Below are 57,016 nucleotides of genomic sequence, written 5' to 3'. Positions count from 1 at the left end.
GCAAGCGGTTGAAGTGGTTCAGCGATTGCGGCGACACGCCTTCGTGCACGCCCAGCAAATTGTCCAGCTGCACCATGCTGCCATCGCGGGCACGCACATAGATGCCGGAAATATCCGTGGGCGTGGCGCGGTCGCGCGGGGTGACCTGCACAATCACGTCGTACTGCTCGCCCTCATCCTTGTAACGCGTGACCTGACGCCCGCCCAGCATCGTTTCCAGCGTGCGCCCCACGGTGTCCACATTGGCGCCCACGTCCGCCATCTTGTCGCGGTCAACGCGCACACGCAGTTCGGGCGTGTTCAGGCGCAGGTCCGTGTCCAGGTTCAACAGGCCCGGATACTTGCGCAGTTCCGTCAGGAAAACATCGGTCAGGCGGGCCAGCTCGGCGTACGACGCCTGGCTCATGATGATGAATTCCACCGGCTTCGAGCGCGCGGACTGCCCCAGCGATGGGGGGTTCGTCGGAAACGCCCGCACGCCGGGCAGCGAGGCGAATTGCGGCTGTAACTGCTGCGTGATGGCCTGCTGCTTGCGGTCGCGTTCTTCCCAAGGTTTCAGGCGCAGGATTGCCGTGCCGTCCGTCACGGTTGGAAAGCCCACCGTGACCTGGCTGCCGCTGGCTTCCGAAATTTCTGAATAGAATTTTTCGATGCCCAGCATGCTGTCCAGCGTGTAGTTCAACGTGGCGCCTTCCGGCGAGCTTACGATGCCGAACACCACGCCGCGATCCTCGATGGGCGCCAATTCGCTTTTGACCACCTTGAACAACACGCCGCTGCCCAACGCCACCGCCACGCCGATCATCACCACCAGCCAGCGGTGACGCAACGACGCCCCCAACAGGCGGCGGTAGCCGTTGCTCATGCCGTTGAGCCAGCCTTCGATCAAGTTGTACCAGCGGCTGTGGCTGCTTTGATGGCGCAGCAGCACCGAGCACATCATCGGCGTCAGCGTCAGCGCCACGAAGCCCGACACCAGCACCGCACCGGCCAGGGCCAGCGCGAACTCAATGAACAGACGCCCCGTGCGGCCCGTGGCAAAGGCCAGCGGCGCGTACACGGTGACCAGCGTCATCGTCATGGCCACCACCGCGAAGCCGATTTCCTTGGAGCCCCGCAACGCCGCTTCCTTGCGCGGCATGCCTTCTTCGATGTGCCGATAAATGTTCTCCAGCACCACGATGGCGTCGTCCACCACCAGGCCGATGGCCAGCACCATGGCCAGCAAGGTCAGCGTGTTGATCGAAAACCCGAAGAAATACATCAGGGCGCAGGCGCCCACCAGCGACACTGGGATGGTGACGATGGGAATGATGCTGGCGCGCAGATTGCGCAGGAAAAAGAAGATCACCAGCACCACCAGGATGATGGCTTCGCCGATGGTGTGGAAAACCGAATCGATGGACCGTTCGATGAACACCGACGAGTCGTACGCGATGGTCAGCTTCATGCCCGCCGGCAAGGTTTCGTTCAGGCGTTCGACCTCGTGGCGCGCCGCCTTGGACAGTTCCAGCGGGTTGGCCGTGGATTGCCGCGTCACGCCGATGTTGATGGCCGGCTTGCCGTTAAAGCGCGACAGCACCCGGTCACTGGCCGCGCCGATCTCGACCTTGGAGACGTCGCGCAACCGGACCGGATAGCCTTTCACGTTGGCCACGATCACGTCTTCGAACTGCGCGGGCGTTTGCAGGTCGGTGGACGACACCACCGAGAATTCACGCGCGCGCGACTCGATGCGGCCGGCCGGGATCTCGACGTTCTGGCTGCGCAGCGCGGCCTCCACCTCTTGCACGGTCAGGCCGTAGGCGGCGAGCTTGTCACGGTCCACATAGATGCGCATGGACGGCAGGCGTTCGCCAAACACACGCACCTCGGCCGCGCCGGGCAGCACGGACAGGCGCGTCTTGATGTAGCGGTTGATGTAGTCGGACGTCTGGATCGCCGAGTACGAACCCGATTCCACCGCGATATAGATGATGGGCTGCGAATCGGCCTCGACCTTGCCGATGATGGGCTCGTCGATTTCATCCGGCAGGAAGCGGCGCGCGCGCGATACCTTGTCGCGCACTTCGGCCGCCGCCGCATCCGGGTTGCGCGACAGGTTGAACTTGATGTTGATCAGGCTGCGCTCGGACCGGCTGCGCGAAGTCATCACGTCCACCCCTTCGATGCCCGCCAGCTGGTCCTCCAGCGGCTTGGTCACCTGCGATTCGATCACCTCGGGCGAGGCGCCCTTGTAGGTGGTGTCCACCGACACGATCGGCTCGTCGATCTTGGGATATTCGCGCACCGTCAGCCGCGAATAAGAGATCAGGCCGATCAGGACGATGATCAGCGACAGAACCGACGCAAACACCGGCCGCTTGATGCAGGTTTCCGAAATACGCATTGCGTCACCGCTAAAAAGAGTAGGTGGCCGGGCTCACGAGCCGCTGCCCACGACGTTCACCGCGCCGCCGTCCGTGACGCGCTGTATGCCCGCCACCACGAGTTGATCGCCCAACGCAACGCCGGTCAGGATTTCGACCCGGCCTTCGCGGCGCTCGCCGATGGTCACTTCGCGCTTCTCGGCGCGGCCATCCTTGACCCGGTAAACGTACTGTGTTTCGCCCGATGGCGACAACGCCGCTTCCGGTGCGACCAGCGCCTTGTCCTGGTTGAACAGCAGCTGCACGCGGGCGAACATGCCCGGCCGCAGCAAGGCGTCTTTGTTGGCGACGGTGGCGCGCAGCAGGATGGACCGGCCGCCCGCGTCGACCAGCGGGCTGACGGCATACACCTGCCCTTGCCGTTCCTGGCCCGGCAGCGCGTCCAGGCGCAGCGTCAGTTGCTGGCCCACGCCCACTTTGCTCAGGTACATTTCGGGCACGCGAAAGTCCACCTTCAAGGGGTCGATGGCTTCCAGCGGCGCCAGGTCCTGCCCCTGGTTGACGTAGTCGCCCACGGACACGCTGCGCAGCCCGACGATGCCGGCGAACGGCGCCGATATCGTCATCTTGTCCAGCCTTGCCTGCGCCAGCGCCACGGCGGCTTCCTGCACCTTCAGCGTGCTGGCGGACTCGTCGCGCGCCTGCTGGCTGACGAAGCCCTTGCCCTGCAATTCCACGGCGCGCCGGTAATGGCTTTGCGCCAGCGTCAAATTGGCTCGGGCCTGCGCCAGCTCGGCGCGCGGCACGGAATCATCCAGCCGGATCAGCACCTGGCCCCGGGCCACCGGCTGGCCTTCCTTGAATTCAATCGCCTGGATCCGGCCCACCACCTCGGGCCGCAGCACGACGGACTCGTCCGAACGCAGGCTGCCCACGGCGGACAGGCCCCGGGCAAACGGAATTTCTTTAACGGAAGCGACCTCGACCCGAACGGGCGTGGCCGGCGCAGCGGCCGGCTTGGCGGTCGCCTGGACGGTGGGCGAGGCGCCGGGCGGGAGCCAGCGCGGCACGAACACGCCCAATGCGGCCCCCGCGGCCAACCCGGCCGCGACGGCGGCCAGCAGTACAGCTTTTTTCATGCGCGTATGTGGCGGTGGTGCGGCGCGCACCGTATTCCCCACCTGGACGGCGCCGCGGGAACTGGAATGGGGGAAGGCACTGTAGCACCCGAATTTACATACTGGAACAATCCAGACGTCGGATGAAACGACTAAATCCGCCTCACAAGGCGGATTTCAGGGTATATCCCGATGCCGACAGCGGACGCGGTCAGGCCCGGCGGGCCAGATCCACGCCCAGATTGGCCAACTGGTCGGCGCGTTCGTTGCCTTCGTCGCCGTTGTGGCCACGCACCCAGCGCCACGACACCTGATGCCGCTGCACCTGCTCATCCAGCGCCTGCCAGAGCTCGGCGTTCTTGACCGGCTTTTTCTCGGCCGTCATCCAGCCGCGCCGCTTCCAGTTCACCAGCCATTCCGTCATGCCCTTCATCACGTACTGCGAGTCCGTGTGGATGGTGACGACGCAGGTGCGCTTGAGCGCCCGCAGGCCCTCGATGACCGCCATCAGCTCCATGCGGTTATTGGTGGTTTGCAGCTCGCCGCCATGCAGGGTTTTTTCGTGGCCGCCGGCGCGCAGCAATACGCCCCAACCGCCCGGGCCGGGGTTGCCCTTGCAGGCCCCGTCCGTCCACATGTCCACTTTCTGATCGATCGCTTTGTTGTCCTGCATGGTGCTGCTTTGAAATCCTTGTTCGTGCAATGTGAAACGGACGCCGCCCGCTCTCAGGAAGGGTCGAAGCCGTCGTCCGCCTGGCGATTGACCACCACCGAGGCGGCGCGCGCCCGCTTGGGCTTGGTTTTCCAGGCCGGGCCGATGATACGCATGCCGGCCACGCGTTTCACGGCCGATACCATATACACCGCGCCGCCCAGGCTCCACCAGCGTGCGCCCGCGGATTCCAGAAAGCCCCAGCGTTGCAGCCACTTTTCGCTGCGGCAAGCCGGTGCATAGCAGCCGAAATGGCTGTCGTCGACTTCCAGGGACAACAGCTTGAACCAGTCTTTCAAGCGCGCCAGCGACACCTGGGCCGACGGCGGCTGCGGCAGCCAGGGCTCCATGCCGGGCATGCGCGTGCGCGCGCCCCACATGCTCCAGGGGTTAAAGCCCGAAATGACGACCCGGCCTTCCGGCACCAGCACGCGTTCCACTTCGCGCAGCACGTTGTGCGGGTCCTGTGTACATTCAAACGCATGCGGCAGGATCAGCAGATCGACGCTTTGCGATTCGAACGGCAAGGCCTCGGGTTCGGCCAGCACCACGCGCGACTGCCAGGCGGCGGTACTTTCGGGCGACGGGGTCTCGGTGCCCACATAGCCCTTGAAGGGCATGCGGTTGGCGCGCAGCAGGTTCATGTCGGCCAGGCCGACCTGCCAGGCATAATAGCCAAACACATCCGCGACAGCCGCGTCGAACTGGGCCCGTTCCCAGGCCAGGGCGTACTGCCCCGGTGGCGTCTGGAACCATTCGGCCAGTTCTACAATCGGCGGTGTTTCTTCTGCCACGTTCTATTCCTTCGAATCTCATGCAAGCCTTGACCGCCCCCGCAGGCGGCCGCGAGCAACATGCCGCGGTCTTGCCTCTACCCGCCTTCACCGACAACTACATCTGGGCCATCGTCCATGGCGAAAATGCCGCCGTGGTGGACCCGGGCGAAGCGGGTCCGGTGCTGCGATGGCTTGAGCAGGAAGGCTTGAGGCTGCGCGCCATTCTACTCACGCACCATCATGGCGACCATGTGGGCGGTGTACTTGAATTGTCACGCATGGCGGACCTTACCGTATACGGTCCGGCCCGCGAAACATTGCCGCGCTGCGATGTTCCCCTGGCCGAGGGCGACCGGGTGACGCTGCCCGAACTGGACCTGGATCTGAGGGTGCTGGATGTGCCGGGACACACCGCCGGGCACATCGCGTACACGGGCCGGGCAGCCGGGATAGAACCGGTCCTGTTCTGTGGCGACACCCTGTTTGCGGGCGGCTGCGGCCGGCTTTTCGAGGGAACTCCCGCTCAAATGCATGATTCCTTGGAAAAATTTTCCGTTTTACCGCCAGATACACAGGTTTTTTGCGCGCACGAGTACACTCTAGCCAACTTGCGCTGGGCATTGGCTGTGGATCCCGCCAATCGCACCCTGCATCAGTGGTATCAGCGAGCCCAGCAATTACGAGCAGAAGGTCTTCCCACGCTTCCGTCGACAATCGGTCAGGAACGCGCGACGAACCCGTTTTTGCGTACGCAGCAAGTGGACGTGATCCGTGCCGCATCCAACTGGGCCGGAAACAATCAACCTACGCCGGTAGAGGTGTTTGCCTCCCTGCGTGAATGGAAGAACGATTTCAAGTGACCGCCTGATGAATCTATCCCGACTCCTTCTGCCGCTCATGTTGGCAGTCCTCGCCGGTTGCGCAGGAACGAAAGCCCCCGATAGCAAGAACCTCACCACCAATTCCCAAGGGCGTTACATCGCCCGGGATACGTCCAGAACGGTCGACCTGACCAACCCGCCCAGCGACGCCTGGGACCGCATCCGCCGCGGTTTCGCCATCCCCAACCTGAATACCGACCTCTCGCAGCAGTGGACCGACTATTACGCGTCCCACCCCGAGGCGGTTCAGCGCATGGCCGAGCGCGCGGGCAAGTACCTGTACTTCATCGTCGACGAAATCAACCGCCGCGGCCTGCCCACCGAACTGGCGTTGCTGCCCTTCGTGGAAAGCGCCTACAACCCCACTGCCCTGTCGCGCGCCCAGGCTTCCGGCCTGTGGCAGTTCGTGCCGGCCACCGGCACGCACTTCAACTTGAAGCAGGATTGGTGGCGCGACGAACGCCGCGACCCCATCGCGTCGACCAACGCCGCGCTGGACTATCTTGAAAAGCTGTTCGAGATGCAGGGCGACTGGTATCTGGCCCTGGCGTCCTACAACTGGGGCGAAGGCTCGGTGCAACGCGCCATGGCCAAGAACGAAGCGGCCGGCCTGAACACGGACTACCTGTCCCTGAACATGCCCGACGAAACCCGCAACTACGTGCCCAAGTTGCAGGCCATCAAGAACATCATTGCCGACCCGCAACGCTACGCGGTGGCGCTGCCCCCGGTGGGCAACACGCCCTACTTCGTGACGGTGCAAAAGAACAGCGACATCGATCTTGAAATCGCCGCCAAGCTGGCCGAAATGCCGCTGGACGAATTCAAGGCATTGAATCCGTCGTTCAACCGCCCGGTCATCCGTGGCGACCACGGCCCCACGCTGTTGCTGCCGGCCGACCGCGTCGAAATCTTCAACGCGAACCTGACGAACTACAAGGGCGACCTGTCCGCCTGGAAGATCTACCATTCGCGCCGTGGTGAGTCGTACGCGTCCATCGCCAAGCGTTTCGGCGTGACCGAGGCCAAGCTGCGCGAAACCAACGACATCGGCTCGCGCCAGAAGTCCGCCTCGGGCCAGGCGCTGCTGGTGCCCGGCGAGCCCGGCACCGGTGGCGTGCAGCTGGCATCCCTGGCCGCCCCCGTGGGCGCGCTGGAACAGGCCCCCACCGACACCAAGGCCGCCGCGCCGCGTGGCCGTGCCGCCCCGGCACCCGCCGCCCGCGTAGCCAGCGCCCGGCCCAATGTGCGCACGCACAAGGTCCGCCCGGGCGACACGCTGTTCTCGCTGGCCAAGCAGTACGGCACATCGGTGGACGCCCTGCGTGCGCTGAACAACCTGAAGGGCAGCGCGCTCAAGGTCGGTACCGCCTTGCGCGTTCCGGGCACGAACGCCCGCGGCTGATCCCAGCTTGCAGCCCCCAAAAACGGCGCCCGGTAACGGCGCCGTTTTTACAAGTACGCGACGCCGCCAAACTCCTTAAAATGGGCGGTCTTTCAGCAGGAAAAAATCAAAGGAACCATCATGGGCTTTCTCGCCGGCAAGCGCATTCTCGTCACCGGGGTGCTATCAAACCGATCCATCGCCTACGGCATTGCGCGCGCCTGTCACCAGCAAGGCGCCGAGCTGGCGTTCACCTATGTGGGCGACCGCTTCAAGGAACGCGTCGTTGAATTTGCCGCCGAATTCGGCAGCAAGATCGTGCTGCCTTGCGACGTGGCCGAAGACAGCCAGATCGAAGGCGCCTTCGCCGAACTGGGCAAGCACTGGGATGGGCTGGACGGCTTGGTGCACTCGATCGGCTTTGCCCCGCGCGAAGCCATCGCCGGCAACTTCCTGGACGGCCTGTCGCGCGAGGGCTTTCGCATCGCCCATGACATTTCGGCCTACAGCTTCGCCGCCATGGCCAAGGCCGCCCTGCCCCTGATGGAAGGCCGCAACGGTTCGGTGCTGACCCTGACTTACCTGGGCGCCGAACGCGTGGTCCCCAACTACAACACCATGGGCCTGGCCAAGGCGTCGCTGGAAGCCAGCGTGCGCTACCTGGCCACGGCGCTGGGCCCGCGCGGCATCCGCGCCAACGGCATTTCGGCCGGCCCCATCAAGACGCTGGCCGCCAGTGGCATCAAGGACTTCTCGGCCATCCTCAAGTTCGTGGAAGCGCAAGCGCCGCTGCGCCGCAACGTCACCATCGACGACGTGGGCAACGTGGCGGCATTCATGCTGTCGGATCTGGCGGCGGGCGTCACGGGCGAGATCACCCACGTGGACGCCGGCTTCTCGACCGTCGTTCCGGGCATGGAAGACTGATCTTGCGGCGGTCGGGCGGGCGGCAAGATGGCCGCCCGGCCGCCGGTATCGGCCCGCAGTATCAGGACGCCGTATCAACCCGCCGTATCAGGCCGCGCGCACCACCAGCGTGGACACCTGCACGTCCACCGCTGTCATCAGCTTGTGAATCGGGCACTTTTCGGCCACTGCCAGCAATTCATCGATGTGGGCGTCCGATAGCTCGCCATTGAGCGTCAGCTTTGCCGTCAAGCGATAGACGCCCTTGCGCTCTTCGCTGGCATCACGCACCACTTCCACATCCACCGACGTCAGCGGCAAGCCCTTGCGCTGCGCGTAGACCATCAGCGTCAACGCCTTGCAGCCGCCCAGCGCGGTGTCGAAATAATCATGCGGATCAGGTCCATCGCCCTGCGGCTTGGGCATCGCCACCGGCAGGGCGTGGCCTTCGGCCGTGGCGGTGAATTGCAGGATGTCGGGCGCATTCTGATGGACGCGGATGCTCATGGCTGGGGTCTCTTGTGATAGGCGCCCGTGGTGGTCGCCTGAAGCTGACGTTGTAGCATCCGACGACAGATTTTGACGGCTGACAACAAGCTGAACTTATCGCCCATGCGGCGGTCGGATATCCCTATCCGCGTTCACGAACTGAACGCACCGACTGTATCGACATAAAAGGGGGCCGCATGAGCGCCAGACAACTTCTTGATCAACTGCTGCAATCGGGCCAAGGCCTGCTGGCTGATGCCACCAATCGCGTGCAAGGCGCGACGGGCGGCGCCGCCGGCGGCAAGGGCTCGTTCCTGACCGGCCTGGGCGGCGGCGCGCTGGGCGCTGGCGCGTTGGGACTGTTGATGGGCAGCAAGAAGGCACGCAAGATCGGCGGCAAGGTCGCGATGTACGGCGGCATGGCGGCGCTGGGCGCGCTGGCCTACCGCGCTTATGGCGACTGGCAGCGTAACCAGGCCGGTGGCGCCCAGGCCGCGCCACCTCAAACCCTGGACCGTCTGCCCGCGCCCGAGGCCGAGCAGCACAGCAACGCTGTTTTGACCGCCATGATCGGCGCCGCCAAGGCCGACGGCCACATCGGGCCCGAAGAGCGCGGCCTGCTGGAAACGGAGCTGGCCAAGCTGTCATCCGACGCGCAAGACCGCCAATGGCTGGAAACGGAATTGTCGCGGCCGCTGGACCCCGCGGCTGTGGCCCAGTCAGCCAAAACACCCGAGATGGCCGCCGAAATGTATCTGGCCAGCCTGCTTGTCGTCGATGAAGAAAGCTATATGGAACGCGCCTATCTGGACGAGCTGGCGCGGCAGCTCAAGCTGGAACCCGGCTTGAAGGAAAAGCTGGAACAGCATGCCAAAAGCGCGGTGGCCTGAGCGCGCTTAATGCGCCGCTCAGTCCACCGTCAGTGCTCCCTCAGTCCGCCCGCAAGCCGATTGATGCCGTCAGCGCCGTGTACCGGTCGATATCCGCATGGATCATCGACTGGAATTCGCGCGGCGTGCTGCTGGCGGGCGTGAAGCCCTGTTCTCGCAGCGCAGCCTGGGTATCGGGCTGGCTGACGATTTTTGCCACCGCTGCGTTTAACTTCTCGATAACGGCACGCGGCGTGGCCGCCGGGGCCAACAGACCATGCCACTGATCCAGCGCGTAGCCCGCAACGCCCTGCTCGGCAACCGTCGGCACCGTCGGCATCAGCGGTGAACGCTTGGGAGAGGTCACCGCCAATGCGCGCAGCTTGCCAGCGGCAATCAAGGGCGCCGCGCTGGACGCTGTGACGACACCCATCGCCACCTGCCCCGCCGCCACGTCGGTCAACGCGGGGCCGCATCCCTTGTACGGTACCTGCTGCAACACAGCACCCGTGGCGCGCGCCAGCATTTCGCCCGCCAGGTGTTGCGGCGTGCCGTTGCCGCACGAGGCAAACGGTAGCGGCTTGCCCGGCAACGCCGCTGCCAGCGCATCATCCAGCGTGTGCAGCGGCGAGCCCGCTGGCGCCACAAACACCGATGGCACGAACGCCACATTGATCACGGCGGCGAAATCCTGCTTGGGCGAAAAGCCCAGATTGCGATACACGCCCGGGTTGATGGCGAATGAACTGTTCACCATCAGCAGCGTGTAGCCGTCGGGTGGTGCTTCCGCCACGAGGCGCGCGCCGATGTTGCCGCTGGCGCCTGGGCGGTTTTCAACCACCACGGCCTGGCCCAGCTGCGTTTGCAGGCTGGCGCCGATGCGGCGTGCCAGCAGGTCCGTGCCGCCGCCCGGCGGGAAGGTGACCACGATGGTGATCGGATGCGCGGGATACGCCGCGTCCATTGGCGCCTCGCCCGACGGCGAATTGCCGCATGACGCCAGCGGCAGGATCAACAACGCAAGGCTGGCTCGAAGCAGGCGTTTCATGACGGGCTCTCAGGCGTCCAGGCCAATGTCCAGCACCTTGGCGCTGTGGGTCAACCAACCAACGGCGATCTGGTCCACGCCCGTGGCGGCTACGGCAGCGGCGGTCTCGGGCGTGATGCGGCCCGAGGCTTCCGTGATCGCACGCCCACGCGCCATGGCGACGGCGCGCCGCAAATCATCCAGGCTCATGTTGTCCAGCAGCACCACGTCCACACCCAGCGACAACGCAACTTCCAACTGCGCCAGCGTGTCGACTTCAAGCTCGATCTTGACCATGTGTCCCACGCCCGCGCGCGCCCGCTGCACCGCCGTGGCCACGCCGCCTGCCAGGGCGATGTGGTTGTCCTTGATCAGCACCGCGTCGTCCAGCCCGAACCGGTGATTGCTGCCACCCCCCACGCGCACCGCGTACTTTTGCACCGCGCGCAGGCCGGGCATGGTCTTGCGGGTGCAGGTGACGCGTGCGCCGTAGCCCGAAATGGCACGCGCGATGGAGGCGGTGGCGCTGGCCACGCCGCTCAGGTGGCACAGGAAGTTCAGCGCCACGCGCTCGGCGGTCAGCATGGCGCGGGCGTTGCCGCGCAAGCGCGCAATTTCGGTACCTGGCGCCAGGTCGCTGCCGTCACGCTGAGAGACGTCGAATTCGATGGTCGGGTCCATGGCGCGAAACGCCAGACGCGCCAGATCCAGGCCGGCCAGCACGCCGGCTTGCCGCGATACCAGCCGCGTATCTGCCACGGCGTCGTGCGGCACGATGGCGTCGGTGGTCAGGTCGCCGGCACGGCCCAGGTCTTCCAGCAAGGCGGCGCGCACCAGGGGCTCAAGCATGACATCCGGCAGGGGAGGCACCGCCAGGCGAGAGGCGGTCAAGGGCGCTTCGGCTTTAATGCTCATTTTGAGTATTTGTGAGTTAAAAAAAGGCGCGCAGTGAATGCGCAGCACTTATGCTAGAGACGAGCATAACCCTTGTCAAGCGTCATAACGCGCGAGACAAAGGCAATTTGCTACCGGCGATGGCGCGTTCAAGCAGCACGTCGCGACGGAACCGAAACAGCTTGGCGGGACGGCCCGCCGTGCCGGTCGCCATGTCGCCGGTCTCTTCGACCAGCGCCTGTTGCTCGATCAGCCGACGGAAATTCTGTTTATGCAAGGCGCGCCCAGCCAGGGCCTCGACGGCCATTTGCAGCTGTAGCAGGGTGAACTCGGCCGGCATCAATTCAAACACCACGGGGCGGTATTTGATCTTGGCGCGCAAGCGGGCGATGCCCGTCGCCAGAATGCGGCGGTGATCGTGGCGCATCGATTGACCGGGTATGGCGGCTGCAAAGTCGCCGTCGGCGCGCCGCGCGGCCTCGGGCACCAAGCCGGCTTCGAACAGCAATTCGTAGCGCTGCAGCACCATGTCTTCGTTCCAGGCGGCCCCGTCCAGCCCGAAGGTGATGGCCACGCGCTGCTGGCGGCGTGTACGCACGGCGTCGTCGTCACTGGCGGCGCACCACTGCGCCAGGCGCGGCACGATCAGCTCGTCGACCAGGGCGGGCGTGCCGGTGCGCCGGTCTTCCCACGGAAAGTAGCGATACCAGTCTTGCCAGCCCACCTGCGCCACGCCGGTTTCGCCAGCTTCACGCGTCAGCCCCAGATAGCTGACCGACATGACGCGCGCGCCGGATTCGTCGGAGCGGTCGCCATCGGCAAAGGTGTAGAGCTGCTCGACGTAACCCAGGGGGTGGTGGGTCTGCGTTTCCACCCACGCGCGCAGCCCCGCCTGCAACGACCGATGCGACAGCTCGAAAGGGCCGGCCGGCAAGGCGCTGGCGTCATCCGTCGTCAACACACGCGGCTCGCCATGCGTCACGGCGACAAGCACGGCGACAAGTTCGGTATGGACGGAGCGTTCGATGGAGTCGGTCAAGGAGGGCGGCGGTGAAGGTTGTTAAGCGTGTAGGGCCGGGCCGGCAGGACTGCGATGAAATGCCGGCGCGGTGCAAAGGCGCGCAATGAAAAGGTGACGGTGAAGCAGCGGTACAAAGTGGCGGACTGCCCGATCGCCGGAAATTATAAGGTTCTGCTCCTGCAACAGCCCCTTGCAAACGTGACAGGCTCAACGGCCGCGTCGGGGCGCGCAGCGACTAAGATAAAACTCAGAAAACCAGGCGCGTCGCCATCCTGGGACGCCCGCAAGCGGAGCATGAGCCATGTTGAAAACTGCCCCTGACCCGAACGCCGCCACCAACACCAAAGACGTCGACCCGCGTCCGCCCACGGACCCGCGCAAAGGCACGGAGACGCTGCCGATGCCGGACCAGAGCAAGACCGTGGCGGGCATGCCGCGCGACGGACGCGCCGTCGCGCAACCGGGCGAACCCGGTGTCATCACGCCTGAGGACGACATCCTGGAAACGTCCTACGAGAACCGCAAAACGTGACGCCGAAAGGGTGACGCCAAAAAGGGTGACGCCGCAAAGCGGCCGATGATACGCCAGCCCGCATCACGCGGCGCGCAAGTGGGCCGGACCGGCAACGGTTCGGCCCACTGCACTTGAACATCCGGAAATAGGCGCTCGCCTATATCAAGCCAGGAAGCAGGTTCCTACACTGCAATGCTTCCCAGGCCCTTCCGGCCGATGCCTTAGCGATATCCCCATGTTCAAGAATTCCTTTCCGCGAATCGTCGCGGCAACCCTTTTTGCAGTCCTTTTTCCCGCCAGCCAAGCCCTTGCCATGGGCATCCAGCCTGAAACCTCGGTCGTGCTGGTGCACGAAGCAACCGGCGAAGGCACGATCGGCATCAAGAACACGGGCGACGAGCCCGTGCTGCTGATCTCCATGATCGAACACATTGCCGAAGACCAGGACAACTGGGTCATGGTCTCGCCGCCCGCTGCCGTGGTGGCTCCTGGCAAAACGCAGTTGGTTCGCTTTCTGCTTACCCACGACAAGCCGCTGGACGCGCAGCGCATGAAGCGCGCCATTTTCGAAGGCATTCCGCAAACCGGCGAACAGGGCAACAAGCTCCACCTGACCATCCGGCAGGATCTCCCGCTGATTGCGCTGCCCAAGAAAGTCCCCAACGACAACGCCCCGTGGCGCTCGCTGCTGTGGGCTGCTCACGACGGCAAGCTGACGGTGCACAACCCCAGCCCCTACATCGTGCGCATGGACCAACGCGTCAATGTGCAGCCGTCCGACCAGGCGCTGATTCTGCCCAAGACCTACATCTTGCCGGGTGAAACGCTACAACTGGTCGGCACGGACGCGCCCCTGCAAGCAGGGCAGTCAAGCGTTCGCCTGTACCCCGCCAGCGTCTACGGCTATCAAGTCTCGTCCTTCGACGCGCCTATCAAGAACTGACCGCATCGTGCCCCCACGGGGCATCAACCCGCTTGGCCTTGCTCGCCAGACTCCATGACCGGGGTCTGGCGGGCGTTGCGCGCCAGGCTCACTCATGGTTTTCATGTTCTGCAACCGCTTACGCAATGCTCGCGGTGGCGCCTTCGTCGCCGCAAGCCTCCTGCTGTGCCTGCACCGGGCTGCCATCGCGCAATCCGGCACGGGCGGGTTCGACCTTGAAACCCTGAAAACGCGCGGCTTGAATCCGGCCATCGCATCGCACTTCAAGAACGGACCGCAATTCCTGCCGGGGCAGCACACCGTGCACCTGAGCGTCAACGGGCGCGGCGTCGGGCGTGCCTTGGCCACATTCGATGCCGGCGGCAAGCTCTGCCTGACGCCGGAATTGCTGACCTTGGCCGAACTGAAGGTGCCCGAAGCGCAAGGCGGCGACTCTCACGCCTGTCCGGACTCATTTCTTCAAGCCTGGCCCACTACGACCATCGCGCTACAGCCCGAGCGCATGACCGTGGACATCGTCGCGCCCCCGGGCGCAATAAATCGATCACACACCGCCACGATCTATCAATCCGGCGGCCGCGCAGCCATCCTGAACTACGACGTGCTTTCCAGCCAGACACGCCATATCGGCGGAAGGTCGAACTACCTGCAGGCTTATACCGAACTGGGCCTGAACGTGAACGACTGGATCCTGCGCAGCAACAGCAGCTATTCCAATAGCGGCGGGAAGTCGACGTGGAACCACGTAGATGCTTACGCGCAACGCACGTTTTCCACGTGGCACACCACCTTTCAGGCGGGGCAAATCAATCTGCGCGGCTCGCTGTTTGCCGGCGTTCCCGTCAACGGCATGCAGCTGTTCCCGGAAACCGCACTACAAAGCAGCGATCGCGCAGGCCCCCCCATTAGCGGCATCGCCCACACGCAGGCGCGCGTCGAAGTTCGGCAGAACGGTATTTCACTAGCCTCCGCCATCGTGCCCCCCGGCCCGTTCACCATGACCGATGTACTGCCCCGGTCGTTGACGCAAGACCTTGAGGTCGTCGTCCACGAAGCCTCGGGCGAAGAGCGCGTGTTTTACGTGCCGGCGGCGGCGTTGCAGGTGGACCGCGTTGGCGCAGCCACCGGATTCACCGGCGGCCTGGGCATGCTGCGGCAAACGGACTCGGCAGGTGGCGACTCCCGGCCGGTCGTGGCGGCGGAATACGGCATCGCATTGGGCAGGCGCGCCAACGTCGCGGCCGGCTTGTTGTTGACGCAGGACTATCGCTCGGTCGGCGCCCGCACGGATCTGGCGCTGCCCGGCAACATCCAGACCGGCGTACAGAGCACTTTCTCGCAAAATTCCCATACGGGACGCAGTGGCGCGCAGCACATCATTTCGGTCGCGGCGCAAGTGCTGCCGGGCGTGTCCTCGAACCTGTCGCTGCTGCGTCGCACGGATGGCTACAGCGAAGTGCTGGACTACGCCAACAGGCCGGTGAACGGCACGCAGTGGTACCCGAACCTTCGCGAAGACCGCATCAAGCAGCAGCTCAGCGCGGGATTGGGCTGGAGCGGATCCAAGCTGGGCGGCTTCAGCATGAACCTCAGCGAATCCCAAAGCACGCGCGGCCATTCGTCCCGTCGCGGCATTTTCAGCTGGGGCAAGAGCTTCGGTCGGGCCAGCGTGTCGCTGTCATTCGAGCGTGACATGGGTTCCAGCCACCGCAACCAGGGCGACCTGATGTACCTGAACGTGAGCTTGCCCTTGGGCAAGCAAAGCGTCAGCGCATCGATGCAGCGGCAAGACAACGGCATGAGCTACGGCGTCAATACCGGCGGCGCCATCAACGAGCAAAGCAGCTATACCCTGGCGGCCAGTTCCGGCTCGCACGGCCAGACGAGTTATTCCGGCTCGGTCGGCGTCAATTCAGCCTATACACAACTGAACGTGGCGGCCAGCAGCTTCAAGGGCGGATACAGCCACTCCGCGCGCGTTCGCGGCGGGCTGGTCGGCCACGCACATGGCTTGAGCTTTTCGCCCTACCGCGTGCAGGACACGTTCGCCATCGCGTCCGTGGGAGGCCTGTCGGGCGTGCGCCTGAGCACGCCGGCCGGCAACGTGTGGACCGACCCCTGGGGCCGGGCCGTCATCCCGTCGCTGCCGGCCTACCGTAACGGGCAGATCCAGGTCGCCACGGCATCGCTCGCGCGCAATGTGGACTTGATCAACGGACGCTACAGCCTGGATCCGGCGCGCGGGTCGGTGTCGGCGGTGGACTTCACGGTAGTCAAGGTGCGCCGCGCGCTCGTGACCGCCGCCTACGCTGACGGCACGCCGGTACCCAAGGGCGCAGCCGTGCTGGATGCCAACGGCGTGTTCGTCACGCTGGTGGGCAGCGGCGGCCAGATATTCCTGCCCGACATGCTGGCGGGCGCTACGCCGTTCAGCGTGGCGCCATCGGAAGAGGCGTCATGCACGCTCGAATTCGACATCGCCGATACGCCGGACCTGAACGCCTTGTACGAACGTGCCAGTGCGACATGCGCCCCGTAAAAGCCTCCAACCTTACCTATCGCAAAAGGACCCCATGACTCCCGCCCACACTCGTCTCATTCGATCGTGCCGGCTCGCGCTGGCGCTGGCAACGATGCTGGCGACCGGTGCCTGGGCCCCGTCTGCCATGGCGCAAGCGTCGCCCTCACCGTCCATGACGCGCGGGGCAACCGCAGCGCCGACAGCGGGCTGCATGGTGTCATTCGGCCAAGCCATCGTCGACTACGGCAGCTTCACGGCGGGGCAGCTAAGTCTGGATGGCAATCAGCGCTACCAGCTTGAGCCGCGTGTGGTGCCCCTGACCGTCAACTGCCCTACCGCGCGCCCCATCGCACTGCGCCTGAACGCCGCCCCCGGACATCAGGGCGCCGCCAAGTTCGCGGGCAGCGGTGCTTTGCACGTCACGCTTAGCCACGTCCGCATTGACGGCGACGAAACTCGTGTCATCAACCCCGACGCGCTCCATGGCGCTCAGCCCCGCATCGCCCTGCGGCCCGGCGACATCGTGATGCTGGAGAACGGCCGCGCCGGACGCAGTCTTACCGCCCAGATCGCGTTGAACCCGGAAGTAAGCGATGCCGACATACGCGTCGCGGACCAGACGGAATGGTCGGCAACCTTACAGCTGGAATTGGTGGATCGATAGCAGGGGCCGTTCGCCGTCCATGGCGGTGAGCGTTGGGCTTACAAAAGCCCGCACAGCTTGAACAAGCCGTTGTCCGTGGTGACGCCCAGTTTGCGATAGGCCGTGCCTTTTTGCGCGCTGATGGTTTTGGGGCTGCGCCCAAACTTGATCGCAATGTCGGAAATGGTCATGCCCGCGAGCAAGCAGCGAATCACCTCACGTTCGCGACCCGACAACGATGCGCCATCCAGCAGGCCGCTCGTCGATGCGGACAAGGTTGCGTCGTCCGAAGGCATGGCGCCCGCCAAGGGCTCGGTCTGTTCGGTGCTTGCGCCAGACAGCAGATACGTCATCTGGGGATCGCAGTAGATACCGCCCGCCGCCACCTTGCGCAGCGCCAGCACGATTTCCTCTTCGCGTCCGCCCTTGCCCACAAAGCCGTGCGCACCGGAACGCAAGGCCAACGCAACGGTTGCGGGGTCGTAGAGCGCGGAAAACACCAAGATGCGCGCGTCGGGAAACTTGATGCGCAGCATCTTGATCAGCGAAATGCCGTCGACCTCGGCCGGGCCCAGCGAATAGTCGATCAACAGCACGTCGACGGGCTGGGCCGCAAGCGCCCGAATCATGTCGCGACTGGTCTCGAACTCACCGATGACAAAAATGTCCCGGTTCTGCGAGAGGTAGGCGGACATGCCAGCCCGCACTACCGGATGATCATCCAGGATTGCGATGCGCAACGGATAGAAATGGGAGGCAGACAATATGGAATTCCCCGGTAGAGCCCAGATTTTCCACTGATTCTCGTTGAGCGAAAAACCAACGTGGACAAATAGTAACGCAGCCGTTTACGCAACTGTAATGAAGATTAGGCTCATGCCTATATCCTAAAAGGCATCTGTCTCCTAGAGTGATTCCTTTGTCCCACCAGAAATTGGATAGTCATGAATCACTCGGTACGCCCTCTGCCCGCCCTGCGTTGCCTTCTCGCCGCAAGCTTTTTGATCGCCGCCTCGGCTCAAGCTGCTCCCACCGCGGACCTGACAATCATCGGCCGCATCACCCCGCCTTCGTGCAACCTTGAACTGGCTGGCGGGGGAATACTGAACTTCGGTGAGCACGCGTTCAACTCACTCGCTCACGACGGCACCAAACTGGATTCCAAGACCATCGGCCTGAACATCACCTGCAACGGCAAGACGCGCGTGGGCCTGCACGTTGTAGACAACCGCGCCAGCAGCAAAGTTCTGAAGGCCTCGTTGAACGTCAATGCGTGGGGCTCAACCAACGCCACCATCAACGACCCGTTCATCTTCGGCCTTGGTTCCGTTGCCGGCGCCGACGACACGCAGATTCCTATCGGCGGCTACATGTTCGGTTTCAAGGAAGGCGACGTCCAAGCCGACGACACCAAGGCCACCGTCCTCTACAGCGCGGACAAGCGCACTTGGCTTGCCGAAGCCATACAGCGGCAGTTCATCAGCCCCAATTACACCTATGCGTTCTTCCTGGGTTCGCCGGGCGCCGGCGCCACGCCGGCAGCGGTCGCTTCGGTAACCGGCTCGCTTACCGTCACCCCGACGATCAACCGCGCTGCCGCTCTGCCGACCAGCACTGCCATTGACCTGAATGGCAGCGCCACGATCTCGCTGGTCTACCTGTAAACGCATTGCATAGGGCGCGCTGTGGCGCCCTGTCGCAATCGAACAAACCCTTAAAACAAGCGCGGCGTCCGGCTGTGCGGCCTTCAACGGCCGCACAGCGCCGCTGCCATTGCATAACGCCAGGGCCAGCTCGCTCGCTGTCTTCCGTGGACGGCATTTGTTCACATCAGGAACGTTCATCATGAAAAACCAATTCTTCGTCGGCGTGGCCTTTGCCACGCTGGCTGCCGCATCGCACGCTGCTGGCAATAGTGACCTCAATGTGACGGGCAAACTCATGCCACCGGCATGCAATGCTCATTTCGGCGGCAACGCAACGCTGGACTTTGACGTCATCGCGTTCAACGCCTTGGACAACAATGGCACGAACCTGGGCAGCAAAGACACCGCCCTGCAGATCAACTGCGGCGGGCCCACGCGCGTCAGCGTTGTCGCGCTGGATAACCGGGCAGGCTCGGGCATCACGATCCAGGAGGCCCCCAACCTGAACTGGCCGTACCAAAACCCCGAAAACGGCAGCAAGTATTCCTGGGGCCTGGGCTTTGCGGACGGCCAAAAAATCAAGACCGGCGCCTTGATCGGACTGATCACCCCCGCTACCACCACGGTCGATGGCGTGCTGCTGACCACGGCCGGTGCGCAGAAGGTCCTTGCACGCCCCACGGGCAGCAGTAGCTGGTCGTTGGCGTCGTCGCATTACTCCCTGAACCTCAGCCCTGACCTCGAATACTCGTTCGGCCCGATTGGCGGCCCCGCCGTACCGATCACGAACGCGCAATTGACAATGGGGCTCACGCCCATGATTGCCCAACCGGCGACCTTGCCGTCCGCGAACGAAATTCCGTTGGATGGGTCGATCACGTTCACTTTGCGTTACCTGTGAATACGTTCCAGTGGCATACGCACGATCGTGACCATGTTTGCTGACAGGATGACAACCGCGCCACGTCTTTTCGCCTGCTTGGCCCTGGCCGCTGCAAGCAGCACGCATGCCGCGACCGGCCAAGCGAACCTGGTCATCGCCGGTCAACTCACTCCGCCAGCTTGCAACCTGGGGTTTGGCGGAGGGGGTGCCATCGATTTCGGGACGTTGCCGTTTCAAAGCCTGAACCACAACGGCACGTTGCTGCCCGAAGAACGCCCCCGCTTGGAAATCGTTTGTGGCGGCCCGACGCGCGTCGCGTTCACGGTCCATGAAAACCGTCCGGACAGTGCTATCACGCATCAGGAAGCCAGCGCCGCCGGCATGCCCTGGCCTTATCAAAACCCGGTGAACGGCGCACCCCATGCTTGGGGGCTGGGCCGTATCGATGATGTCAAGATCGGCGCCGTCGTACTGCTGGTGCGCCCCCAGGCCACTGTTGTTGATGGCGTTCCGCCCTTCCTGGGCACGTCCATGGTTCTATCCCGTCCAAGTGGGGCGTCAAGCTGGCCGGTTCAATCGGCCGTGGACACCATCAACTTGAATCCCACGGATGAGTACTCATTCGGCAAAGACGCCTCCGCCATGCCAATCACGACCGCGTCCGTGAGCCTGGCGGTGATACCCGTGCTGAACAGAACCGCGGCTTTGCCGACGTCCAAGGAAATCCCGCTTGATGGTTCGGTGACGTTCACGTTGCGCTACCTGTAGCCGCACAGCCGGCCGCAATACAAAAAGGCCCCCGACTTCATCGAAGTCGAGGGCCTTATGTATTTCACGCGCACCGATCGGATCGGTACAACGTGGAGGGCAATTGCCTTGCCATCAGTATTCTTGGCGGACAGAGGGGGATTCGAACCCCCGATACGCTTTTGACGTATACACGCTTTCCAGGCGTGCGCCTTCAACCGCTCGGCCACCTGTCCTAATCGACACTTTTCGGCAGCCAAAAAGACGCTGCGAAAATTGCGAATCCGCGATTCTAGCAGGTTTCGAAGTAGCGAGGCAAGCCAGGGAGGAAACAGGGACGCACCACACGTTCGCCGTGGTGCGCCCTGCCCCTCAGTGCGCGGCGGGCGGTTCCTGTTCGCGGTATGAACTGACGGTGCCGTCCGGCTCGGTCTCTTCAAGGCGGACCTTGAAGCCCCACAGGCGCGCCAGATGCTTCATCACCTGCTCGGCGTCATCCCCGGCCAAGGGACGGCCACGGCTTTTCAAATGCCGCAGCACCAAGGAACGGTCCGAATCGCGATTGAAGCGAACCACCTGGATATCGGGCACCTGGTTGTCGCGATTGTGCTGCGCGGCCAACAGCCGGCGGATGTCGCGATAGCCTTCGTCGTTGTGGATGGCAGCCACTTCCAGCTTCGGGTTGGCTTGATGATCCGAGATGGCAAAGAAGCGGAACTCCCGGATCAGGCGCGGCGACAGGTACTGCGAAATGAAGGACTCGTCCTTGAAGTTGCGCATGGCGAAGTCCAACGTTTTTTGCCAGTCGCCGCCCGCGATGTCGGGGAACCAGCGGCGGTCCTCGTCGGTGGGGGCTTCGCAGATGCGGCGGATGTCCGTCATCATGGCAAAGCCCAGCGCGTACGGGTTGATGCCGCCATAACCGCGCTCATCAAAGCCGCGCTGGCTGACCACGTTGGTATGGCTTTGCAGAAACTCCATCATGAAGCCGTCGTTGACCAGTCCTTTTTCATGCAAGCGGTTCAGGATGGTGTAGTGCCAGAACGTGGCCCACCCTTCGTTCATGACCTTGGTCTGCGTCTGCGGGTAGAAGTACTGGGCGATCTTGCGCACGATACGCACCAGCTCTTTCTGCCACGGCGCCAGCTTGGGCGAGTACTTCTCAATGAAGTACAGCAAGTTCTCTTCCGGCTCGGGAGGGAACGCGGGCGTTTCCGTGCGCGTGTCCTTGTCCGTTTCCAAGCGAGGCAAGGTGCGCCACAGGTCGTTGTATTGCAGCCGCGCATGTTCCTTGCGCTCGGCTTGGCGCGCGGCCTCTTCCTTCAGCGACATGGGCGCCGGACGCTTGTAGCGATCAACCCCGTGGTGGGACAGCGCGTGGCAGGAATCCAGCAGCGCCTCGACGGCGTCGATGCCGTAGCGGTCTTCACACGACATCACATACTTGCGCGCGAACACCAGATAGTCCAGCACGCCATCGGCGTCGGTCCATTGCCGGAACAGGTAATTGCCCTTGAAGAACGAGTTGTGGCCGTAGCAGGCGTGCGCAATCACCAGGGCCTGCATCGTCATGGAGTTTTCTTCCATGAGGTACGAGATGCAGGGGTTGGAGTTGATGACGATTTCGTAAGCCAGGCCCTGCATGCCGCGCCGATAGTACTGCTCGTTGCGGATGAATTCCTTGCCGTACGACCAGTGCGGATAGCCGATGGGCAAGCCGGCCGACGCATAGGCGTCCAGCATTTGTTCCGAGGTAATCACCTCGATCTGGTTCGGATACGTGTCCAGACCGTACTCGGCCGCGACCTTGGAAATCGCGTCGTCATAGGACTGGATCAGTTCGAACGTCCATTCGGAACCTTGGGAAATCGGCCGAGCCCCGCCGGCCGATTTCGGCTCCACGAGAGCACCCACGATGGCATTCATGCGGTTTCCTTCTTGAACAGGTCATGGAACACGGGAAAGATTTCGCCGCGATCGCAGATGCGCCGCATAACGAAATGCGGCTCCAGCTTCTGTTCATACTCGGCCCACAGGCTGCTCTTGCGAGCCTCTTGCGAGTCGGGAATTTCGATATAGGCGAAATACCGTGTCGACGGCAGCAAGTGTTCCGCCAGGAAGCGCGCGCTTTTACCGGCGTCGGCGCCAAACGAATCGCCGTCACTGGCTTGCGCCGCGTACACGTTCCACGCCGAAGGCGGATAGCGCTTTTCCAGAATCTCGCGCATCAGCTCCAATGCCGACAACACAATGGTGCCGCCGCTCTTGGGGTCGTAGAAGAAGGTCTGCTCATCGACTTCCTCGGCGTTGTCGGTGTGGCGGATGAAAACCAGGTCCACGTGTTCGTACTTGCGCGACAGGAACAGATACAGCAGCGTGAAGAAGCGCTTGGCCAGGTCCTTCTTGCCTTCGTCCATGGAACCGGACACGTCCATCAGGCAGAACATGACCGCGCGCGCCATCGGGATGGCCACGGACACGCGATTGCGGTAGCGCAGGTCAAGGTCATCCAGGAACGGCACACGGGCGAGGCGCTCGCGGCAATCTTCGACGTCCTGCTCCAGCGTGCGGATCGTCGCGGCGGGCGCACCCGCCGCGCGCGCATCGGCCAAGGCCTTTTCCGCGTCTTCGAGATCGGCGCGGGCCTTTACGTTCAGTGAAACCCGACGGGCCAGCGATGACTTGAGCGTACGGCTGATGCTCAACATGCTGGGCGAACCGGTCGTGGTGTAGCCCGCGCGCTGCCACTTCTTTTGGCTGACTTCGCCCAACTGGTTGCGCGCCAGATGCGGCAATTCCAGGTCCTCGAAGAACAGATTCAGAAACTCGGCCCGTGACAGGCTGAAGGTGAATTGGTCGACCGATTCCCCTTCGCCCGGCTCGGACCCGCCCTCGCCTTGGCCTCCCTGCGGCCGGTCGATGGTGTCACCCTTGGCAAACTCACGATTGCCAGGGTGGACCATTTCGCGGTCACCGCCCGATCCGTGCCGGAAAGTCGGCTCGGAAATATCCCGGGCGGGCAGGTTGATCTCTCCGCCTTGATCCATATCCTGAATGGAGCGGTCACGGATCATCCCGTGAACCGCCTTGCGGATCTGGTCCTTGTAGCGCCGCAAAAAACGCTCGCGGTTGACGGCGCTTTTATTGCGCCCGTTAAGACGGCGATCGATCAGTGAATTCATGATTCACCTCGCTCAGGAAGACTTCCTCACTCGGAGGTACCACTCGCACAGCAGCCTGACCTGCTTTTCCGTGTAGCCCTTTTCCACCATGCGATCCACAAAGCTCTGGTGTTTCGTTTTGTCCTCGGCCGAAGCCTTGGCGTTGAACGAAATCACCGGCAGCAGATCTTCCGTATTCGAGAACATCTTCTTCTCGATCACTTCGCGCAGCTTTTCATAGCTGGTCCAGGTCGGGTTGCGGCCATTGTTATTGGCGCGCGCCCGCAGCACGAAGTTCACGATCTCGTTGCGGAAGTCCTTCGGGTTCGCAATACCTGCTGGCTTCTCGATCTTTTCCAGCTCGTCGTTCAACGCGCTGCGATCGAAGCTTTCGCCCGTTTCCGGATCACGGAATTCTTCGTCCTGAATCCAGCAGTCGGCAAACGTGACGTAGCGGTCAAAGATGTTCTGGCCATACTCCGAATACGACTCAAGATAGGCGGTCTGAATTTCCTTGCCGATGAATTCCGCATAACGCGGCGCCAGGAACCCCTTGATGAATTCAAGATAGCGACGGCGAATTTCTTCCGGATAGTCTTCGCGCCCGATACGTTGCTCAAGCACATACATCAGATGCACGGGGTTGGCCGCTACCTCGGTCTGGTCGTAGTTGAAGACGCTGGACAGGATCTTGTACGCGAAACGCGTCGACACCCCATTCATGCCTTCATCGGTGCCCGCGTAGTCCTTGTACTCTTGCAGCGCCTTGGCCTTGGGGTCCACGTCTTTCAGGCTTTCGCCGTCATAGACGCGCAACTTGGAATAGATGCTGGAGTTTTCAGGTTCCTTCAGACGCGTCAGCACCGAGAACTGGGCCATCATATCCAGCGTTCCCGGCGCGCACGGTGCGGCCGACAACGAGCTGTGATGCAACAGCTTTTCGTAGATGCGGACTTCTTCAGACACCTGCAAGCAGTATGGCACCTTGACGATATAGATACGATCAAGGAACGCTTCGTTGTGCTTGTTGTTGCGGAAGGTCTGCCATTCGGATTCGTTCGAGTGGGCCAGGATCGTGCCGTTGAACGGAATCGCGGAAAAGCCTTCGGTGCCCTTGAAGTTGCCTTCCTGCGTGGCCGTCAGCAGCGGGTGCAGCATCTTGATCGGGGCCTTGAACATTTCCACGAATTCAAGCAGCCCCTGGTTCGCCAGGCACAAGCCGCCGGAGTAGCTGTAAGCGTCCGGGTCGTCTTGCGAATGTCGATCCAGCTTGCGGATGTCGACCTTGCCGACCAGCGAGGAAATGTCCTGGTTGTTTTCGTCGCCCGGTTCGGTCTTGGCGATGGCCACTTGACGCAACACCGACGGGTTCAAGCGCACGACACGGAATTGCGAGATGTCGCCGTCGAACTCCTTCAGCCGCTTGACCGCCCACGGCGACATGATGCCCGTCAGGTACCGGCGCGGAATGCCGTATTCCTTTTCAAGCGTGTCGCCAAAGCGTTCCGGATGGAACAAGCCCAGCGGCGATTCATTGACGGGGGAACCCTTCAGGGCATAGATGGGATAGCTTTCCATCAGGGCCTTCAGACGTTCGGCGATGGACGACTTACCGCCACCGACGGGGCCCAGCAGATAAAGGATTTGCTTGCGCTCTTCCAGCCCTTGCGCGGCGTGTTTGAAGAACGCGACGATCTGACCGATCACGTCCTCCATGCCGTAGAACTCCTGAAACGCCGGGTAGCGCCGGATGGTCCGGTTGGAAAACAAACGGGAAAGACGTGGGTCGTTGCGCGTATCCACGACTTCAGGTTCGCCGATCGCCGCCAGCATGCGCTCAGCGGGGCTGGCATACGCCATGGGATCACGTTTGGCGAGGTTCAGATACTCCTCAAGAGAAAGCTCTGACTCCTGCTCTCTTGCATACTGCGACTTGAAGCCTTCGACGATGTTTTGCACGGAAACCTCCTACAACACGCGAAAAATTCACTACGCCTACGTGTCCCCATTGTGCCTAAGTGCCGACGCTTTACCAGTCAATCTCGCGTTTGGCGTTTTCGGCCAGTTGTTATGTTGCTTTCGCCACACATCAACCATGAAGCACGGTCGGACCCTTTCCAGTTAGGCTGCAAGCGCCTGACACAAGTTCCGTCAGGGAATGCAACTTACGTGAATAAGTTAACTCGCTCATCTTCAGCATATTGCTATGGCAGCCATGCGTGGTGCGACCGCACATGAAATGGACGGCAATGATTTGAAGGGATGAGCGATATCCCGGTGGATTCTTATGATTCGAGCAGTAGCTCGATGCGTCCGCCATGCGATGGCGGCGAACGTTCTGAAGAGCGCGTTGCGCTTCATTCAGCAGCGTGCCGGTCGGTTATGAAACAGCGCCGATACTGCGGCACGGGAATCCGTGGTGACGTGGGCGCATAGCACTTTGCGGTGATGGCCGCAGGCAAGAAGCGCCAAGTCATGTGTCTATGCTAAAGCCAATTGACGGTTTTGTGGCAATTCATTTGGCGTAATGATCAAAATCGTAATGCGGGTTTTCAGCAAGCAAAGGAGCGAGCAAACAGTCGCAAACTTTGCCGCAATTGCCGTGCCGGACACGACGCAAAGCATCGTCAATGCGTCGTGAAAAACGCGATTGGCAGCCGCCTGTGACGAGTGCTAGCACCTTGCCTTGAACGTGCGACGATGTTCAAACCAAGACCGCATCAAACCGACGTCGGCAACGCCACGCGCTGCATCAGCTCGCGCCAAGTGGCTTGCACGCGAGCACGCAAACGCAGGTCCGCGCCCACCATGACGCTGTCGATAAATTCGTAGCGGTGCGCGGCATCCAAGTGCTCAAGCATGGGCAAACGGACCATGCCCGCCGCGTCGCCAAGCAGGACAGGCGCCAGATACAACAGCAATTCGTCGACGCAGCCCGCGCCAACCAACGCGCCGCTCAGGCCTGCACCAGCCTCGACGTGCACTTCGTTGAACTCTGCTTGCGCGAACCAGCGCATCATGCCGCCAAGGTCCACGCGACCCGGCACGGCCCCCGGCATGTGGATGACGCGCGCGTTCTTGTCGGCCAGCCGTGAGGCCTTGGCGGCATCTTCGCGCGCGGTGAACAGAATCACTGGCCCCCCATCGAACAGGCGGGCATCTTCGGGAATGGCAAATTGGCCATCAACGACGGCTTTGCGCGGCTGGCGCGGTGTGTCGACGTCGCGCACGTTCAGCAGCGGATTGTCTTTCAACACGGTGCCCATCCCGGTCAGCACGACGCAACTGCGCGCGCGCCACCGGTGGCCATCCGCACGGGCTTGCGGGCCGGTAATCCATTGCGACATTCCGTTATGCAGCGCGCTGCGCCCATCCAGCGACGCCGCCATCTTCATCCACACCCAGGGCAAGCCGCGGCTCATGCGCGAAATAAAGCCGGCATTCAGCGCAAGCGCTTCTTGAACGCACACGCCGGTCGTCACGTGGATGCCGGCGGCGCGCAAGCGCGCCAGCCCCTGTCCGTTGACCAGCGGGTTGGGGTCGCCGATGGCGACGACCACGCGCGCCGGCCGGGCCGCCAGCACGGCGTCAACACAAGGCGGTGTGCGCCCGAAATGGCTGCAGGGCTCAAGCGTGACGTAGATCGTGGCGCCTGTTACGTCGTGGCCACGCGCCTTGGCGTCACGCAACGCGCCGATTTCGGCATGAGGGCCGCCAGGAGGCTGCGTGGCGCCCTCTCCCAGCACTTGCCCATCGCGCACGATGACGCAGCCTACGCGCGGGTTCGGCGCGGTGGTGTAAAGCACGCTTTCGGCCAGCGCCAGGGCGCGGCGCATCCAGGAAATATCGTCGGATTCGCTTGGGTGTGTCATGGCGGAATTGTATGTCCGGCGACGCGCATGCGGTCGTTCCGGCAGGCCGCGGATAGGGGTAAGCTGCTGCCAGGGACCTCGCAACAGGAATGTCCGTTTTGGGCCGATAACTGGCCCGGGAATGGCTCGCCTGGCGCCGCAAGGCGTCGCAGAATACCGCTACCCCCTCAAAAACCCTAGGCCTGGAGGCCGGACCATGAAACAAGCACTGATCGTCATCGACGTCCAAGAGTCTTTTCGGCAACGTCCGTTTTGGGACGAAACCGAGTACCCCGCGTTCGTGACGCAGCTCCAGGGCCTGATCGATTCGGCGCGCGCCAAAGACATTCCGGTGCTGCAGGTGTTTCACAAAAGCCCGTCGGACGACGCGTCCAACCCCTTCTCGCTGGCTTCGGGACACGTCAAAACGCTTGCCGAGCTCCGCATTTCGCCCACGGCCGTTTTCCACAAAACCGTGCATTCGTCGCTGTTTGCGGTCGATGCCAACGGCGCAACGCTGCACGATTGGTTGCGTGAAAACGGGGTGGAAGGCGTCATCGTCAGCGGCATCCGCACCGAACAATGCTGCGAAACCACCTCGCGCCACGCCAGCGATGCGGGTTTCAAAGTGGTGTTTCCGACGGACGCCACGCTGACCTTCGCGATGCAAAGCCCTTCGGGCAAGCATTACAGCCCGGCCGAGATTCGCGACCATACCGAACTGGTACTGAACGGCCGCTTCGCGCGCATTGCGCGGGCAGCGGACGCGCTGGCGGGCTGAAACGAGGCCGGGCACCCATGATTCCGGTGTATTTCGTTCTACCGCGCGGCATTGTTCTCTTGGACCTGGCGGGGCCGGCGGAAGCGTTCCGCGTGGCCAACAAGCTGTGCCCGGGTACGTTCGAACAGCACTTTTGCGGACCCTCACCGGAAGTGGAAAGTGGGATTACGGGCTTGCATCTGGCCCGCATCCGGCCACTGCCGGCGACGCTGCCAGCCAATGCGCTGGTCATTATTTCGGGCGTGGTCGGCCAACACACCCGCCTGGAGGACCCCGACGCGCACGCCATCATCAAGTGGCTGGCCGTCCGCCATCCCGCCGACGGCTTCACGCTGATGACGGTGTGCGCGGGCGCGCTGTTTGCGGCCTCGGCGGGGCTGACCCGCCAGCGCGACTGCACCACCCACCACTCGTGCCTGGCGCAACTGAGCAGTATTGATCCCAGCGCCCGCGTGCATGACAACCGCATCTTCATCGAAGACGGCAACCTGGTCAGTAGCGCGGGCATCACCGCCGGCATCGACCTGGCGCTGCATATGGTCGCGCGTCACTGCGGGCCGCGCGTGGCCAGCGAGGTCGCGCGCGAGATGGTCGTCTACCAGCGCCGCGCGGGCACCGATACCGCGCTGTCGCCATGGCTGGAACACCGCAGCCACATGCACCCCACCGTGCACCGCGTGCAGGACGCGGTGATTCGCGATCCCGCCGCGCCATGGTCCGCGCAATCGTTGGCGGACCAGGCGCACACCAGCCCTCGGCACCTTACCCGGCTGTTCCGTGAGCACGCCGGCTGCACGCCGATGGACTACCTGTACCAGATCCGGGTGGCGCTGGCGCGCGACTTGCTGCGTGAAACCCGGCTGGACCTGGAGCGCGTGGCCGAAAAATCCGGGTTCGGATCTGCCCAGCACATGCGCCGCGTTTGGCGCAAATTTCAGCCCCAATCCCCCAGCCTGGCGCGTTCGGCGCCCATGCAATAGCGGCGCCGAAGCGCCGCTATTTCACCGCCATATCGCCACCGCCCGACAACGCCGGCCTCTGCCAGCGTCGACTTATTCCTTGCGCAACTTGCCGGGCAGCAGCGGCCCCTGCATTTCACGGATGGCCTCGACGAATTCGCCGATGTCCTCGAAGCTTTTGTAGACCGAGGCAAAGCGAACGTACGCCACCTTATCCAGCTTGCGCAGCTCGTTCATGACCAGCTCGCCGATATGTTCCGACGGCACTTCGCGTAGCCCGCTGGCCAGCAATTGCTCTTCGATGCGTGCGACCGCGGCGTCCACGTCTTCAGTACTGACGGGTCGCTTGCGCAGGGCCAGGCTCAGGCTGGCGCGCAGCTTGACGGGATCGTAGTCGCTGCGGCTGCCATTGCGCTTCACGATGGAAGGCATGGCAAGTTCCACCCGTTCGTAGGTGGTGAATCGCTTGTCACAGGACAGGCAACGGCGGCGGCGACGGATGGCGTCGCCCTCTTCCGACACCCGGCTGTCGACGACCTGCGTTTCGGCATTGCCGCAAAATGGACACCGCATGTGTGTTCCCTATAGGCACGAATGGCAAAATTTGAGCATATTGTAACGACGCGCCCATGGGAAGCGCCGACAGGGATTAATTTGTCCCTAATATTTTCGCTGAATGCCGCGAGGATACCGCAGTGCCGCGCAAAGCAAAGGGACGGCGCCTTGCGGGGCCGTCCCTTTATCCGTCGCCCGCGCGGCAAACCACGCAGGCTGATTGCTTACCGCGTATGGCTTAACGCTTGCCGTACACGGGCAGGCGCGAGGTCAACTCGTTGACGCGGGCACGCACGGCCGCGATGTTGGCTTCGTCGCGCGGGTTGTCCAGCACGTCGGCGATCAGGTTGGCGGTGAGTTCGGCGTCGGCTTCAGTGAAACCGCGCGTGGTCATGGCCGGGGTGCCCAGGCGGATGCCGCTGGTCACGAAGGGCTTTTCCGGGTCGTTCGGAATGGCGTTCTTGTTGACCGTGATGTGGGCCTGGCCCAGCACGGCTTCCGCTTCCTTGCCGGTGATGCCCTTGGAGCGCAGGTCGACCAACATGACGTGGCTTTCCGTACGGCCGGACACGATGCGCAATCCGCGCTTGACCAGCGTGTCGGCCAGCACCTTGGCGTTCTTGACCACTTGTTGCGCGTAGTCCTTGAAGCCGGGTTCCAGCGCTTCCTTGAAGGCCACGGCCTTGCCGGCGATGACGTGCATCAGCGGGCCGCCTTGAATGCCGGGGAAGATGGCCGAATTGATGATCTTCTCGTGCTCGGCCTTCATCATGATGACGCCGCCGCGCGGGCCGCGCAGCGACTTGTGCGTGGTCGACGTGACGAAGTCGGCATGGGGAACCGGATTGGGATAGGCGCCGCCGGCGACCAGACCCGCGTAGTGGGCGATGTCGACCATGAACAGCGCGCCGTTTTCGCGGGCGATGCGGGCCATGCGTTCGAAGTCGATGTGCAGGGCGTATGCCGACGCGCCGGCCACGATCAGCTTGGGCTTGTGTTCCTTGGCCAGCTGCTCGACTTGCGCGTAGTTCAGGACTTCGTTTTCGTCCAGGCCGTACGAGATGAAGTTGTACAGCTTGCCGGAAGCGTTGACCGACGCGCCGTGCGTCAGGTGGCCGCCTTCGGCCAGGCTCATGCCCAGCACGGTGTCGCCCGGCTTGAGCACGGCCATGTACACGCCCTGGTTCGCTTGCGAGCCCGAGTTCGGTTGTACGTTGGCGGCTTCAGCGCCAAAAATCTGCTTCAGGCGGTCGATAGCCAGTTGCTCGACCACGTCCACGTATTCGCAACCGCCGTAGTAACGCTTGCCCGGGTAGCCTTCGGCGTACTTGTTCGTGAGCTGCGTGCCTTGGGCTTCCATGACGGCCGGGCTGGCGTAGTTCTCCGAAGCGATCAGCTCGATGTGCTGCTCTTGGCGAACGTCTTCCTTCTGGATGGCGGCCCAAACGTCCGGGTCAGCCTTGGACAAGGTAAGGTTGCGGTCAAACATGACGGGGGATTCCTGAGGCGGTAAGAGAGGAGAAAGCTGTGTCGGGTGGGTAAACCCGAAGAATTTGCGTAGTTTACCGCGTCAACCAGAATCAATTGCCGCCAAAATGCGCCGAAGGCAGGCAATTTTCGGCCGACGGGCGCGAAAACCACGGCACAAGCTGGCGACGGGAAATCGCGCTCATACCGACTTGAAGAAGATTCATGCAAGGCGCCGCATAAAAAAGGGCCGCACTCAATGGCGGCCCTTTTGGTCTTTGCACGGGCGTCAGGTCGCTGACGTTGCGCCGATCTGTTTCGGCGCCAGCCGCGGGTTCAGCGTGTAGGTGCCCGTGACCGAAGCCTGCGCCAGCACGTGCTTTTGCATGGCGCGCAGCGCGTCTTCGCCGGTGAATGAACCGTTCAGGTTCAGGCTCTGGACGTCCAGCGCATACAGCGTGAACACGTAGCGGTGGACGATGGAATCGTTCCAGGGCGGGCACGGGCCGTCGTAGCCGAAGTAGTCGCCGCTCATGTCGTGGTCGTTGGCGAACCACGAGGAATACGAGTTGATGCCCTGGCGGGCGTCCATCGGCGCCAGCGGGCCGCCTTTGCCGCGCGGCGTGATGCCATTGGAGAACGCGCCTTCGTCGATCTCCCGAAGATCCGGCGGCAGATCCACCAGCACCCAATGGAAGAAATCGACGCGGGGCAGGTCGGCCGGCACTTCGCGACCTTCCTGATTGACGTCATCAGGTCGAGACGGCACGTCCGGATCATGGCAGATCAACGCAAACGACTGCGTTCCCTCAGGGACGTCATCCCAGGAGAACTGCGGGTTGTGGTTGTCAGCCAGCGCGACGTGCGATTGCGCATCGACTTTGCCGAACGCATAGCGCTCGGGAATCGACTCGTGATCGGAAAAAGACAAACTCGAAAGTTTCATGTCGTGCTCCTTGAAATGCCGCAAAGGCGTACCAGCCTTTGTCCGTACCCTCAGCGTATCAAAACTTCGCAATCATGGGTTCAAGTTAACACGCGCGAACTTGCGCTTGCCCACTTGCACCACGTAGGTGCCCGCCGGCAATTGCAACGATTTCTCTTCCACCCGATCGCCATTGACGCGCACCCCGCCCTGCTCGACATTGCGCTGCGCCTCGGAACCGGACGCGACCAGGCCGGCCTCGCGCAGCAGCTTCAGGATGCCGACGGGCGCGCCGCCGATATTCACTTCGGGCATGTCTTCGGGGATGGCGCCGTCACGGAAGCGCGCCTCGAACGAGGCCAGCGCGTCGTCCGCCGCCTTGGCCGAATGAAAGCGCGTGATGATTTCCTGAGCCAGCATGACTTTGGCATCACGCGGGTTGCGCCCGCCATCCGTCTCTTGCTTGAGGGCGGCGATGTCTTCCAGCGAGCGGAACGACAGCAGTTCGAAGTAGCGCCACATCAGCGTGTCCGAAATGGACATCAGCTTGCCGAACATCGAATCGGGCGACTCTGAAATGCCGATGTAGTTGCCCTTGGACTTGGACATTTTCTCGACGCCGTCGGTACCGACCAGCAGCGGCATCGTCAAAATGCACTGGGGCTCCTGGCCATATTCCTTTTGCAGCTCGCGCCCGACCAGCAAGTTGAATTTCTGATCGGTGCCCCCCAGCTCCAGATCGGACTTCAGCGCCACGGAGTCATAGCCCTGCATCAGCGGATACAGGAATTCGTGCACCGAAATCGGGATGCCACCCTTGAAGCGCTTGGTGAAATCCTCGCGTTCCATCATGCGGGCAACCGTATAACGGGACGCCAGCTGGATCATGCCCCGAGCACCCAGCGGATCGCACCATTCGGAGTTGTAGCGGATCTCGGTACGCGCCGGGTCCAGCACCAGGCTGGCCTGCGCGTAATACGTCTTGGCGTTGGACTCGATCTGCTCGCGCGTGAGCGGCGGGCGGGTGCTGTTGCGGCCGCTGGGGTCGCCGATGGTCGAGGTGAAATCGCCGATCAGGAAGATGACGTTGTGGCCAAGGTCCTGCAACTGGCGCATCTTGTTCAGCACCACCGTGTGGCCCAGATGGATGTCTGGCGCGGTGGGGTCCAGCCCCAATTTGATGCGCAGCGGCACACCAGTGGCGCGGCTCTTTGCCAGCTTGCGCGCGAATTCGGATTCAACCAGCAGTTCGTCGCAACCGCGCTTGGCTATACGCAGATCAGCTTCGACTTCAGGAGTGATAGGGGCTTCAGAGGGAGACATGGCAGGGGGACCAAAGCGGCTTCAGCCGACAAAAAGGTGTAAAAAGTGACGAAAACTATCGAAAATTCTAGCCGAATCAGCTAGGATACCGCCCAATCATACGCAACTGCCATATATACGCAGTTGTGGTTCGGTCTACCACCCGTTGTTCACAAGATGCGCCCCGCGCCAGCCCTTGCCCCGGATATCGTGGCGCGCGGGGGCCGTTCGTGTCACGCACCCTGCGAGCTCATGCCACCTGAGAGGGTATCTTCACGATGAATCGTGGCCTCCACGAACTGGCGAGTAGCATCAAGCGCAAAGTTGCTGCCCTGTTTGCGCCCGTTGAGCCCAAGCCGCATCGCTCGGGACTTTTCCGTCGCACTGTTCTCGTCACCGCTATTGGTCTGTTTGCCGGCGCCGCCGCCCTGGGCATGGTGCAGCAACCCGACCGCTCCGAACTCCCCCCGTCCCGCATCATCCAGAGCGTTCTGCCGCTGACAGCCGAGCAGGTCGAAGTCAGCACGCCCAGCGCCGCGCCGTACATCAGCGAAACCCGCATTCGCTCCGGCGACACGCTGGCCGCGGTGTTGCAGCGCCTGGAGCTGGACGCGCCCAGCCTGCAAACGTTCCTGACGCATGACCCCAGCGCCCGCAGCATCTACAAGCTGTACCCGGGCCGCTCGGTGCAAGCCGCCACGGACGAACAGGGCAACCTGATCTGGCTGCGTTACATCCATACGCCGGGCAACGAGACCGACGGCCAGGTCGTCACGCGCATGCTGCACGTCGCCCCTGCCGGCGACACCTACAAGGCCGAGGAAGTCACCGAAAGCACCGAGCGCCAGACGCGCGTTGCCGTGGGCACGATCAAGTCGTCGCTCTTTGGCGCGACCGACTCCGCCGGCATTCCGGACTCGGTCACCATGCAGATGGCCGACATCCTCAGCGCCAAGATCGACTTCCTGCGAGACCTGCGCCAAGGCGACCAGTTCCGTGTGGTCTACGAAGTCCGCTCGCACGACGGCCGCTATGCCGGCGCGGGCCGCGTGCTGGCTCTGGAATTCATCAACGGCGGCAAGACCTACAACGCTGTCTGGTTCAGCCCTGACGAAAAATCCGGTTCGTACTACGACTTCGACGGCACCAGCCTGCGTGGCGCGTTCCTGCGCACCGCGTTGAAGTTCAGCCGTATCAGCTCGACCTTCGGCATGCGCATGCATCCCATCCACAAAACGTGGACGGGTCACAAGGGCGTGGACTACGCGGCGCCTTCGGGCACGCCGATCCACTCCACGGCGGATGGCACGGTCGAGTTCTCGGGCTGGCAGAACGGTTACGGCAACGTCGTCATCGTGAAGCACCACGGCAAGTATTCGACGCTGTACGCGCACCAGAGCCGCATCGCCGAAGGCATTACCAAGGGCGCCAAGATCTCGCAGGGGCAACTGCTGGGCTATGTCGGTTCTACCGGCTGGGCCACCGGCCCGCACCTGCACTACGAGTTCCGCGTGGACAACCAGCCAATCGACCCGCTGGCGGTAGACCTGCCCGTTGCTCGTGCCCTGGAACCGGCGGAAGTCCGTGCATTCAACAATGCCGTGGCGCCCTACAAGCAGCAGATCCAGCTGCTGACGCAATTCCAGCAGACGCTGCCCGACGCGTTGACCAACGTGGCCAGCCGCTAGGCGGCCAGATCCGCAAACGTCCAGAAAGGCGGCCCGCGCAAACTCTGCCGGCCGCCTTTTTCTTTTTATCGAGGCGCCCGTGAACTCCACTTCAACCGCATCGCCCGCACACCAGGGGCTTTATATCGGCTTGATGTCCGGCACAAGCGTCGACGGCGTGGACGGCGTGCTGGTGCGCCTGGGCGACTCCCAGGCCCCGCAGGTGCTGGCCAGCGCCAGCCTGCCCATGCCGGAAAACCTGCGGCGCGAGCTCTTGGCGCTGAACGTTTCCGGCAACGATGAGCTGGCTCGCGCCGCCTTGGCCGCCAATGCGCTTGCCCGCTTGTATGCGCAAGCGGTTTCCGCCCTGCTTCAGGACGCCGCAGCGGATGCCACCGACGTGATCGCCATCGGCGCGCACGGCCAGACCGTCAGGCACCGACCCGATAGCGGATATACGGTGCAATTGAATGCGCCCGCGCTGCTTGCTGAACTGACCGGGATCGACGTCGTAGCGGATTTTCGCAGCCGCGATGTGGCCGCCGGGGGCCAGGGCGCGCCGTTGGTGCCGCCCTTTCACGCGGCGATCTTCGGCGCGCCGCATGGCCGTGCCGTCCTCAACCTGGGCGGTATCGCCAACGTCACCCTGCTTGTTCCGGGCCAGCCCGTGCGTGGCTTCGATACCGGCCCCGCGAACGTGTTCCTGGACGCCTGGTGCCAGCGTCACCTGGGCCAGCCGTACGACGCAGACGGCCGCTGGGCCGCCACCGGCCAGGTGGTGGCGCCGCTGCTGGAACAGTTGATCGCCAGCGAACCGTGGTTTGCGCTGCCCGCGCCCAAGTCCACCGGGCGCGACCTGTTCAACCTGCAATGGCTTGATGATCGTCTGGCGGTCTTTGACGGCCCCAAGCCCGCGCCCCAGGACGTGCAGGCCACGCTGCAACGCTTGACCGCCCGCACCGTGGCAAACGCCATCGATGCCGCGGCGGCGGGCACGCAGGACGTCTTCGTATGCGGAGGAGGCGCGCGCAACGCGGGCCTGATGCAAGAGCTGGCGTATTGCCTGCAACGGCCCGTACAGCCAACCGACGCGTTGGGCGTGCCGGCACAACAGGTCGAGGCATTGGCCTTTGCGTGGCTGGCGCAGGCATTCGTGCAGCGGCGGCCGGCCGGGCATCCCGCCGTGACGGGTGCACGCGGGGCGCGAATTCTGGGCGCGCTTTATCCGGCCTGATCGCCCAATCACTGCAATGCAAAAAGCCCTTCGGCATGCCGAAGGGCTTTTACTTTCCTGCCAGGGTTATTACACCGAGAACGAGGAACCGCAGCCGCACGTGGTGCTGGCGTTGGGATTGCGGATGACGAATTGCGCGCCTTCCAGGTCTTCCTTGTAGTCGATTTCGGCACCGACCAGGTATTGGAAGCTCATCGGGTCAACCAGCAGTTGGACGCCGGCCTTGTCCAGCACGGTGTCGTCTTCGTTGACGACTTCGTCAAACGTGAAGCCGTACTGGAAACCCGAACAGCCGCCACCTTGGACAAAGACGCGCAGCTTCAGGTCAGGGTTGCCTTCTTCGGCCAGCAAATCCTTCACTTTGGCGGCAGCCGAGTCGGTAAAGACCAGGGGCACAGGCGGGGCGGCCTGAAGATCGACGGTTTCGGTTACTGCATTCATGGTTCACTCCTGGCCGGGTCGGCCATATTTCGGTGAGCGGCAACGGCGCTCGCATAGTGTCACTATAGCGCAGGGCTTGACTAGACTCAAAGTTCCAGTTTGACACTTCGCGACGCGCGGACGGTTTCGCCTTCCAGGACGCTGACGGTCACGCTTTCGGGGACAAATCCCTCGGGTACGGCCAGGATGCCCTGGCTGCGTTGGTACTGATCGAACTGCAATGCCAGCGAGGCGGCCGTGGTGGTTTCGCCTGTAGTCGTTACCGGGCCGGTCTCGGCCTTGACCTGCATCGGCGCCAGGTCGACGGTAACGGTTTCGCCCTTGAGCACGCCCGTGGCTTGAAACCGCAACGCGCCCGCAAACGGCGTGCCGCCATTGCGGCCGCTGCGCATCAACAACACTTTGTAGCGCAGGCCGCCGCCTTCACGGTCGATCTGCACGCCCCGGATATCCACCGACCCTTCCGGGCCCGCAGGCAATAATTGTTCGTAGAACGCCAACTGGTCGCGCACCCGCCCGACCTCGGCCTGGGCGACGCGCAACTGCGTTTCAAGCTCTTGACGGGCCGACCGCTCAATGACGAGTTCGCCGTCCGCCGTATCCAGCTGGCTTTGCGTGTAGCGCAGCTGCGCGTTTTGCTGGCGCATGGCCTCTGCCTGCGCCTCGGCCTGTTGTGTACTGATCACCAAGGCGTCCGGCGGACGAGCCTGCCGCAGCGCATAGCCGTAACCGACGGCGCCTCCCAGCAGCACGCCGATCAGCAGCCCGGCAACGATGCGCAGCATCCCGCCTGCAGGGCGGGATGGCGAGCGGGAGGACGGGGCGTCGACGGGCATAAAGCGCGCAGGGCCGGCCACTTGCGCCGCCGGCCCGTGCAAAGCCTCAAGGCAGGATTGCCACCTGATCCAGGCCCGTGGATTCGGTAAACCCGAACATCAGGTTCATGTTCTGCACGGCCTGGCCGGCAGCGCCCTTGACCAGGTTGTCCTGCACGACCATGACGATCAGCAGGTCACCGTTGTCGGGGCGGCTAAGGGCGATGCGCAGGTTGTTGGACGCGCGCACCGACCGGGTCTCGGGCAGGCTGCCGGCGGGCATGACGTCAACAAAAGGCTCGTTGGCGTAACGCTCTTCGAACAGGGCCTGGAAGTCCGTGTCGCGCGCTTCGGGCAGGATGCGCGCGTACAACGTCGAGAACATGCCACGGATCATCGGCACCAGATGCGGCACGAAGGTCAGACCGACCTTGCCACCGGAGATCTTTTCCAGCTGCGACGAAATTTCCGGGTGGTGACGGTGACCCGACACGCCGTACGCCTTGAAGTTGTCGGACGCTTCGGAGAACAGCGAGCCAACCTCGGCCTTGCGCCCGGCGCCCGACACGCCCGACTTGCAGTCGGCGATCAGGGATTGCGTGTCGACCAGGGCCTTGCCGCCTTCCAGCAACGGGGCCAGGCCCAGCAGCACGGTGGTCGGGTAGCAGCCGGGGTTGCCGATCACGCGCGCCTTGGCGATGGCTTCGCGGTTCAGCTCAACCAGGCCGTACTGGGCTTCAGCCAGAATTTCGGGGCACGTGTGGGGGATTTTGTACCAACGTTCGAACGTCGGGATGTCTTGCAGGCGGAAGTCCGCCGCCAGATCGATGATGCGGGTTCCGGCGGCCAGCAGCTCTTGCGCTTGCGCCATCGCCACCCCGTGCGGGGTCGCGAAGAACACCACGTCGCATTCGGTCAGCGACGCCTTTTCCGGTGCGGAGAAGGCCAGATTCACGCGACCGCGCAGGTTCGGATACATATCAGCGACCGGCAAGCCGTCTTCCTTGCGGGACGTGATGGCGGTCAATTCCACATTGGGATGCTGCGACAGCAAGCGCAGCAGCTCGACGCCGGTGTATCCGGTGCCGCCGACAATACCAACCTTGATACGGGTATTCGATGCTTGGGCCATGATAGGTATGAACTCTTCGTAGGACGAAAACAGATTGTATCGCCCGGAGAATACAGGGTTGCGCCGACGCGAGCATCGCGTGGAACGATCTGGACTCATCCGACCGAAAAAGGCGGCGCGGAGTTCCGCGTTGCAGAAGGCGGGCGGGACAAATCGGACACCCACCCGCCATCAATGCCCAAAAACAAAAAACCCGCCGAAGCGGGTTTTTTGCAGCAACATTAACGCTTGCTGAACTGCTTGCGACGACGTGCCTTGCGGAAGCCGACCTTCTTACGTTCGACTTCACGGGCATCGCGGGTCACAAAGCCAGCTTGCGACAGTGCGGGCTTCAGGGTCGCGTCGTAGTCGATCAGGGCACGCGTGATGCCGTGACGGACTGCGCCAGCCTGGCCGGTTTCGCCGCCGCCGTGAACGTTGACTTTGATGTCAAACGATTCCAGGTGGCCGGTCAGTTCCAGCGGTTGGCGCACGATCATGCGACCAGTTTCGCGGGCGAAGAAATCGTCAACGGGCTTGCCGTTGACAACGATCTTACCCGTGCCCTTCTTGATGAAAACGCGAGCCACCGAAGTTTTGCGACGGCCGGTTCCGTAATTCCAGTTACCGATCATGGCGTTTCCTTAGATATCCAGCGTCTTGGGCTGCTGGGCGGTGTGCGGGTGCTCGGCACCAGCATAGACCTTCAGCTTCTTGATCATGGCGTAGCCCAGAGGACCCTTGGGCAGCATGCCCTTGACGGCCTTCTGAATGGCGCGACCGGGAAAACGCTCTTGCATTTTCTCGAAGTTCGTTTCGCGGATACCGCCCGGGTACGTGGTGTGGCGGAAGTACTTCTTGTCCTTCGCCTTGGTACCGGTAACGACGATATCGGAAGCGTTGATGATGACGATGTAATCGCCAGTATCAACGTGCGGCGTGAATTCAGGTTTGTGCTTGCCACGCAGACGACGTGCGACTTCGCTGGCCACACGACCGAGGACTTTGCCCTTGGCGTCGATCACAAACCAGTCACGTTGGACTTCATGCGGCTTGGCCACAAAGGTCTTCATGATGGTTCCTAAGAATAAAAAGTTCTTGCTGACTAGAACGTCTAGCCAGTGTTCTTTCCCCAACTGGGCAAAAACCAAAAACCTGATGAACCGCAACCCAAGGATTCGGTTCGGGGTTTTGCCTTTATCGACGTCCCGCCTAAGCGTTATTACCCGCCCGTGCAATAGTCAAAATGAGGGAAAGCCTGAAATTCTAACACGGCTGCTCAAAGATTGGGCAAGCGAAAAGAAGTCAGGTGGCGGCTGGCCGCAAGCAACGTTGCAGCCAGCGCACAGACAAATCCGGGGACAAATCGCTAGCACCCGGGCCGGCCAGAGCCCGGCGCGATCAGGCGCCCAGGTAGGCTTCCAGCACGCGCGGGTGGCCCAGCAGTTCGCGGCCCGTGCCGGTCAGCGCCATGGCGCCGTTTTCCAGCACATACCCGCTTTGCGCGATCTTCAGCGCCTGACGCACGTTCTGCTCCACCAGGAACAGGGTCAGCCCATCGGCGTTGATGGCGCGCAGCGAACGGAAAATTTCCTGCACGACGATCGGCGCCAGGCCCATGGACGGCTCGTCCAGCAGCAGCAGGCGCGGCTTGGCCATCAGGGCCCGGCCAATCGCCAGCATCTGTTGTTCGCCACCAGACAGGTTACCGGCGATGCCCGTGATCCGTTCCTTCAGGCGCGGAAACAGGTTGAACACGTATTCCAGGTCGGAAGCCACGTTCTTCAGGCCACGGCGATACGCGCCCAACTCCAGGTTTTCCAGCACCGTCATGGTGGTCAGGATGGCGCGGCCTTCCGGCACCTGCACGATCCCGCGCGCCACCAGTTGGTGCGGCGCCAGGTTGGTGATGTCTTCGCCTTCGAACAGGACGCGGCCGCGCGCCTTGGGCAACAGGCCCGACAGCGCCAGCAGCGTGGTGGACTTGCCGGCGCCGTTGGCGCCGACCAGGGCGGTGATCTCGTTGGCGTTCAGGTCCAGGTCGATGCCGCGCACGGCTTCGATGTGGCCGTAGTTGACTTCGAGTCCGCGGACTTCAAGCATTGCGCTCATTGTGCAGCCTCCGCGCAACGCGCTACGGTATTCATCTTGGGAGCAGCCCGGCGACTCATTTGGCGGCCTCCACTTGTTCGGTGTCTTCGTCGTCTTCGCGGCCCAGATAGGCCTCGATGACCTGCTCGTTGTTGCGGATTTCGTCGGGGCCGCCGCAAGCGATGATCTTGCCGAAGTTCAGCACCGCGATGCGTTCGCACAGGCCCATGACGAAGCGCATGTCGTGTTCGATCATCAGGATGGTGTAGCCGCGATCCCGAATGGCCAGGATCTCGCGCATGAGTTCGGCGCGTTCGCCGGTATTCATGCCCGCGACCGGCTCGTCCAGCAGCAGCAGCTTGGGCTCGGTGGCCAGCGCGCGCGCCAGCTCCAGGCGGCGCTGTTCGCCGTAGGACAGGTTGTCGGCCAGATCGTTTGCCTTGTGATCCAGGCGCATCCACGTCAGCAATTCGTGCGCGCGCTCGCGGGCACGTTTTTCGTGCTCGCGGTAACCCGGCAGGCCCAGCAGCAGGCTGGGAAAGCCGTAGTTCATGTGCCGATAGGCGCCCACCACCACGTTTTCCAGCAGCGTCATCTCTTTGAAGAGACGAATGTTCTGGAACGTGCGGGCGATGCCCATGCGCGTGATGCTGTGCGGCTTCTTGGACAGGACGCTTTGGCCGTTGAACGTGATGGTGCCGCCGCTGGGCGGCAACAGGCCGGTGATCAGGTTGAACACCGTGGTCTTGCCGGCGCCGTTCGGGCCGATCAAACCGAAGATGGAACCCTCGGGCACCGACAGGTTGACGTCATGCAGCACATGCAGGCCGCCGAAGCTCTTGGAGACGGAAGAAAGCTCAAGCATGGCGCTTGCCCCCCTGGCCGCCCCGGCCTTGACGCATCCAGCGCTTGAAGCGCGCCGGATCCCAGATGCCTTGCGGCAGGAACAACACAATCACCACCAGAATCACTCCGTTGGCGACCAGGCGCAGATCCGCAAAACCGCGCAGCAGCTCGGGCAACACGGTAATGATGAAGCTGCCCAGCACGGGACCGGCCAAACCGCCGATGCCGCCCAGGATGGCCATGGTCAGGATTTCAACGCCACGGTCGAAACCGTATTCATTGGGACCGATGAAGAAGGTCAGGTGCGCGTTCAGGGCGCCGGCCAGACCCGCGATCATCGCGCCGGCCACGAAGGCCAGCATCTTGTTGGCGCGCACGTCGATGCCCATCAGGCCGGCCGCCGTTTCGTCGCCCCGAATGGCGTCGAACGAGCGTCCGATCTTGGAGGCGCGCACGCGCCACAGCACGAACAGCACGATGACGACCGCCAGCACCACATGCCACCACTGCGTCAGCTGCGGGATGCCGTTCAGCCCCAGCGCGCCGCCGGTAATGGATTCGGTGTTCAGGATGGTGACGCGCACCACTTCGCCAAAGCCCAGCGTGGCCATGGCCAGGTAGACCCCGGACAGGCGCAAGGTTGGCAAACCGATCAACGCCGCCACCAGCGCGGGCGCGGCCATGCCCCCGGCCAGCGCAACCGAGAACGGCGCGTCGTAGTTCATGGTGAGCAGCGCGGCGGTGTACGCCCCGATGCCCATGAAGGCGGCGTTGGCCATGGCCAGCATGCCGCAGGCCAGGGTCAGCCAGATGGAGAGGGCCAGCAATGCGTTGGTGCCCAGCGTAAGCACCAGGTTGCCGTAAATGGCCCAGAAGTTTTCGAATCCGCTCATTCTTTAAGCCTTGCGTTGAACCACTTTGCCGAACAGACCTTGCGGGCGCACCAGCAGGATCAGGAACAGCAGGCCGAAAGCCACCGCGTCGCGCATGGTGGAGCCGATGTAGGCCACCGACAGCACCTCGGCGAATCCCAGGAACAGACCGCCCAGCATGGCGCCGCGTATGTCGCCCATGCCGCCCAGGATGATGACCGCGATGCCCTTGTGCAGCATCGGCTGGCCCATCAGCGGGAACAGTGCGTTCGAATACAGGCCGATCAGCACGCCGGCCACGCCACCCAGGGCGGCGGCGGCGAACGAGGTCGTGACGAACAGCTTTTCAACGTTGATGCCAAGCAGCCACGCGGCCTTGGGCGATTCGGCGATGGCGCGCAGCGCGCGGCCGAACTGCGTGCGGCGCATGACGTACATCAGCACGGCCATCAACGCGAACGACAGGAAGATGATGCCCAGCTCGATCACGGTCAGGTGCAGGCCGGCGACCTCGATCACTTCCTCGGGCACGGTACCGTGCGGAAAGCGCAGGTTGCTGGCGCCAAAGATGCTCTGGGCGCCGTTATTCAGGATGATGCCCACGCCAATCGTGGCGATCATGGGGATCAAGTGGGGTGCGTTGCGCTTGCGCAGCGGCTTGAGGACCAGGTAATCGATGATGACCCCGGTGAAGCCGGCCACAAAGAACGCGACCATCAGCGCCGCCCACAAGGGCAGGCCGAATTGCTGAACCACGAACAGTGCCGCGTAGGCGCCAACCATGAAGACGGCGCCATGCGCCAGGTTGATCACCCCGAGCACGCCGAAGATCAGCGTGAAGCCCAGCGCGAACAGTGCATACACACAGCCCAGCGACAAGGCATTGACGAATTGTTGTTCGAACATGATGGGACTTTCCAGATCTATGAGGGCCCCATGCAGCGCCCACTGCATGGCCTGACGCCGCCCGCGAAGACGGCATGGCTTTTATTGGGACGGCCCTGCGATAAAAAGCGCCTTGCGGCCAGCCTGTGGGCTGGCCGCAAGGCGCATCCCCCCGCGCGGGGATGCGTAGCGCTTACTTTTCGATGACGTACTTGCCGTCCTTGGTCACGCTGACGATCGGCGCCTGGTCGGCGTCGTAGCCGGCGGGCTTGCCGGCGCGGTCGTTGGCTTGGCGGAACTTGAACGCGCCGGTGGCGCCGGTCCAGGTCACGGACGGCAGCGCGTCGCGCAGCGCGGCACGGTCCTTGGGCAATTCGCCGGTGATCTTGGTGTTCTTCAGTGCCTGGGCCACGATGTACATGGCGTCATACGACTGAGCCGCGAACTGGTCCGGCGAACCGTTGAACTTGGCCTTGTAGGCGTCGATGAACTTGACGTTCTCGGGGGCCTTGTTCTCGATCGACCACGGGCTGCCGATCCACAGATTGTTCGATGCGCCGCCAGGGGCCAGGTCGAAAATCTTGACCGAGTTCATGCCGTTGCCGCCGATGACCGGCACGTTCAGGCCCAGTTGGCGCGCTTGCACCATGATCGGGGCGCCTTCGGCCAGCAGTGCGGACAGCACGATGGCGTCGGGGTTGGTGCCCTTGATCTTGGTCAGCTGGGCCTTGAAGTCCACGTCGCCCTTGGCGAACGTTTCGGTCGTGGTGACCGGGATCTTCTGGTCTTCCAGCGCCTTCTTGAAGTTGTCGTAGCCGCTCTTGGTGAAGACGTCGTCGTTACCGTAAAGCACGGCCACGTTCTTCAGGCCGGTCTTTGCCTTGACGGTGGAAATCGTGGCCGGCAGCACGTCGGCTTCGGTGACCGAGTTGCGGAACACGTAGTTGCCGATGGACGTGATGCCATCGGCGGTGTTGGACGTGCCGAAGGCGACCGTCTTGGCCGCTTGCGCGATCGGGTCAGCGGCTTGGGCCGAGTTGGACAGCGTCGGGCCAAAGACCATCAGGACGTTGTCTTTGAAAATCAATTTCTTGAAGACGTTGATGGCTTCTTCTTTCTTGCCTTGTTCGTCTTCGACAACCAGCACCAGCTTGTTGCCGTTGATGCCACCCGCAGCGTTGATTTCATCAGCGGCAAGCTGGAAACCATTACGGATCGACACGCCGTACTGGGCGGCGCCGCCGGACAGGGCTTCTGCCACGCCCAGCTTGATGTCAGCCGCGTGCGCAGCCGGGACGATACCAGCGGCGATCAGCGCAGCCAGCAGCTTCTTGGTCTTGGATTGCATGGTTGATACCACCTTAAAGTCTGTCTCGGAATATTGGTAATCCGGGCTGGTGTAATCCCGCCGGATTGACGTCATATGCCGCCTAAAGGCGCCATGATTGCGCGTCAAGACCCGGGATATTACTCCTTTGTATCAGGCCGAAACTCGAATGTGGTTCGAGAAAAGCCCGAAAACCGCCCATTTTTTTGTAAAAAATGCGCTATTACTAGCAAAAACCCTACTTTGCACCGAATGCCATTCGGCGTCCGGCGCCCTCCTTCTACCGTCCCGACAACGCCACGGCCACGTACTGGCCGTAAGCATTTTCGGTCAGGCGGAACCACGGCATTGCCCTGTCGCGAAAGCCCATGTAACTGTCGTGTATTGCCTTGAATTTCGGGTCTTTGGCCGACAAGTCCTTGTAGACCTGTTGCGTGGCCTCGAATGCCACGTCCATGATGGATCGCGGAAAAGCGCGCACTTGCACGCCGCTTGCCGCCAGTTGCGCCAGCGCTGCCGGGTTGCGCGCGTCGTAGCGGGCAGTCAGCGACACGTGAGCAGCCAACGCGGCGGCCTGCACGATGGACTGGTAATGCTTGGGCAGCTTGTTCCAGGCGTCGTCATTGATATATAGCGACAGCTGCTCGCCGGGCACCCACCAGCCGGGTCCGTAGTAATACTTAGCTACTTTATTGAAGCCCAGCTTGGCGTCGTCATAGGCGCCCGCCCCCGCGATGGCTTGCAGCCCTTCTTTGTCGAAGGCCTGGGCAAGCGGCACCTGGGTGACCGGCTGCGGCGCTACGCCCAGCCGGGCTAGCACGTCCGCGCCAAGGCCGGAGACGCGCATTTTCAGGTCTTTCAGGTCAGCCTGGCGCTTGATTTCCCGCGTGTACCAGCCGCCCATCTGGGCGCCGGTATTGCCCAGCGGGAAGTTGATGATCTTTTCGGGTTTGAACAGTTCGCGGGTCAGGCGCAGGCCGTCGCCCTCGCTCATCCAGGCGTTCATCTGGCGCGCCGTCAGCCCGAAGGGCACGGCGGCATCGAAGCAAAAGGCGGGGTTCTTGGCGTGATAGGCGCGCGACGAGCCGTGTCCGCATTCCACCTTGTTGGTGGAGACGGCTTCAAGCAGGTCGGCGGCCGGTACGATTTCGCCTTCCGGGAAATGACGGATATTGAACTTGCCGCCGGTGGATTCCGTGACGAACTTGCAAAACTGTTCGCCTGCGCCGATGCGCAAGTCCAGCGCGCTGGGAAATGCAGAGGCAAGGCGCCAGCTCAAGGACGGCATGTCTTGCGCGAACGCAGGCGCGCTGACGGCGGCGCCGGTTGCAACGGCGCCCAGTCCGGCATGCTTCAAGAATGAACGTCGTTGCATCGCAATGCTCCTCAGCAGCTTCGGGGTACGTCGAGCAATACCCGCCGGATATTACACGGTGAGGCCGTGCCGGGCGCTAGAGGAATTCCCCAGCCGCGCGGCCCCCATCCCAATGCATTCGGCAGGATGGATGAGCGCGCCCGCGAGCGCGCTCATGGCTCAGGTGCCGGCGATGGCCATTTGCTCGATCAGGATCGAGCCGGTGGTCTTCGTGCCGCGCGAAATGGTGTCCGCGCCCACCGCAACGATCTGCTGGAACATGTCGGCCAGATTGCCGGCGATAGTGATTTCCTGCACCGCGTGCTGGATCTTGCCGTTTTCCACCCAGTAGCCAAACGCACCGCGCGAGTAATCGCCGGTGACGTAGTTGACGCCCTGACCGATCAGTTCGGTGACCAGGAAGCCCGTGCCCATCTTCTTGAGCATGGCTTCGAAGTCGTCGCCGCGCTTGGTCAGCGTGGAGCTGAACACCAGGTTGTGCGAGCCGCCGGCGTTGCCGGTGGTGGCCATGCCCAACTTGCGCGCGGTGTAGCTGGACAGGAAGTAGCCTTCCAGCACGCCGGCCGACACGACGTTGCGGCGGCGGGTACGCACGCCTTCGTCGTCAAACGGCGAACTGCCCATCGCGCCGGGGATGTGCGGGTCTTCGGTCAGGTTGATGTGCTTGGGGAAAATGGGCTTGCCCAGCGCGTCCAGCAGAAAGCTGGCCTTGCGATACAGCGCCCCGCCGTTGACGGCTTGCGTCAGTGCGCCGACCAGGCCCAGCGCCAGGGGCGCTTCGAACAGGACAGGGAACTTGCCGGTGCGAATGCGGCGGGCCGACAGGCGCGACAACGTGCGTTCGGCGGCGTAGCGGCCAATGGCTTCGGGCGATGCCAGGTTGGCCGGATCGCGTTCGGACGTGTACCAGTAGTCGCGCTGCATGCCGTTGCCCCGGCCGGCGATAGGCGCCACGGACAGGCTGTGGCGCGAATACGGGTAGCCGCCCATAAAGCCACGGCTGTTGCCCATGACGAACTGGCCTTCGTAGGTGCCCACGGTGGCGCCATCGGTATTCGTGATGCGCGGATCGACGTCACGCGCCGCGCGTTCGGCGCGCAAGGCGAGTTCGGCGGCTTCCTCAGTGGACACCGTCCAGGCGTGGTGCAGGTCCAGGTCGGGGAATTCCGTGGCCAGTTGGTCGGCGTCGGGCAGGCCGGCGGCCGGATCGGCGGCGGTGTGGCGGGCGATGTGCCAGGCGGCTTCGACCGTCTGGCGCAGGGCGGCTTCAGAGAAGTCGGACGTCGAGGCCGACCCGCGGCTTTGGCCGGCGTAGACCGTCAGGTCCAGCGAGCGATCGCGTGTCTGCTCAACGGTTTCGATGTCGTTCTTGCGGACCGAGACCGACAGCCCCAGGCTTTCCGAGACTTCCGCCGCCGCGTCCGAAGCGCCAATCTGGCGCGCGTAGGCGAGGGTTTGCTCAACGAGTTCGGAAAAACGCGCGTGATTCGCCGCCAGCGGCAAGGATGAGGAGGTTTTAACCATTGCTGTCCAATTTGCAGAGACGGTTATCATAGCCAAGTCTGTCATTGCGCAGTTTTCCATGAATTCCCATACTGAAGAAGAATCCGTCGACGACGGTTACGACGAGAACGGCTACGACCGTCCCAGCAAGTCCCAGGTCAAGCGTGAAATGCACGCCTTGCTGGACCTGGGCAAACAGCTGATCGAACTGTCCCCCGACCGCCTCAAGCAATTGCCGCTGGCCGAGCGCCTCTATGAGGCAATCCGCACGGCGCAGCGCACGACGGGCCGCGAAGGCCGCCGCCGGCAGATCCACTTTGTGGGCAAGCTGATGCGCGACGCGCCCGCCGACGAGATCCGCGCCCAGCTGGATGTGTGGGAAAACGGCTCGCGCGAAGAAACCGCCGCCATGCACCGGCTGGAAGCCCTGCGCGACCGCCTGCTGGACGACGACGACACGTTGACCAAGCTGCTGGCGAACAACCCACAAGCGGATGCGCAGCAATTGCGCACGCTGATCCGCGCCGCGCGCAAGGAAAAGCTGGGCAATGCCTCGCTGCTGCAAGGCCAGGAGCCGCAAAAGAAGCACTATCGCGCGCTGTTCCAGGCCTTGAAGACCTTGACGCTCTGATTCCCCCTTTTGATTTTTTTCGGCCGTCCATGAACGCTTCCAACGACCTGCTCGACTGCATCGAGATCGAAACCGCCTCCAACCCCACGCACGCCGTCATCTGGCTGCACGGCTTGGGCGCGGATGGCAACGACTTCGCCCCCATCGTGCCGGAACTGGACCTGCCCGCAGGGCTGGGCGTGCGCTTTGTATTTCCGAACGCGCCGGTGCAGCGCGTGACGATCAACAACGGCATGTCGATGCGGTCCTGGTATGACATTTTGGTCATGGACCTGGTCCGTGTGGAAGACGCCAAGGGCATCCGCGCTTCCGAAGCCGCCATCCACAAGCTGATCGCGCGTGAAAACGCGCGCGGCATCCCGACGTCGAACATCGTGCTGGCGGGCTTCTCGCAAGGCAGCGCGATGACCTTGCACACCGGCTTGCGGCTGACCGAAAAGCTGGCGGGCATGATGGCGCTGTCGGGCTATCTGCCGCTGCTGAACACGGCCGAAGCCGAACGCCACAGCGCCAACCACGCCACGCCGATCTTCATGGCGCATGGCCTGCACGACCCGGTTGTGTCGCTGGCGCGCGCCGAGGCGTCGGTGACGGAATTGAAGCGCCTGGGCTATGACGTGCGCTGGCACACGTATCCAATGCCGCATTCGGTGTGCGCCGAAGAAGTCCGCGATATCTCGGCGTTCTTGAATAGCGTGCTTGCCTGAAGCAGCGGTGATGTTCAGGCGCGCGCCGGGCTTGCCGCCCCGCCGCGCCTGATCTTGCCGGCTGCCGGGACCCGCTTGCGGCACGCCGCCGTGGCCTGGGCACTGCCCCCGGCAAGCCGGCTCCAGCCCCCTGCCGATAATCCGGCAAAAACCCCTTTGGTATACCAAGTGGTATTCAAGCCCTGAATTTTCCGGGCTGCGTCGGCGCTCGTCCATATAGAAAAACGCCAATCCCAAAAAGCTTGTCTACGCCCGCTGCTTGAATATAGTATTCGATCCATGCCTTGTCGGCCCGGGCTGCTGGTGTTCGGGCTTCCCTGTTGTTGCTGTCGATTCAACCCCATTGGCCATGCTGCGCCGGGTTTCGGCGTGCCATATAAGACGCAGGAGAAAGTCCCGTGAAATCCATGCCACTTCCCCGCCTGGCGGGCGCGGCGCTGCTTGCGCTGTTTGCTCCCTTGGCCGCCCAGGCCCAAGCCCTGAATCCCCCCGTGAAGGTGCGCTACGAAGAAGTGGTGCGATCCGTGCTTTACGTGCCCAAGTACGTGGCCCTGTCACAGGGATACTTCAAGGACGCCGGACTGGACGTGTCCATGAAAACCTCGCAGGGAACCGACAAGGGCATGACCGCCCTGCTATCGGGCAGCGCCGATATCGTGCTGATCGGGCCCGAGGCTTCCATCTATGTGCAGAACAGCGAATCGCCGGTCAAACCGAAGATCTTTGCCGGGCTGACCGCCACCGATGGCTTCTTCCTGCTGGCGCGCAAGCCGGTCGACAAGTTTGACTGGTCGATGCTCAAGGGCAAGGAAGTCATCGGGTTTCGACCCGGCTCGAACCCCATCGTGTTCCTGGAAACCGCGTTGCGCAAGCATGGCCTGGATCCGCAGAAAGACGTCAAGCTGCTGAACAACATCGGCATCCCGGCGCGTGCGGGCGCCTGGATGGCGGGCCAGGGCGAATACGGCATCTTCCTGGAGCCCGAGGCCGGCGAGCTGGTGCGCAACGGCAAGGGGTACATCGTCGCGTCGGTGGGCCATGAAGTCGGCCAGGTGGACTACACCGTCTTCACCGCCACCGACAAATACATCCGCGACAACCCCAAGGTCATCCAGGCCTGGACCAATGTGGTGGCGCGCGCCGAGAAGTACGTGAAGGACACGCCGGCCGCAACGCTGGCGCCGCAGATCATGACGTTCTTCCCGGGCATGGACCAGGGCGCCGTCACGGAAGCCATCGAGCGCTACAAGCAATACCAGATCTGGAAGACGTCGCCACTGGTCACCGCCGAGGCCATGAACAAGTTGCAGGACATGCTGATTGCCAGCGCCGTCATGAAGGACTCCGCCCGCGTGAAATACGAGGACGTGGTGGTGGCCGACTTTGCCAACAAGGTGCAGTAATGGGAGCCGCCATCCATAACCTGAAGCCGGCCACCGCCACCGCAAAAATCGAGCTGCGCGACGTCTGCCTGTCGTACTTCACGACCGATGGCGAAACCGAGGCGCTGTCGAACGTGTCGTTCTCGCTGGCGCCGGGCGAATTCGTCAGCCTGATCGGCCAAAGCGGATGCGGCAAAAGCACCTTGCTGTCGTTGATTGCGGGCCTGATTCCGCCCACATCCGGCGCCGTCATGGTCGATGGCCACAGCGTGACCAAGCCGAACCCGCGCATCGGCTACATGTTGCAGCAGGACTATCTGTTTGAATGGCGCACCATCCTGGACAACGTGATGCTGGGTGCCGAGATCCAGGGCCGGCGCGATGCGCGCAGCGAGGCGCGCGCCGTGCACATACTTGAAAAGTGCGGGCTGGGCGCGTTCCTGACGCACACGCCGCGACAGCTGTCGGGCGGCATGCGACAACGCGCCGCGCTGGCGCGCACGCTGGTCACCGAACCGGACGTGATTTTGCTGGACGAGCCGTTCTCGGCGCTGGATTCGCAGACACGCCTGGCCATCTCGGACGAAGTCGTGGACATCCTGCGGCGCGAGGGCAAGACGGTGGTGCTGGTCACCCACGATATCGGTGAAGCCATCGCCATGACGGATCGCGTCATCGTGCTGTCGCGCCGCCCCGGCCGGCTGAAAAGCCAGTACCGCATCCACTACGGCGACGGTGCCCGTCCCACGCCCTTCCAGGCGCGCTCGCGGCCGGAATTCAACGCCTATTTCAAACAGCTCTGGGATGAGCTGGACGTCCACGTGGAGGGTTGACCGATGAATTCCCCCGTTGCCAACACCGTTCCCCTGCGCGCCGTACCCGCGCCCAGCGCCAAATACCTGGACTACCTGCGCCGGGACCGCGCCAAGAAACGCAATATCCGGCTAAGCCAGGCGTTGTTGCTGATCGTGTTCCTGTGCGCCTGGGAAATCCTGCCGCGCATGCACATCGTGAACCCGCTGCTGACCAGCTACCCCAGCGCGCTGTGGCCCACCTTTATCGACCTGTGGAACAACGGCCATCTGGCCAAGCACATCATGACCACGCTGTCGGCCACGCTGGTCGGCTTCACCCTGAGCATGGCGATCGGCATCGTGGTGGCGGCCGCGCTGTGGTGGTCGGACTTCCTGTACAAGGTGCTGGACCCTTTCCTGGTGGTGGCCAATGCCATGCCCAAGATTGCCTTCGTGCCGATCTTCTATCTGTGGCTGGGGTCTGACTACGCCGTGTACGGCATGGCCGTCGCTATCGCGGTGTTCGTCACCATCATGGTCGTGTACGCGGGCTTTCGCGGCATCGACCAGAACAAGGTCAAGCTTGCTCACACCTTTGGCGCCAGCCGCTGGCAGGTGCTGACCAAGGTAGTGCTGCCGGGCAGCGTGCCCACGTTGATCGCGGCCGTGAAGATGAACATCGGCCTGGCCCTGGTGGGCGTGATCGTGGGCGAATTCCAGTCGGCCGATTCCGGGCTGGGTTTTCTCATCATGAACGGCAGCCAAGTGTTCAAGCTGAACATCGTCATGACGGCAATTGCCATGCTGGCGCTGATCTCCAGCGTGATGTACCTGATCATCTATCGCGTCGAAGCCGCCGTGGCGCGGCGCTACGGCTAAGGAGGCGTCATGGAATTTCCGCAATGGGTACAAGACCGCGTCGTGGCCCGGCAAGGTTGCCTGCATCCCTACGACACCCTGCCGGCAGCGCGCTGCGCGGTGGTCGTGATCGACATGCAGCAGTACTTCACCCTGCCCGGCTATCAAGGCGAATGCGCCCCGGCGCGTGACATCATCGCGCCGATCAACCGGCTGTGCGACACGGTGCGCGCGGCGGGCGGGACGGTAGTGTGGGTGCAGACGGCGTCGGACAACGCCGATGCGTTCTGGTCGCATCACCACGGGGTGATGCTGACGCCCGAACGCAGCAAGCGGCGCCTGGAAACGCTGCGCCGCGATTCGCCGGGGTTTCAATTGCACCCCGACCTGCACGTGGACGATGCCGACCCGCGCGTCGTCAAGCGCTTCTACAGCGCCATGGCGACGGGCTCGTCAGAGCTTGAACCGCTGCTGCGCGGGCTGGGCGTGGATACGCTGCTGATCACCGGCACCGTCACTAACGTGTGCTGCGAATCCACCGCGCGCGACGCGATGATGCGCGACTTTCGCACCATCATGGTCGACGACGCGCTGGCGGCGGTCACGCCGGCCGAACACGAACATGCCTTGCAGGGCTGGATGCTGTTCTTTGGGGATGTGCTGTCGGTGGACGAGGTCACGGCGCGGCTGACGCCGGCCGAGGCGGTGCGGAAAACCGCCTGACGGCGACGGCGCGTCGGGCTACACCCGGCAACAGGCGGCGCGTCATCGGCGGCCAGCCCAAGCCCGACCAAGCCAGGCCGGGCCGGGCCGAGCCGGGCCAAGCTGGGCCAACCCGATGCGCTACCGTGTCGGCGCCTAGGCCAGGCCCAGCCACACGCGCCGCATCGTCGGGTCTTCCGGGTCGGCGTCGTTGGTAAAGCCCAGGCTGGTCATCAGCGCCAGCATGGGCCGGTTGGTCGACAGCACCAGGCCATCGATGTATTCCAGCCCCTGCTCGCGCGCGGCGTCGATCAGCGCCGTCATCAGCTGGCGGCCCAGGCCGCGCCGCTGCCAATCATCGCCGATCACCAGCGCGTATTCCGCGCCGCGCCCGTCCGGGTTGCGCAGATAGTGGGCAAAGCCCACGATCACTTCGCGCGGATGGCCGCGGTTGGCCGGGTTGGGCACCTGCGTGGCCGCCACCAGCGCCAGTTCGCGGTGGTAATCCACCTGCGTATAACGCGACACCATGCGCGGTGTCAGCTCACGCATCATCGACACAAAGCGCATATAGCGCGACCGTTCGGACAAGCCGCGAATGAACTCCTGCAAGGCCTCGCCGTCTTCCGGGCGGATGGGGCGCAGCACCCACGGAATGCCGTCATTGAATCGGCGCACGTGCACCAGCCGCGTGGGATACGGATGGATCGCCATATGCGGATAACCGGACGTCTGCGGCGTTTCACAGCCCGGCGTTTCGGTCAGCATCATCCGCAGCCCGCCCGCGCGCAGATGGGTTTCACCGGCGTAGAGGGGGTCGATATCCAGCGTTTCGATGTCGGGCAATTCCGACACCATTTCAGACACCAGCACCACCGCCTGTTGCAGCGACTCGGCCGCCATGTGGCCCACGCGCGGCGCCAGCACACGGCGCCACAGCCGGCTGCGTTCGATCAGCTGACGGGCCAGGAAGCCGTTGAGCGGCGGCAGATCCATGCCGCGATCGGCCACGGACAGCACCGCGTCGGGCCCGCCCGCGCCAAAGCGGATGACAGGGCCAAACTGCGGATCGCGCCGCACTCGGATCGCCATGGGGCGGGATTCGGGTTCGGCGGACGCCACCTCCACCGGCATGTCGCGCAGCGGCACGTAGAACAGGCCAAGCAAGGTCCGGATTTCGGACGTATTCAATTCACGGCGGCAATCCGCCCGCACGCGCGCGATGAGTTCGCGCGCGGCGGCCAGGTCGGGCACGTGGGTGGGGGGTTCTTGCGGTTGCGTTTGCAGCAGCAGCTGCTGGTTGTAGTGGTGCGAGGCCAGCACGCCGAAGGCGTCGGCGGCCGATTCCGGCGTACGAAACGCCGACGTGCCCGCATCGTCCAGCATGCGGCGCAGCGGTCGCATGCCGGCGTCGCCCATGAAGCAGGTGACGACGGGCTTCTTCGCGCTGGGCGCAATCTGCGCCAGCTCGCGCGCCACGGCGGGCATGTCGGCCAGCGCGTCAGGCGCCAGCAGCACCAGCACGCCATCCACGCCCGTGTCGTCCAGCACCGTTTCCAGAATGGCGCGGATGCGTTCGGGCGTCAGCGGCGTGTAGGTAATGACGGGGTTGTCGCAGGCGGCGTCGGGCTCCAGCATGGCCTGAAGCGCGCGGCGGGTGGTGGGCGCCAGGTCGGCGCGCAGCACGGCGGCGTCGGGGCCGATCAGGTCCATGGCCAATTGCGGAGGCCCGCTGCCGTTCGAGATCAGCGCCACGCGCCGGCCCTTGGGGCGGCGCGTATAGCCCAGCACTTTCACGGCCGAGAACAGCTGCACGAAGTAGCGCACACGCACCGCGCCCGCGCGGCGCAGGGCGGCGTCGAAAATGGCGTCGGCGCTGTCGGCATCGGACCGACCCGCCTTGAGCACGATGACGGGCTTTACGCTGGCCGCGGCGCGCAGCGCGCTCATGAATTCGCGCGCCGGCCCCACGTCTTCCAGGTACAGCACGATGCTGTCGGTGCGCGGATCGCTGGCCAGGTAATCCAGCACTTTCGACAGCCCCACCACCGCTTCGTCGCCCAGCGACACGGCGGTGGAAAAGCCGATGTGCACGTCTTCGGCCCAGTCCATGACGGCGGCCATGATGGAGCGCGACTGCGCCACCAGCGCCACGCGCCCCGCGCGTGCCAGCACTGGGTGCTGGCTGAAGTTCAACCCGGCATGCGGCCGCTGCGCGCCAAACGAGCGCGGCCCCAGCAGTTCGCAGCGGTTCTCTTCCGCCCACGCGCGGCACAACGCCCAGGTGCCGCGCGGATACGGGTCAGGCAGTTCGTGCGGCAACAGGATCACGGCGCGCGGCGCCAGCGGCGACAGGCGGCGCAGCGTTTCCGGCAGCACGGCGGGCGACACGCAAACCAGGGCCAGATCAGGTCGCGCCCCCGCCGCCAGGCCTTCCAGGGCGGCGGGCAATTCCGGCGCGGCGCCCGCCTGGCAATCGACCACCGTGGTCTTCGCCTTGAGCGCGGGCGACAGAGAGCCCGCCGCCGGCAGTGGCCGGTCGGCAACGATCACCAGCGAACTGGGTTCGAACATGGGGGCAAGCGCGTGTCGCAGCATAGGGGGTACGCCCTAATCTAAAATACCGTTCATCGTAACAAGACAAGCCCGCCGTCCGCTTGATGTGGACCCAGCCTGACGCCGCTTTTGTGGCGCCGCAGCCGCTATCATTGCCACCTATGACTTCCAACGCCACCTCCCCCATTCGTACGCGCTTCGCGCCTTCGCCCACGGGCTTTCTGCATTTGGGCGGCGCGCGCACCGCGCTGTTCTCCTGGGCGTTCGCGCGCCACCATCAAGGCACGTTCGTGCTGCGCATCGAAGACACGGACGTCGAGCGGTCCACGCCGGAAGCGGTCGAGGCCATTCTGGACAGCATGCAGTGGTTGGGCATGCAGCCCGATGAAGGCCCCTTCTATCAAATGCAGCGCATGGACCGCTATCGCGAAGTGGTCGCGCAGATGCTGGCCGCCGGCACTGCCTACCACTGCTACAGCTCGCCCGAAGAAGTGGAAGCCATGCGCGAAGCCGCCCGCGCACGCGGCGACAAGCCGCGCTATGACGGCACGTGGCGCCCTGAGCCGGGAAAGACGCTGCCCGCCATCCCCGAAGGCCGCAAGCCGGTGGTGCGCTTCAAGAACCCGCAAGAAGGCGCCACGTCCTGGAACGACATGGTCAAAGGCACCATCAGCTTCGACAACACCGAACTTGACGACCTGATCATTGCGCGCCCGGACGGCACGCCCACGTACAACTTCTGCGTCGTGGTCGATGACTGGGACATGGGCATCACGCACGTGTTGCGCGGTGACGATCACGTCAACAACACGCCGCGCCAGATCAACATCCTGCGCGCGCTGGGCGCCACGCTGCCCGAATACGGCCACGTGCCCATGATCCTGGGCCCGGACGGCGAAAAGCTGTCCAAGCGCCACGGCGCGGTCAACGTCATGGAATATGACAACGACGGCTACCTGCCCGAGGCCATGATCAACTACCTGGCCCGCCTGGGCTGGAGCCACGGCGACGACGAGCTGTTCTCGCGCGAGCAGCTGGTGTCCTGGTTCGACACCAAGCACCTGTCGAAGTCCGCGTCGCAATGGGACCCGAAGAAGCTGAACTGGGTCAACGCGCACTACATCAAGCAGATGGACAACGCGGAACTGGCAGAACGCGTGGCGCCGCGCGTGGCGAACCGGGGCGGCCACCCTGAAAAAATCGACCTGCCGGGCGTGATGGGCCTGCTGAAAGACCGCGCTGAAACGCTGGAACAATTGGCCGATGGCGCGATGCTGTTCTGCGCGCCGTTCGCACCGGCCGCGCCGGAACTGGTCGAGCAGCACCTGACTGCCCCCGCGCGCGAAGCGTTGGCGGACTTTGCCCAGCGCGCGCAAGACACCGACTGGACCCGCGAGGCCCTGTCGGCGCTGATCAAGGCCGTGCTGGCCGACCGTGGCATGAAGATGCCGCAACTGGCGATTCCGCTGCGCGTGGCGGTGACGGGTCAAACGCAAACCCCGGCCGTCGACGCCGTGCTGGCCCTGCTGGGCAAGCAGACGGTGCTGGCCCGCTTGGCTGCGATCTAAGCAGGACGGACTTCAAGCCGGGCCGGGCAAGGCTGGTCCGACTCAGCACAGACCTGTTGAACCAGATCGGCTTAGCCAAGGCGATCGGGGTCGAATCCGATATGTTGGCCCCAAGACGGCGTTCCGAGTTTTCGGAACGCCGTTTTTTCGTTTTGCTATCGGCTTGCTATCGGCTTGCTATTGGCGGGCCGTTGGCGGGCTATTGGCGGGCGATTTTTTACATTTGGCGCCGCCGGCGAGCGGGCCAGGGGTGGGCTCTGGGGTGGGCGGCGTACTTAAAAAAAAAAAAAGAAGAAGAGACAGGGGG

The 57,016-nt window shown here is 63.4% G+C and carries 53 protein-coding genes and 1 tRNA gene (1 of these 54 cut by a window edge); 23 read left to right on the top strand and 31 right to left on the bottom strand.

Annotated features, from left to right (window positions below):
• From YH64_RS19085 to YH64_RS19070, 4 genes are all read right to left on the bottom strand, one after another.
• Positions 1-2,389: the 5' portion of an efflux RND transporter permease subunit gene (locus YH64_RS19085; protein ID WP_046806135.1), read on the bottom strand. 728 nt of this gene lie to the left of the window's left edge; 2,389 of the gene's 3,117 nt are visible here — the first part of the coding sequence; its start codon is at positions 2,387-2,389; the stop codon falls past the left edge of the window.
• Positions 2,390-2,422: 33 nt separating this feature from the next.
• Positions 2,423-3,508, bottom strand: a complete 1,086-nt coding sequence (locus tag YH64_RS19080; RefSeq protein ID WP_046806134.1) for an efflux RND transporter periplasmic adaptor subunit — start codon at positions 3,506-3,508, stop codon at positions 2,423-2,425.
• A 190-nt stretch (positions 3,509-3,698) separates the two neighbouring features.
• Positions 3,699-4,160 (bottom strand): ribonuclease HI, encoded by a 462-nt coding sequence (gene rnhA / locus YH64_RS19075; RefSeq protein WP_046806169.1) that lies wholly within the window; start codon positions 4,158-4,160, stop codon positions 3,699-3,701.
• Between the two features lie 53 nt (positions 4,161-4,213).
• Positions 4,214-4,993, bottom strand: coding sequence for a class I SAM-dependent methyltransferase (locus YH64_RS19070; protein WP_046806133.1), 780 nt, complete (start codon positions 4,991-4,993; stop codon positions 4,214-4,216).
• Between the two features lie 20 nt (positions 4,994-5,013).
• Between YH64_RS19070 and gloB the strand changes: the two genes are divergently transcribed.
• The 3 genes from gloB (at position 5,014) to fabI (ending at position 8,167) form a co-directional block, all read left to right on the top strand.
• Positions 5,014-5,835, top strand: coding sequence for a hydroxyacylglutathione hydrolase (gene gloB, locus YH64_RS19065; RefSeq protein ID WP_046806132.1), 822 nt, complete (start codon positions 5,014-5,016; stop codon positions 5,833-5,835).
• 7 nt (positions 5,836-5,842) lie between these two features.
• On the top strand, positions 5,843-7,261 hold the full coding sequence (locus YH64_RS19060) for a transglycosylase SLT domain-containing protein (protein WP_046806131.1): 1,419 nt from the start codon (positions 5,843-5,845) through the stop codon (positions 7,259-7,261).
• A gap of 120 nt (positions 7,262-7,381) precedes the next feature.
• A complete protein-coding gene (gene fabI, locus YH64_RS19055) occupies positions 7,382-8,167 on the top strand; it encodes an enoyl-ACP reductase FabI (RefSeq protein WP_046806130.1) in 786 nt (261 codons plus the stop codon).
• 87 nt (positions 8,168-8,254) lie between these two features.
• On the opposite strand, the gene YH64_RS19050 is transcribed toward fabI, so the two are convergent.
• Positions 8,255-8,653 (bottom strand): OsmC family protein, encoded by a 399-nt coding sequence (locus tag YH64_RS19050; RefSeq protein WP_046806129.1) that lies wholly within the window; start codon positions 8,651-8,653, stop codon positions 8,255-8,257.
• Positions 8,654-8,832: 179 nt separating this feature from the next.
• On the opposite strand from YH64_RS19050, the gene YH64_RS19045 reads away from it, so the two are divergent.
• Positions 8,833-9,525 carry a tellurite resistance TerB family protein gene (locus YH64_RS19045; RefSeq protein ID WP_046806128.1) on the top strand — a complete coding sequence of 231 codons (693 nt, stop codon included), beginning with the start codon at positions 8,833-8,835 and terminating at the stop codon, positions 9,523-9,525.
• Between the two features lie 40 nt (positions 9,526-9,565).
• On the opposite strand, the gene YH64_RS19040 is transcribed toward YH64_RS19045, so the two are convergent.
• From YH64_RS19040 to YH64_RS19030, 3 genes are all read right to left on the bottom strand, one after another.
• Positions 9,566-10,552, bottom strand: a complete 987-nt coding sequence (locus tag YH64_RS19040; RefSeq protein WP_143215441.1) for a tripartite tricarboxylate transporter substrate binding protein — start codon at positions 10,550-10,552, stop codon at positions 9,566-9,568.
• Between the two features lie 9 nt (positions 10,553-10,561).
• Positions 10,562-11,446 (bottom strand): carboxylating nicotinate-nucleotide diphosphorylase, encoded by an 885-nt coding sequence (nadC, locus tag YH64_RS19035; protein ID WP_046806126.1) that lies wholly within the window; start codon positions 11,444-11,446, stop codon positions 10,562-10,564.
• 82 nt (positions 11,447-11,528) lie between these two features.
• Positions 11,529-12,464: a membrane protein gene (locus YH64_RS19030; protein ID WP_046806125.1), complete on the bottom strand. Its 936-nt coding sequence runs from the start codon at positions 12,462-12,464 to the stop codon at positions 11,529-11,531.
• Between the two features lie 283 nt (positions 12,465-12,747).
• On the opposite strand from YH64_RS19030, the gene YH64_RS19025 reads away from it, so the two are divergent.
• The 4 genes from YH64_RS19025 to YH64_RS19010 all read left to right on the top strand — a co-directional run bounded on the left by YH64_RS19025 (position 12,748) and on the right by YH64_RS19010 (position 17,088).
• Positions 12,748-12,978, top strand: coding sequence for a hypothetical protein (locus YH64_RS19025; protein WP_046806124.1), 231 nt, complete (start codon positions 12,748-12,750; stop codon positions 12,976-12,978).
• A 217-nt stretch (positions 12,979-13,195) separates the two neighbouring features.
• Complete coding sequence (locus YH64_RS19020; protein ID WP_052946067.1) at positions 13,196-13,903, top strand: fimbria/pilus chaperone family protein; 708 nt, start codon at positions 13,196-13,198, stop codon at positions 13,901-13,903.
• Positions 13,904-13,997: 94 nt separating this feature from the next.
• Positions 13,998-16,442 (top strand): fimbria/pilus outer membrane usher protein, encoded by a 2,445-nt coding sequence (locus YH64_RS19015; RefSeq protein ID WP_046806123.1) that lies wholly within the window; start codon positions 13,998-14,000, stop codon positions 16,440-16,442.
• A gap of 34 nt (positions 16,443-16,476) precedes the next feature.
• Entirely contained in the window at positions 16,477-17,088 is a 612-nt protein-coding gene (locus tag YH64_RS19010) for a hypothetical protein (RefSeq protein WP_143215440.1), read from the top strand.
• Between the two features lie 38 nt (positions 17,089-17,126).
• Here the strand turns inward: YH64_RS19010 and YH64_RS19005 are convergent, their stop codons facing one another.
• Positions 17,127-17,807, bottom strand: a complete 681-nt coding sequence (locus YH64_RS19005) for a response regulator transcription factor (RefSeq protein WP_046806167.1) — start codon at positions 17,805-17,807, stop codon at positions 17,127-17,129.
• 204 nt (positions 17,808-18,011) lie between these two features.
• On the opposite strand from YH64_RS19005, the gene YH64_RS19000 reads away from it, so the two are divergent.
• The 3 genes from YH64_RS19000 (at position 18,012) to YH64_RS18990 (ending at position 20,364) form a co-directional block, all read left to right on the top strand.
• Entirely contained in the window at positions 18,012-18,731 is a 720-nt protein-coding gene (locus YH64_RS19000) for a DUF1120 domain-containing protein (RefSeq protein WP_052946066.1), read from the top strand.
• Between the two features lie 181 nt (positions 18,732-18,912).
• Positions 18,913-19,614 carry a DUF1120 domain-containing protein gene (locus YH64_RS18995; RefSeq protein ID WP_046806120.1) on the top strand — a complete coding sequence of 234 codons (702 nt, stop codon included), beginning with the start codon at positions 18,913-18,915 and terminating at the stop codon, positions 19,612-19,614.
• 78 nt (positions 19,615-19,692) lie between these two features.
• Positions 19,693-20,364: a DUF1120 domain-containing protein gene (locus YH64_RS18990; RefSeq protein WP_185975397.1), complete on the top strand. Its 672-nt coding sequence runs from the start codon at positions 19,693-19,695 to the stop codon at positions 20,362-20,364.
• A 124-nt stretch (positions 20,365-20,488) separates the two neighbouring features.
• Here YH64_RS18990 and YH64_RS18985 read toward each other — a convergent pair.
• The 5 genes from YH64_RS18985 to ribD all read right to left on the bottom strand — a co-directional run bounded on the left by YH64_RS18985 (position 20,489) and on the right by ribD (position 27,340).
• Positions 20,489-20,579: transfer RNA gene (locus YH64_RS18985), tRNA-Ser, on the bottom strand.
• A gap of 136 nt (positions 20,580-20,715) precedes the next feature.
• Complete coding sequence (locus tag YH64_RS18980; RefSeq protein ID WP_046806119.1) at positions 20,716-22,269, bottom strand: SpoVR family protein; 1,554 nt, start codon at positions 22,267-22,269, stop codon at positions 20,716-20,718.
• Entirely contained in the window at positions 22,266-23,525 is a 1,260-nt protein-coding gene (locus YH64_RS18975; RefSeq protein ID WP_046806118.1) for a YeaH/YhbH family protein, read from the bottom strand. The genes YH64_RS18980 and YH64_RS18975 overlap by 4 nt, the downstream gene beginning before the upstream one ends.
• A 12-nt stretch (positions 23,526-23,537) precedes the next feature.
• Complete coding sequence (locus YH64_RS18970) at positions 23,538-25,454, bottom strand: PrkA family serine protein kinase (RefSeq protein ID WP_370512763.1); 1,917 nt, start codon at positions 25,452-25,454, stop codon at positions 23,538-23,540.
• Positions 25,455-26,224: 770 nt separating this feature from the next.
• Positions 26,225-27,340, bottom strand: a complete 1,116-nt coding sequence (ribD, locus tag YH64_RS18965; RefSeq protein WP_185975398.1) for a bifunctional diaminohydroxyphosphoribosylaminopyrimidine deaminase/5-amino-6-(5-phosphoribosylamino)uracil reductase RibD — start codon at positions 27,338-27,340, stop codon at positions 26,225-26,227.
• Positions 27,341-27,572: 232 nt separating this feature from the next.
• On the opposite strand from ribD, the gene YH64_RS18960 reads away from it, so the two are divergent.
• Entirely contained in the window at positions 27,573-28,136 is a 564-nt protein-coding gene (locus YH64_RS18960) for a cysteine hydrolase family protein (RefSeq protein ID WP_046806115.1), read from the top strand.
• Positions 28,137-28,153: 17 nt separating this feature from the next.
• Entirely contained in the window at positions 28,154-29,116 is a 963-nt protein-coding gene (locus YH64_RS18955) for a GlxA family transcriptional regulator (protein WP_046806114.1), read from the top strand.
• Between the two features lie 72 nt (positions 29,117-29,188).
• On the opposite strand, the gene nrdR is transcribed toward YH64_RS18955, so the two are convergent.
• From nrdR to tyrS, 4 genes are all read right to left on the bottom strand, one after another.
• Positions 29,189-29,668 carry a transcriptional regulator NrdR gene (nrdR, locus tag YH64_RS18950; RefSeq protein ID WP_046806113.1) on the bottom strand — a complete coding sequence of 160 codons (480 nt, stop codon included), beginning with the start codon at positions 29,666-29,668 and terminating at the stop codon, positions 29,189-29,191.
• Between the two features lie 220 nt (positions 29,669-29,888).
• On the bottom strand, positions 29,889-31,139 hold the full coding sequence (gene glyA / locus YH64_RS18945) for a serine hydroxymethyltransferase (RefSeq protein ID WP_046806112.1): 1,251 nt from the start codon (positions 31,137-31,139) through the stop codon (positions 29,889-29,891).
• Positions 31,140-31,406: 267 nt separating this feature from the next.
• The gene (locus YH64_RS18940) at positions 31,407-32,063 is read right to left on the bottom strand and encodes a YbhB/YbcL family Raf kinase inhibitor-like protein (protein WP_046806111.1); all 657 of its coding nucleotides are present in this window, start codon (positions 32,061-32,063) and stop codon (positions 31,407-31,409) included.
• A gap of 72 nt (positions 32,064-32,135) precedes the next feature.
• Positions 32,136-33,365, bottom strand: a complete 1,230-nt coding sequence (tyrS, locus tag YH64_RS18935) for a tyrosine--tRNA ligase (protein ID WP_046806110.1) — start codon at positions 33,363-33,365, stop codon at positions 32,136-32,138.
• 257 nt (positions 33,366-33,622) lie between these two features.
• On the opposite strand from tyrS, the gene YH64_RS18930 reads away from it, so the two are divergent.
• Both YH64_RS18930 and YH64_RS18925 read left to right on the top strand, forming a co-directional pair.
• Positions 33,623-35,032, top strand: a complete 1,410-nt coding sequence (locus YH64_RS18930; protein ID WP_046806109.1) for a peptidoglycan DD-metalloendopeptidase family protein — start codon at positions 33,623-33,625, stop codon at positions 35,030-35,032.
• A 79-nt stretch (positions 35,033-35,111) separates the two neighbouring features.
• The gene (locus YH64_RS18925; protein ID WP_046806108.1) at positions 35,112-36,245 is read left to right on the top strand and encodes an anhydro-N-acetylmuramic acid kinase; all 1,134 of its coding nucleotides are present in this window, start codon (positions 35,112-35,114) and stop codon (positions 36,243-36,245) included.
• Positions 36,246-36,314: 69 nt separating this feature from the next.
• Here YH64_RS18925 and erpA read toward each other — a convergent pair whose 3' ends face one another.
• The 12 genes from erpA to pmbA all read right to left on the bottom strand — a co-directional run bounded on the left by erpA (position 36,315) and on the right by pmbA (position 47,532).
• On the bottom strand, positions 36,315-36,686 hold the full coding sequence (gene erpA / locus YH64_RS18920; protein ID WP_006217313.1) for an iron-sulfur cluster insertion protein ErpA: 372 nt from the start codon (positions 36,684-36,686) through the stop codon (positions 36,315-36,317).
• 86 nt (positions 36,687-36,772) lie between these two features.
• Entirely contained in the window at positions 36,773-37,522 is a 750-nt protein-coding gene (locus YH64_RS18915; protein ID WP_046806164.1) for a DUF6776 family protein, read from the bottom strand.
• Positions 37,523-37,568: 46 nt separating this feature from the next.
• Positions 37,569-38,633: an N-acetyl-gamma-glutamyl-phosphate reductase gene (argC, locus tag YH64_RS18910; protein WP_046806107.1), complete on the bottom strand. Its 1,065-nt coding sequence runs from the start codon at positions 38,631-38,633 to the stop codon at positions 37,569-37,571.
• Positions 38,634-38,854: 221 nt separating this feature from the next.
• On the bottom strand, positions 38,855-39,247 hold the full coding sequence (gene rpsI, locus YH64_RS18905; protein WP_006217310.1) for a 30S ribosomal protein S9: 393 nt from the start codon (positions 39,245-39,247) through the stop codon (positions 38,855-38,857).
• A gap of 9 nt (positions 39,248-39,256) precedes the next feature.
• Positions 39,257-39,685: a 50S ribosomal protein L13 gene (gene rplM / locus YH64_RS18900; protein ID WP_006217309.1), complete on the bottom strand. Its 429-nt coding sequence runs from the start codon at positions 39,683-39,685 to the stop codon at positions 39,257-39,259.
• Between the two features lie 328 nt (positions 39,686-40,013).
• The gene (locus tag YH64_RS18895) at positions 40,014-40,724 is read right to left on the bottom strand and encodes an ABC transporter ATP-binding protein (RefSeq protein ID WP_046806106.1); all 711 of its coding nucleotides are present in this window, start codon (positions 40,722-40,724) and stop codon (positions 40,014-40,016) included.
• 55 nt (positions 40,725-40,779) lie between these two features.
• Positions 40,780-41,568, bottom strand: a complete 789-nt coding sequence (locus tag YH64_RS18890; RefSeq protein ID WP_046806105.1) for an ABC transporter ATP-binding protein — start codon at positions 41,566-41,568, stop codon at positions 40,780-40,782.
• Complete coding sequence (locus tag YH64_RS18885) at positions 41,561-42,442, bottom strand: branched-chain amino acid ABC transporter permease (protein WP_046806104.1); 882 nt, start codon at positions 42,440-42,442, stop codon at positions 41,561-41,563. The genes YH64_RS18890 and YH64_RS18885 overlap by 8 nt, the downstream gene beginning before the upstream one ends.
• 3 nt (positions 42,443-42,445) lie before the next feature.
• Positions 42,446-43,327: a branched-chain amino acid ABC transporter permease gene (locus YH64_RS18880; protein ID WP_046806103.1), complete on the bottom strand. Its 882-nt coding sequence runs from the start codon at positions 43,325-43,327 to the stop codon at positions 42,446-42,448.
• Between the two features lie 172 nt (positions 43,328-43,499).
• Positions 43,500-44,654 carry an ABC transporter substrate-binding protein gene (locus tag YH64_RS18875; protein WP_006226687.1) on the bottom strand — a complete coding sequence of 385 codons (1,155 nt, stop codon included), beginning with the start codon at positions 44,652-44,654 and terminating at the stop codon, positions 43,500-43,502.
• A gap of 259 nt (positions 44,655-44,913) precedes the next feature.
• The gene (locus YH64_RS18870) at positions 44,914-46,008 is read right to left on the bottom strand and encodes a TRAP transporter substrate-binding protein (protein WP_046806102.1); all 1,095 of its coding nucleotides are present in this window, start codon (positions 46,006-46,008) and stop codon (positions 44,914-44,916) included.
• A 159-nt stretch (positions 46,009-46,167) separates the two neighbouring features.
• Complete coding sequence (gene pmbA, locus YH64_RS18865; RefSeq protein WP_046806101.1) at positions 46,168-47,532, bottom strand: metalloprotease PmbA; 1,365 nt, start codon at positions 47,530-47,532, stop codon at positions 46,168-46,170.
• Between the two features lie 58 nt (positions 47,533-47,590).
• Between pmbA and yjgA the strand changes: the two genes are divergently transcribed.
• The 6 genes from yjgA to YH64_RS18835 all read left to right on the top strand — a co-directional run bounded on the left by yjgA (position 47,591) and on the right by YH64_RS18835 (position 52,606).
• A complete protein-coding gene (yjgA, locus tag YH64_RS18860; RefSeq protein WP_046806100.1) occupies positions 47,591-48,142 on the top strand; it encodes a ribosome biogenesis factor YjgA in 552 nt (183 codons plus the stop codon).
• A gap of 29 nt (positions 48,143-48,171) precedes the next feature.
• Complete coding sequence (locus YH64_RS18855; RefSeq protein WP_046806099.1) at positions 48,172-48,849, top strand: alpha/beta hydrolase; 678 nt, start codon at positions 48,172-48,174, stop codon at positions 48,847-48,849.
• Positions 48,850-49,256: 407 nt separating this feature from the next.
• Positions 49,257-50,252 carry an ABC transporter substrate-binding protein gene (locus YH64_RS18850; RefSeq protein ID WP_046806098.1) on the top strand — a complete coding sequence of 332 codons (996 nt, stop codon included), beginning with the start codon at positions 49,257-49,259 and terminating at the stop codon, positions 50,250-50,252.
• Complete coding sequence (locus tag YH64_RS18845; protein WP_046806097.1) at positions 50,252-51,064, top strand: ABC transporter ATP-binding protein; 813 nt, start codon at positions 50,252-50,254, stop codon at positions 51,062-51,064. Before YH64_RS18850 ends, YH64_RS18845 begins: the two co-directional genes overlap by 1 nt.
• A 3-nt stretch (positions 51,065-51,067) precedes the next feature.
• Positions 51,068-51,904: an ABC transporter permease gene (locus tag YH64_RS18840; RefSeq protein ID WP_046806096.1), complete on the top strand. Its 837-nt coding sequence runs from the start codon at positions 51,068-51,070 to the stop codon at positions 51,902-51,904.
• A 9-nt stretch (positions 51,905-51,913) separates the two neighbouring features.
• Entirely contained in the window at positions 51,914-52,606 is a 693-nt protein-coding gene (locus tag YH64_RS18835) for an isochorismatase family cysteine hydrolase (RefSeq protein ID WP_046806095.1), read from the top strand.
• Positions 52,607-52,741: 135 nt separating this feature from the next.
• Here the strand turns inward: YH64_RS18835 and YH64_RS18830 are convergent, their stop codons facing one another.
• Positions 52,742-55,183, bottom strand: coding sequence for a GNAT family N-acetyltransferase (locus tag YH64_RS18830; protein ID WP_046806094.1), 2,442 nt, complete (start codon positions 55,181-55,183; stop codon positions 52,742-52,744).
• Between the two features lie 119 nt (positions 55,184-55,302).
• Between YH64_RS18830 and gltX the strand changes: the two genes are divergently transcribed.
• Together gltX and YH64_RS30385 are read left to right on the top strand one after the other, a co-directional pair.
• Entirely contained in the window at positions 55,303-56,709 is a 1,407-nt protein-coding gene (gltX, locus tag YH64_RS18825; RefSeq protein WP_046806093.1) for a glutamate--tRNA ligase, read from the top strand.
• Between the two features lie 56 nt (positions 56,710-56,765).
• Positions 56,766-57,016: hypothetical protein (locus YH64_RS30385; protein ID WP_221935910.1), on the top strand; the 251-nt coding region annotated here is incomplete at its 3' end.

Source organism: Achromobacter sp. LC458 (assembly GCF_001005835.2).
GTDB classification, from domain to species: Bacteria; Pseudomonadota; Gammaproteobacteria; order Burkholderiales; family Burkholderiaceae_B; genus Achromobacter; species Achromobacter spanius_B.
This window is presented reverse-complemented; position numbering and strand designations above follow the sequence as displayed.

What these genes read in the sequence shown, in the direction of transcription:
- YH64_RS19060 (WP_046806131.1), top strand. Translation starts at nt 5,843, where the DNA reads ATGAATCTATCCCGACTCCTTCTGCCGCTCATGTTGGCAGTCCTCGCC.
- YH64_RS18870 (WP_046806102.1), bottom strand. Translation starts at nt 46,008, where the DNA reads ATGCAACGACGTTCATTCTTGAAGCATGCCGGACTGGGCGCCGTTGCA.
- pmbA (WP_046806101.1), bottom strand. Translation starts at nt 47,532, where the DNA reads ATGGTTAAAACCTCCTCATCCTTGCCGCTGGCGGCGAATCACGCGCGT.
- YH64_RS18875 (WP_006226687.1), bottom strand. Translation starts at nt 44,654, where the DNA reads ATGCAATCCAAGACCAAGAAGCTGCTGGCTGCGCTGATCGCCGCTGGT.
- YH64_RS18830 (WP_046806094.1), bottom strand. Translation starts at nt 55,183, where the DNA reads ATGCTGCGACACGCGCTTGCCCCCATGTTCGAACCCAGTTCGCTGGTG.
- erpA (WP_006217313.1), bottom strand. Translation starts at nt 36,686, where the DNA reads ATGAATGCAGTAACCGAAACCGTCGATCTTCAGGCCGCCCCGCCTGTG.
- YH64_RS18840 (WP_046806096.1), top strand. Translation starts at nt 51,068, where the DNA reads ATGAATTCCCCCGTTGCCAACACCGTTCCCCTGCGCGCCGTACCCGCG.
- YH64_RS18850 (WP_046806098.1), top strand. Translation starts at nt 49,257, where the DNA reads ATGCCACTTCCCCGCCTGGCGGGCGCGGCGCTGCTTGCGCTGTTTGCT.
- YH64_RS18835 (WP_046806095.1), top strand. Translation starts at nt 51,914, where the DNA reads ATGGAATTTCCGCAATGGGTACAAGACCGCGTCGTGGCCCGGCAAGGT.
- YH64_RS18880 (WP_046806103.1), bottom strand. Translation starts at nt 43,327, where the DNA reads ATGTTCGAACAACAATTCGTCAATGCCTTGTCGCTGGGCTGTGTGTAT.
- yjgA (WP_046806100.1), top strand. Translation starts at nt 47,591, where the DNA reads ATGAATTCCCATACTGAAGAAGAATCCGTCGACGACGGTTACGACGAG.
- YH64_RS19045 (WP_046806128.1), top strand. Translation starts at nt 8,833, where the DNA reads ATGAGCGCCAGACAACTTCTTGATCAACTGCTGCAATCGGGCCAAGGC.
- YH64_RS19000 (WP_052946066.1), top strand. Translation starts at nt 18,012, where the DNA reads ATGAATCACTCGGTACGCCCTCTGCCCGCCCTGCGTTGCCTTCTCGCC.
- YH64_RS18980 (WP_046806119.1), bottom strand. Translation starts at nt 22,269, where the DNA reads ATGAATGCCATCGTGGGTGCTCTCGTGGAGCCGAAATCGGCCGGCGGG.
- YH64_RS18845 (WP_046806097.1), top strand. Translation starts at nt 50,252, where the DNA reads ATGGGAGCCGCCATCCATAACCTGAAGCCGGCCACCGCCACCGCAAAA.
- gloB (WP_046806132.1), top strand. Translation starts at nt 5,014, where the DNA reads ATGCAAGCCTTGACCGCCCCCGCAGGCGGCCGCGAGCAACATGCCGCG.
- argC (WP_046806107.1), bottom strand. Translation starts at nt 38,633, where the DNA reads ATGGCCCAAGCATCGAATACCCGTATCAAGGTTGGTATTGTCGGCGGC.
- YH64_RS18885 (WP_046806104.1), bottom strand. Translation starts at nt 42,442, where the DNA reads ATGAGCGGATTCGAAAACTTCTGGGCCATTTACGGCAACCTGGTGCTT.
- glyA (WP_046806112.1), bottom strand. Translation starts at nt 31,139, where the DNA reads ATGTTTGACCGCAACCTTACCTTGTCCAAGGCTGACCCGGACGTTTGG.
- YH64_RS18890 (WP_046806105.1), bottom strand. Translation starts at nt 41,568, where the DNA reads ATGCTTGAGCTTTCTTCCGTCTCCAAGAGCTTCGGCGGCCTGCATGTG.
- YH64_RS19025 (WP_046806124.1), top strand. Translation starts at nt 12,748, where the DNA reads ATGTTGAAAACTGCCCCTGACCCGAACGCCGCCACCAACACCAAAGAC.
- fabI (WP_046806130.1), top strand. Translation starts at nt 7,382, where the DNA reads ATGGGCTTTCTCGCCGGCAAGCGCATTCTCGTCACCGGGGTGCTATCA.
- YH64_RS19015 (WP_046806123.1), top strand. Translation starts at nt 13,998, where the DNA reads ATGGTTTTCATGTTCTGCAACCGCTTACGCAATGCTCGCGGTGGCGCC.
- YH64_RS18895 (WP_046806106.1), bottom strand. Translation starts at nt 40,724, where the DNA reads ATGAGCGCAATGCTTGAAGTCCGCGGACTCGAAGTCAACTACGGCCAC.
- YH64_RS19050 (WP_046806129.1), bottom strand. Translation starts at nt 8,653, where the DNA reads ATGAGCATCCGCGTCCATCAGAATGCGCCCGACATCCTGCAATTCACC.
- YH64_RS18975 (WP_046806118.1), bottom strand. Translation starts at nt 23,525, where the DNA reads ATGAATTCACTGATCGATCGCCGTCTTAACGGGCGCAATAAAAGCGCC.
- YH64_RS19040 (WP_143215441.1), bottom strand. Translation starts at nt 10,552, where the DNA reads ATGAAACGCCTGCTTCGAGCCAGCCTTGCGTTGTTGATCCTGCCGCTG.
- gltX (WP_046806093.1), top strand. Translation starts at nt 55,303, where the DNA reads ATGACTTCCAACGCCACCTCCCCCATTCGTACGCGCTTCGCGCCTTCG.
- YH64_RS18930 (WP_046806109.1), top strand. Translation starts at nt 33,623, where the DNA reads ATGAATCGTGGCCTCCACGAACTGGCGAGTAGCATCAAGCGCAAAGTT.
- ribD (WP_185975398.1), bottom strand. Translation starts at nt 27,340, where the DNA reads ATGCGCCGCGCCCTGGCGCTGGCCGAAAGCGTGCTTTACACCACCGCG.
- YH64_RS19080 (WP_046806134.1), bottom strand. Translation starts at nt 3,508, where the DNA reads ATGAAAAAAGCTGTACTGCTGGCCGCCGTCGCGGCCGGGTTGGCCGCG.
- YH64_RS18960 (WP_046806115.1), top strand. Translation starts at nt 27,573, where the DNA reads ATGAAACAAGCACTGATCGTCATCGACGTCCAAGAGTCTTTTCGGCAA.
- nadC (WP_046806126.1), bottom strand. Translation starts at nt 11,446, where the DNA reads ATGAGCATTAAAGCCGAAGCGCCCTTGACCGCCTCTCGCCTGGCGGTG.
- nrdR (WP_046806113.1), bottom strand. Translation starts at nt 29,668, where the DNA reads ATGCGGTGTCCATTTTGCGGCAATGCCGAAACGCAGGTCGTCGACAGC.
- YH64_RS19020 (WP_052946067.1), top strand. Translation starts at nt 13,196, where the DNA reads ATGTTCAAGAATTCCTTTCCGCGAATCGTCGCGGCAACCCTTTTTGCA.
- rplM (WP_006217309.1), bottom strand. Translation starts at nt 39,685, where the DNA reads ATGAAGACCTTTGTGGCCAAGCCGCATGAAGTCCAACGTGACTGGTTT.
- YH64_RS19010 (WP_143215440.1), top strand. Translation starts at nt 16,477, where the DNA reads ATGACTCCCGCCCACACTCGTCTCATTCGATCGTGCCGGCTCGCGCTG.
- tyrS (WP_046806110.1), bottom strand. Translation starts at nt 33,365, where the DNA reads ATGTCTCCCTCTGAAGCCCCTATCACTCCTGAAGTCGAAGCTGATCTG.
- YH64_RS18940 (WP_046806111.1), bottom strand. Translation starts at nt 32,063, where the DNA reads ATGAAACTTTCGAGTTTGTCTTTTTCCGATCACGAGTCGATTCCCGAG.
- rpsI (WP_006217310.1), bottom strand. Translation starts at nt 39,247, where the DNA reads ATGATCGGTAACTGGAATTACGGAACCGGCCGTCGCAAAACTTCGGTG.
- YH64_RS18855 (WP_046806099.1), top strand. Translation starts at nt 48,172, where the DNA reads ATGAACGCTTCCAACGACCTGCTCGACTGCATCGAGATCGAAACCGCC.
- YH64_RS18955 (WP_046806114.1), top strand. Translation starts at nt 28,154, where the DNA reads ATGATTCCGGTGTATTTCGTTCTACCGCGCGGCATTGTTCTCTTGGAC.
- rnhA (WP_046806169.1), bottom strand. Translation starts at nt 4,160, where the DNA reads ATGCAGGACAACAAAGCGATCGATCAGAAAGTGGACATGTGGACGGAC.
- YH64_RS18915 (WP_046806164.1), bottom strand. Translation starts at nt 37,522, where the DNA reads ATGCCCGTCGACGCCCCGTCCTCCCGCTCGCCATCCCGCCCTGCAGGC.
- YH64_RS18995 (WP_046806120.1), top strand. Translation starts at nt 18,913, where the DNA reads ATGAAAAACCAATTCTTCGTCGGCGTGGCCTTTGCCACGCTGGCTGCC.